Genomic DNA, 56,372 nt, shown 5'->3' with positions numbered 1-56,372 from the left:
TGCCCGCTTCATGTACGGCAACCCAGCCACCGAGGTCACTTACCATCCAGGAGACCTGCTCATCGATGAACTCTTAATCGACCAGTTCGCCAACTTCGATGAAGCCACCCAGCAAATTGCTGAAGGCTCCCGGAACGCCACCATGAGCCGCTTTGCAGGGCGTATCCTCATCCGCTTCGGAAACACCACCGAAGCCAAAGAACTCTTCAACCAAAGGGCAGCTCAGTGCAACCCGCCCCTACCGGAAACTGAACTAGCGTCCATCTGGAATTCAGCTACCCGCTTTGCTACACGAATCCAGTCAGAACCCGGCTACCTGCCCCCTGAGCAGTACGCCCAGCTCTCATCGCTGCAACCAGATGACCTAACCGATATCGGCCAAGCAGAGATACTGGCGGCCGAATACCACGGGCAGCTGCGGCACTCACCAGCCACCGACTGGATTGTCTACACTGACGGGCACTGGCAAGAAACCGGCCCTGGGGCGCACGGGCTTGCCCAAGAGCTCACCAAACGACAACTCATCGAAGCAACACTCGCATTTGAAGAAGCAACCGGCAGGCTCAAAGACACCGGAGCTGCCTCCCTGCTGGCAGCCATGACGAAAACTAAAGCCATGAGCATGTTCTCACCCCTGCAACACCAGGCCTACCAACAATTTGAGGAAGCAGAAAAGTATCTCAAGTATGTGCTCAAGCGCCGTGAATCCCGCGCCGTCGCGGCCTGCCTGCGCGAAGCTCAACCCATCTTGCAAGTAGCACCCAGCGATCTGGATGCCGACCCCTACCTGCTCAACACCCCAAGTGCCACCTACGACCTGCGCCAGGCAGGCACCAAGGCACACGCACACCGAGCAGAAGACCTGATCACCAAACAAACCGCACTGGATCCCGATACAGCAGGAGTAGATATCTGGGCTGCAGCCCTAGAAGTATTCTTCCAACGCGATACAGAGCTCATGGCATATGTGCAGCGGATTGTGGGGCTTGCCGCCTTCGGCAAGGTCATGGTTGAAGCCCTCATCATCGCCTACGGGGATGGCCGCAACGGCAAATCAACTTTCTGGAATGTCATCGCCCGAGTCCTTGGCACTTATTCAGGCAACATCTCAGCTGACGTGCTCACCGTCGGCCAAAAACGCAACGTGAAACCCGAACTTGCCGAAGCTAAAGGCAAACGCCTCCTCATCGCAGCAGAACTGGAAGAAGGCATGCGGCTGAACACCTCCAACGTCAAACAACTAGCCTCCACCGATGAGATATACGCCGAGAAAAAATACCGCGACCCTTTCGCCTACACACCCAGCCACACCCTGGTGCTCTACACCAACCACCTACCTAGGGTTGGGGCCATGGACGCCGGAATCTGGAGACGGCTCATCGTCATTCCCTTTGAAGCCAAAATCGAAGGCGACTCCGACATCAAGAACTACGCAGACTACCTCTTCGAGCACGCAGGTGGGGCGATACTGGCCTGGATCATGGAGGGAGCTCACCTCATCCACGCCGAAAACTACCAGCTCGTGCCCCCGGCTGTCGTCCAACAAGCAGTAGCTGCCTACCGGGAGACCAACGACTGGTTCAGCCGCTTCCTCGAAGAATGCTGCGAAGTCGACACTGCCCTGACCGAAGGCTCCGGAGCCCTCTATCAGGAGTACCGGGCATGGTCAGTCCGCACCGGCGAATACCCGCGTTCAACCACCGACTTCTACCAAGCCCTCGAGCAGAGCGGCTTTAGCCGACGCAAAACCAAACGCGGCTACACCGTCTACGGACTGGCTCTGACCAGCGAATTTATACCTAAAGACAGCTAAAGGGTGCAGGTCGGTGCAGGTCATACCTAAAAGTCGCTTAAGGGGCATAAATATTGGCCTATAGGGAAGTTTAGGAAACGACCTTCATAGACCTGCACCCTCAACCCCAAATCAACCCACAACTATTTGAAGCATTGAGGAGCAGGCAGGTATGAAAGAACAAACCCTCGAACGCAAACTCATCACCGCAATCCAGGCCATCGGAGGGCTCTGCTGGAAATTCACCAGCCCCGGAACCGCAGGAGTCCCAGACCGTATCTGTATCAACCACGGCCGCATCATCTTTATCGAGCTCAAAGCACCCGGCCACAAACCCCGGCCCATCCAAACCCGCCGCATTGAGCAACTCAAACACCACGGCATCGACGTTCGTATTATCGACCACCCCGACCAGATCCAGGAGCTCACCCATGCATTACGTACCGCATAGCTACCAAACCCAAGCCACCCAATTCATTGAGGACAAACCTGAAGCTGCCGTCCTGCTGGGGATGGGCCTAGGGAAAACCGTCATCACCCTCACCGCCATCTGGAACCTCCTACTGGACTCCTTCCAAGCCCGCCGCGTGCTGATCATCGCCCCACTGCGGGTCGCCCGAGACACCTGGCCAACAGAAACCCTCAAATGGGACCACCTTCACGGGCTCACCACAGCAGTAGCCGTCGGAACCAAAACCCAGCGCATCCAAGCCATAACAGCTGAGGCCATGGTGACCATCATCAACCGTGAAAACATCCCCTGGCTCATCAAACATCTAGGTAGCAGCTGGCCCTACGACATGGTGGTGATCGATGAACTCAGCTCCTTCAAATCCCACACCGCCCAACGCTTCAAAGCACTAGCTTCACGCAGGGCAGCCATCACCCGCATGATCGGGCTGACCGGAACTCCTGCCTCTAACGGGCTCATGGATCTTTGGGCCCAATTCCGTCTCCTGGATGGAGGGCAGCGTCTGGGCCGCTACATCAGCCACTACCGCAACCGCTACTTCATCCCAGACAAACGCAACGGCCAACACATCTTCACCTACAAACCCCGCGAAGCAGCTGAAGAAGAAATCTACGCCGCCATCGCCGATATCACCCTGTCCATGAAAACCACCGACTACCTCACTCTGCCGGATCTCACCGTCACCAACCACCACCTCACCATGGGCCCCAAAGAACGCAAAGCCTACGAGCAGCTACGCGATGAGATGGTCCTCGAACTAGAGGACACAACCGTCGATGCTGCGAACGCTGCAGCCCTCTCAGGCAAACTACTCCAGATGGCCTCTGGGGCGGTCTACACCGACACCGGGGACACCACCACAGTGCATACCAAGAAACTCGATGCCCTTGAAGATCTGGTGGAAGCAGCTAACGGCAACCCGCTCCTGGTGGCCTATTGGTTCAAGCACGACGCCACCCGCATCCAGGAGAGAATCCCTGCCGCCAGAGTTTTGAGGACCAGCCAGGATATCCGGGACTGGAATGCAGGTTTAATCCCGGTTGCTTTGATTCACCCAGCCTCCGCCGGGCACGGTCTCAACCTACAAGCCGGTGGTAGCATCCTGATCTGGTTTTCCCTGACCTGGTCCTTAGAGCTCTATCAGCAGACCAATGCCCGCCTCTACCGGCAAGGGCAAACACGGCCCGTCACCATCACCCACCTGGTGGCCACCGACACCTTGGATGAGAAAGTCCTAGCTGCTCTGGAGGCTAAAGACACAACCCAAGCTGCCCTCATCGACGCCGTCGCCTGGGCTCTGACCGAAAAGGAGGACCTCAAATGAAAGACCACCCTTTCTGGGACTACTTTGACTACCGCAAGGCCGCTATTGCCGTCCTGCAGGACTATGCCACCCAAGCTGTCATCCTCGAACATGCAGACGCTGCAGCGGAAGAAAAACAAGCCTCCCTGACAACTATTGCTTCCCCTCGTACTGATGGGTTGCCAGGAGCCAAAAACCCTCGGGCAACCGAGGACCGTATCTGTGCTGTCATCGATCAGGTAGATGCTCTCAAAGTTCGCAAGCAAAGAGCCCAGGACTATATGAACTGGTTCAACCCAGCTTGGGAAGCCCTGGGTGACAATGATCGGTTGGTGCTGGAAGTATTTTTTCTCGACGGTCTTTCGGCAGAGGAAGCTGCGGTGAAAGTAGCAGACCATTTCTACGTTGAACGCAAGAGTGCCTTTGCCAAGAAACAGCGGGCACTGGGCAAGTTTGCGAGGCTACTATACGGACGGGACTAGGCTTCGCGCGCACCAGTGTAGCTAAAAAGGTATGACTTTCATGGTTTGCATGTTGCATCCTGTAAGTGGTTGAAAAGTAGGTCCAACCACCTCGGACCCCACAAGCCTCTGAACAGATGCTTGTGGGGTTCACTTATATCCGCTGTCGATCGGAAATAAGAGAGAGCAGCCTAGATGCCCCGCAAACCAGCAACACCCTGTTCTCACCCTGGCTGCCCAGAGCTATCGAACGACAGGTTCTGCCCGGCACACGCCCAGCAGGATGCGCAAAGCTACCGGCGTTACCAGCGTGACCCTAAAATCAACCGACGCTACGACCATCGGTGGCGAAAAATCCGGGACCGATACATCGCAGCTCATCCTTTGTGTGAGCAGTGCCAGATGGATGGCCGCATCACCCCGGCGCAGGAAGTCCACCACGTCCTGCCGCTTGAGCACGGCGGTAGCCACGACGAGTCCAATCTTCAGGCTTTGTGCAAGCCCTGTCACTCACGGCAGACAGCCTGTGGTGGAGACCGATGGAGGAAGGGCAAGCTCTACACCTACTAACCCCTATGCCCTGTGTGGCCGTCTATGCCGGGCGCTGGGGCTGAGCTAGCAGGTAGCGCTATCTTCGAGTTGCCTAGAGTTTTCCGGACAGCGGCCAAGTTGGGCCGGGTAGGGGCGGTGAAATCTCTACAGCCTCAGGTGAGACGAGCGGGCCTGGGGGCTTGCGTGTAAAAATCCCGAATCAAACAGGGTATTGACTCTAGCAGCCGCAGGTCATCATTTTTCAGACTTCGAATACTGATTTCCAACCCTCTGCTGTATTCGACCAACCAAACTTGTCCCACCGCTTACCAGCTCAGAACCGTTCTGAAGCGACGGTGGGATTTCAACTAACAAATAAGGAGATCACCCTCATGGATTTGATGGTTCTCAACACTCAGCAATGGCTCAACTCCACCTATGGAAAACGAGCAGGCTTCGGCACCGTCAAAGAAAATGGCCAGACTGGCTGGGACACAATCTACGGGCTCATTCGAGCACTCCAGCTCGAACTGGGTATTACCAGCCCGGTCAATAATTTTGGCCCTGGAACACAGTCACGCTTCCAGAGCCGCTGGCCCAACGGTCTAGCACCGAGCAGCAACGACAGTAATGTGCACGGCATTATCCAAGGTGCCCTCTGGTGCAAGGGATACCCGGCCGAATATGGTGGCATCACCCCCAAATTCTCAAGCAACGTCGCAGCATCCATCATCCAACTCAAGAAGGATATCGGTCTGGATGCTTCCGATGCCGTCATCGATCTGGAATTAATGATGGCGTTGCTGTCGATGAAGCAGTTCCGTCTCCTTACCCTCTATGGCGGAAACGCCTCAATCCGCTCTGCTCAACAGGCCATCAACCGGCAGTATAAAAACTACACCGGTATTGTGCCTACGGACGGTCTCTACGGTCGCGAGATGAATACTGCTCTCATCCAGGTCCTGCAGTCTCTGGAAGGCTTTACTCCAGAACAGGCTACTGGCTTTTTTGGTAGCGGTACGCGTTCACGTCTCCAGACGGTTAATAGCGGTACTAGCCAGTGGGTTTGGCTCGCCACAGTAGCACTGGTCTGCAACGGCTACGATATTTCAGTCTCCAGCACCTGGAACCAAACCCTCGCAAATACTGTTCGCTCTTTCCAGAGTGCCCATGCCTTGCCTGTATCTGGATCTGTAGACCCGACTACTTGGATGAGTTTGCTGACCTCTAAGGGTGACCCCGACCGACCTGCGGTTGCATGTGATACCCGTTTTGAAATTACTGATGAGTTTGCGGGGCACCTAAAATCAGATGGATACAAAATTGTCGGTCGCTACCTGACTGAACCTGGGCAGGAAAGCCTAGACGAATCTGACTATTTCAAGGCTCTCAGGACAGGGGAACTTGAACGCATCGTCAAGCACGGGCTCAAATACTTCCCAATTTTTCAGGAATATTCAACAAAACTCTCTAATTTCACCGTAGAGAACGGGATTCGTCATGCACGAGAAGCTCAGGTAGCCGCACAGCGTCTTGGTGTACCCCCAACGGTGATTTATTTTGCAGTGGACTATGATGCAACTGATCCCGAAGTTACTAGTAATATTCTTCCCTATTTCCAGGCGGTAAGCGAGAATCTTGGAGGCGGGTATAAGGTCGGTATCTATGCTGCACGAAATGTTTGCTCACGAACCATTGGTGCTGGTTTTGCTTCCGCCGCGTTTGTATCTGATATGTCGACAGGGTTTTCAGGGAATCTGGGATTCCCGATTCCAGAACGCTGGGTTTTCGACCAGTTCCATGAAATTAGCGGCTACAAAGGTAAATGGGACTTAGACAGGGTTGCTTACTCAGGACTAATCGAGCCCTGTTCCACAGTTGAAGCTGTCATCATCGAGCCCGTCAGTGGGAGATCAGATCCGCTGTACTCCTGGGTCAGGAAGACTGAAGAAGAATGTATTGCTGCTCTAAGTGGACTCTTTAGTCCCTTCCAACCTTATAAGCGGCTTGTCGGACAGTTTATCTTGGAGTGGTTGCGTAAACCTGAGTACTGGGATGGAGCAGAAGGAACCAGCGTTTCACTTGACTCAAGCTTGCTCTGGAAGGCTTACACTCCTGAGTTGACGATTCCTGCTGAGTTACATGCAGCCCGTTTAGCTTGCGCTTCTGTTTGCGAAAAACAGCCCAAAATTAAAAGAACCATCGCTCATAGGGATATCGCCCATTGGGCAGCTACTACGTTGGGGTACCTCCACTGGGGTGTTGAAACTCAGCATGACAAATCTGGACTTGGCGATTTGGGAGGTTGGCCGCTAGATCTTCTACAGATTTGGGGGGCCTACAAGCGTGATACGGCCTCTCCTGATTCTCTTGAAGTTTGGTTGACAAAACATTTAGGGAAAATCGGTGATAGCTTCGGATTTGATTATGCTGATGTCCTTGCAGATGGCGATGCTTGGCTTGTTGCACGTTATACGAAGGTTCACCCTGGAGAGCATTCTCTTTCTGAAGCTATTCAGGAAGTTTATTCACGAAATGAGAGTGAGCGAATCCGATTCTTTTATCAGGAGCGGTTTGGTAGCTCATCTGAAAATGTGGTGAAAGCATACGCCCCCATGACAGATGGTATCGACGCTTTCGGTATTGAAAACGTGGTTTTTACTAACTGGGCTCTCAAACAAGCCGCTAATACAGACAGCTTGCCAACAGCAGATGAGGCTAAGGTGTCAGCACGCTGTTTCGCTAAATATTTGGAAAGCCCCAATCCAAATTAATATTTAGGATTAGGGTTATGACCTCTTTTTAACCTGCGCCATGTTGCCCTCAAAGAATAATAGTGTCTTTGAGGGCAACAATAACACTTTTATACGTCTTATTTTGATTATCACCTTGGTATCTGATCCCAGGCAGTAAAAATAATTATAGAAGAAATGAGCAGCCCCCACAGTAGAAAAGGTGTAAAAGCGACAGTTAGAATGACTTTGAAAGATCGATAGAAAATGAGAAGCTTTCTTGATTTTACTGGATATTCTCCCTCTGTGCTTTTCCATAAAGATAAGAAAAACATCACCAGTGCTACCGCCCAGAAGCTCAATCCATATATCTGTAGATAGAAGAAACGAGCGACTTCCAGGATTTTTTTCTCGTAAGAAAAAATGACTGGAACTGGAAGCTCAGAAAGAAGTTTGTAGAGGGCATCTTGGTAGAAAAATCCAAAAACGGCAGGTGACAACAGGAAAGTTCCTATCCACCAGATGACCTGACGAATCCAGTACCTCTTTTTCTTTCTAGACGCTGTCAAATTATCCTCTTCGAAGTGGCAGTTTCTTCCATCTTACCAAACATTCATAGGAAGGAACCATGGCTAAAGATGGCACTAACCGAGGAGGACGACGCGTCCGTGCAGGCAAAAAACCAGACCCCCTCAACGAAAAACTCGCCCAAGGTCGCCCTGCCACTAGGCTCACCCCACCACAACCAGCAGACCTAGACCTCTACGACTTCACCGGCGATGACATCGGCGACGGCGTGGAACTCACCGGCTCAGCCATGCCGCCGCCCTCGGACTACCTCTCAGCCGAACAGCGTGACGGCAAACCCCTCGGTGCTGACCTGGTCTACAAGGAAACCTGGCAGTGGCTCGATGAACGCGGCTGCACCGACTTCGTCTCCAAACGCCTCATTGAGTCTTATGCCCAAGCCTTTGCCCGCTATGTCCAATGTGAAGAAGCCATCTCCAAATTTGGTCTGCTCGGCAAGCACCCCACCACCGGCGCAGCCATCGCCTCACCGTTCGTTGCCATGAGCCAGTCTTTTTCCAAGCAAGCCAACGTCTACTGGTACGAAATCTACGAAATTGTAAGGGCAACCTGCACCACAGACTACAGCGGCTCCAGCCCCGGCGATGACGTCATGGAACGACTCCTCAAAGCCCGCAGCTAAACTCAGCACACTCAAAAACACAGTTTTTCTGGCACCTACCAAACACGGTAGGTGCCATTTTCATACCCCAACAACACAACATTCATCGAAAGGTGTGGATCTACTCATGACCCTGAAAACAGCTGAATCCGTCTGCATCGGACACCCCGACAAGCTCTGCGACCTCATCTGCGAGACCATCTTGTCCAACATCCTCCTCGAGGACCCGGCAGCCCGAGTCGCTGTTGAAGCAGCAGCCAAAGGCAGGCACATCTACATCCTGGGTGAAATCACCACCACGGCCCGGCTGCACCTCAAAGAATGGGCCCGCACTGCCCTCAGCACAGCAGGCTACAACCCGCGCAGCTTCCGCATCCACCCGAACATCACCCGCCAGTCCGCCGACATCGACTACGGCATCACCCAGTCTTACGAATCACGCACGACCCAGGATAAGACCGCACACGGCCTGCTCGGGGCAGGTGATCAAGGAACCGTCTACGGTTACGCAACTAACGAGACCAAGGACTACCTGCCAGCGCCTCTGGTGATCGCCCACAATATCTGCTGCCGCCTGGATGAAGCCCGCACCAAGGGACTAATCTCCGGCATCCGCTCAGACGGCAAAGCCCAGGTCACCCTCCGCTACGACGAGAACAACCGCCCAATCGAATCCACCGCCATTGTGGTCTCCATCCAGCACCTGCCCTCCAAGAAACGCGAAGAGCTGACCCGAGAACTCCGATCCCTGGTTATCGGCCCAGCACTAGGCGATATCCCACTAGCTGACAACGCAACTATCCTGATCAACCCGGCCGGTCCCTTCATCACCGGAGGACCCAAAGCCGACAGCGGGCTCAGCGGCCGCAAGCTAGCAGTCGATACCTACGGCGGACTCGCACCCCACGGAGGTGGTGCTTTCGCAGGTAAAGATCCTTCCAAGGTAGACCGCACCGCAGCTCTCATGGCCAGGCATATCGCCCGCTCCCTGGTCGAAACCAGCTCAGCCAAAGAAGCAACCGTCGCCATCTCCTATGCCATCGGCAAAGCAGACCCCGTAGCCTTCACCGTTGATACCCACGGCACCGGCCTGCTCGACGACAGCACCTTGACTGAAATCTGCGCCAGTATCTTCCCGTTACGCCCTTCAGCCATGATCGAATTTTTGGACCTGCGCCGCTGGAGCCGATACGACCAAGCAGGCACCTACGGCTACTTCACCACCTACAGCACCTGGGAACGCTACTCCCATCTCACCCGAGCCTTGCGAAAGGAGGTCCAAGATCGTGCTCATCCAGAATTTACCCATCTCTAAACTCACCCCAGCGACCTACAATCCCCGCAAGGAACTCAAACCAGGGGACGCTGAGTTCGAAAAACTCACCCGCTCCCTGGCCGAATTCGGCTATGTCGAACCTGTGATCTGGAACAAGAGAACAGGCAACGTGGTCGGCGGCCACCAACGCCTGACCGCTCTCAAATATCTGGGCCATACCGAGGTGGACTGCGTCGTCGTTGATCTCGATGAAGTACGCGAAAAAGCCCTCAACGTTGCCTTGAACAAGATCAGCGGCGACTGGGACGAAGCTAAACTCGCCCTCGTTATTGCAGATTTGGATGTAGCGGACTTCGACGCGGAGCTGACCGGCTTCGATGAAGCAGAAATCGCCTCCCTCATCGGCAGCCTCGATGACACTGAAATCCAGGACGATAAGTTCGATTTGACCGCTGCCCTTGAAGCTGCCGCCTTCGCCAAGCGCGGAGACATCTGGACGCTGGGACGTCACAGGCTGGTCTGCGGGGACGCTACCGACGCTACGGACGTAGAGACCCTGATGGAGGGGAAACTCGCCAACCTTGTGCTCACCGACCCGCCCTATAACGTCGCCTTCGAATCCACCTCTGGGCTCTCGATCAAGAACGACAAGATGGCAGATGATGCCTTCGCCCAGTTCCTTACCGAGGCCTTCACCCTCATGGCCGAACACTGTGAGAAGGGAGCCTCAGCCTATATCTTCCATGCCGATACCGAGGGCCTGAACTTCCGCACAGCCTTTAAAGCAGCCGGTTTCTACCTTTCGGGTACCTGTATCTGGGTCAAGGATTCGCTGGTACTGGGCCGCTCACCCTATCAGTGGCAACATGAGCCGGTGCTCTTTGGCTGGCTGAAGGGAGGCAAGCATGCCTGGTATGCAGACCGGAAGCAAACCACTATCTGGAATTTCGCCAAGCCCAAGAAGAACTCAGACCATCCAACCTCTAAACCCCTGGATCTGCTGGGCTACCCGATCAGTAACTCCACCCAGGCCAATGCCATTGTGCTCGATACCTTCGCTGGCTCAGGCTCAACCCTCATGGCCTGCGAAGCTCTGGGGCGGATTGCCTACTGCATGGAATTGGATGAGAAGTATGCCAGCGTCATTCTGCGCCGCTACGCCAAGGACACAGGGGACGCAGCCGGTATCAAATGTATTCGAGACGGCAAGGAATACAGCTATCTTCAGCTGGTCAAAGAGGTCGAACGAGCTGCCTAAACCACCACTAGTCAAGCGGTGAGGGGTGGTGCTTATGATCTCTAGCGGTAAGTGGGGCGGTGTGCTTGAGAGTGCGCCGTATCTAGGGCTGTATGTACATGACCAATTCAATCCACAAGCGAAGAATCGAGGTTCACTCATGGTCAAGTACACCCGCCCCCTTGCCACCAGTTTCAAGGGTGCAAAAACCAAGGTCAAACTGGCCGCTATGGCCCGGGCCATCGCTGATCTGGCCGATGCACCCCGGATTGATGCCAGCCCCGATAAGGCCTACACCTACAAGGTCGTCACCACCTACATTTACCCCGGCGGGCTGGTCTACTGGGGCAAGGACATCCCCACCGGCATGGTCAGCTACATCATTCGCTACCTCGAAGGTGAAGGCTATGAACCGCAGGACATCACCGACTTCCCGGTCACCATCACCACCTTGGATCAGAGCATCAGCCTGCACCGGGAGGCCTGGGCTAAGCAGCACCAGGACAATATCGCTCGCAGTATCAGCGCTAAGGCTCACCTGCTGGCAGCCGCCTTGCAGGTACCGCAAAGCCAGATCAGAGTGGAGCTGGCTGAGGATACCGTCACCTGCCCCTGGTTCACCAGCAGTAACACCACTGAGCAGATTGAGGCCTGCCAGGTGCTCCTTGAAAAAGTCGCTCAGAACGCGGCAACCTCCCGCACCCTTGCAGCCACTTCGAGTACCGAAGGGTCGGCCAAGTATGCCATGCGCTGCTGGCTTATCCGCCTGGGACTCAACGGCCCTGACTACAAGCAGGTCCGCAAAACCCTGCTGGCCAACTTGGACGGCAACGCTGCCTGGAAAACCGCACCTACCCCGGAGGCAGCATGAGCACCCACCCGGCACCAGGTACCCGCATCCGCCTCATCAGCACCAGTGACCCCTACACAGCCCTAACCCCAGGCGATGTTGGAACTGTCGAGCTGGTTGATGATGTAGGGACCGTCCACGTTGCCTGGGACAGTGGCTCTCACCTGGGTCTAATACCCGGTGAGGATACCTTCAAGATTCTCAGCCCCACCAGCAGCCAATAACAACCCCCGGCCAGCTGTGCCGGAGCAGCTCTAGAGACCCACCGACATGGGTCTCTACCTGCTAGAAATCCACCGCTTTCGACCGGAAATTCAAGGGATATACATCTCTAGAAAGTAGTGCATGACCAGCCCAAATGCCGCTGGATAGTGTTCAAATCCTATGGCTATATAGACAGTACCCAAAGACAAGAACACACCCGGAAGGAACCCCATCATGCTGGAGCACGGACACTACACCGAAATGGACACCATCACCACCGCCAAGGACCTGAAGAAAGCCTGCCGCTTTCAAGGCAACATGATGCCCGTCGGAGGCCACATCATGGTCACCCGCTGGGGCTGGAACTACGAGAGAAGCGCCATGGGCTACGAAGCCCACATCTACACCTACACCAGCGCCGACCGCAGCGAAACAGCGGCCATCACCCACACCCTCTACTCAGCAGCCGACCATCAGGACTTCACTTCAGAGGCCGAAGCAGGAGCCTGGGCCTTCGGAATGCTCGCAGCCCTCTAACACCCCACCAGCCGAAACCAAGCACCCCACACACCGCAGGGGTGCTGGCCCTTTCCCAGCACCTCGTGGAAGGAGAAGCCCAAACCTGATGCGCACCCTCACCAGCTACCAACCAACCCGCTTCATGGCCGAGACCTCCCACTACGACAAGAAACGCGCCGACTACGCTGTGGCCTTCATCCAGGCCCTCAAACACACCAAGGGCCGCTGGTCCGGTAAAAACTTTGAACTGATCGACTGGCAAGAACAAATCGTGCGCGACATCTTCGGCACCATCAAACCCGACGGCTACCGCCAGTTCACCACCGCCTACGTCGAAATCCCCAAGAAACAGGGTAAAAGCGAACTGGCCGCCGCCATCGCCCTCCTGCTCACCTGCGGGGACGGCGAAGAACGCGCCGAAGTCTACGGGTGCGCCGCCGACCGCCAACAGGCCTCCATCGTTTTCGAGGTCGCAGCGGATATGATCCGTATGTGCCCGCCACTGGCCAAGCGCGTGAAAATCCAGGCCTCCCAAAAACGCATCATCTACACCCCAACCAACAGCTTCTACCAGGTTCTCTCCGCGGAGGCCTACTCCAAGCACGGCTTCAACATCTCCGGGGTGGTCTTTGACGAGTTACACACTCAACCCAACCGGGCCCTGGTCGATGTCATGACCAAGGGCTCCGGTGATGCCCGTACCCAACCGCTCTACTTTTTCATCACCACCGCAGGTACCGACACACATTCGATTTGCTACGAATATCACCAAAAAGCCCTCGACCTTATTGAGGGCAAGAAACACGACCCGACCTTTTACCCGGTGGTCTACGGGGCAGCGCCAGAAGATGACTGGACGGCTGAATCCACCTGGTTCAAAGCCAACCCCTCTCTAGGGATCACCGTGCCAGTGGAGAAAGTCCAGCAAGCCTGCCACTCAGCCAGGCAAAACCCGGCCGAGGAGAACACCTTCCGTCAGCTACGCCTGAACCAGTGGGTCAAACAATCGGTGCGCTGGATGCCGATGCATGTCTGGGAGGCCAACGCGAACCCAGTAGACCTGACGGAGTTGGAAGGACGAACCTGCTACGGCGGGCTGGATTTGGCTAGCACCACCGACATCACTGCCTTCGTCTTGGTCTTCCCACCCCAGGATGCTGAAGATCAGTACGTGATCGCACCCTGGTTCTGGATCCCGGAAGAAAACCTGAAACTCAGGGTCGCAAGAGACCACGTCCCCTACGATGACTGGGCCACTCAGGGGCATCTGCAGACGACCGAAGGCAATGTCGTTCACTACGCCGCTATTGAAGCCTTCATCGAAGAACTCGGCGAACGGTTCGATATTCGTCAGATCGCCTATGACAGGTGGGGTGCTGTGCAGATGAGCCAGAACCTCGAAGCCATGGGCTTTACCGTGGTGCCCTTCGGCCAGGGCTTCAAAGATATGAGCCCACCGTCCAAAGAGTTCATGAAACTGGCCCTGGAGGGAAAGCTCGCCCACGGCGGGCACCCGGTGCTCTCCTGGATGGTCGATAACATCCACATCCGCACTGACCCGGCAGGCAACATCAAACCCGATAAGCAAAAGTCCACCGAGAAAATCGACGGGGTGGTTGCCACCATCATGGCCCTTGACCGAGCCATTAGATGCGGCAACCTGCCTAGTGAAGGCTCTATCTATGATGAGCGAGGGCTGCTTGTCTTCTAGGAATGCCTTTGAGAAAATTAGTGCATTGAGTTTAAGGACTGATATGGATCTACCGATTTCAACTCCGAGGTTAAAACTTCGAGCGCATGAGCCAGAAGATGCAGCTGCTTTGCATGCTTTCTATAGTCGAGAAGATGTTGCTCGCTACTTACTTGATGATCCATGGACCTTGTCTGATGCAAAAACTAAGGTCCAAGAACGTGTAGCGAAAACTGATCTGGATGGCCCTTCAGAGGCTCTAGCACTCATCATTGAGTTCGAGGGGAATGTCATTGGCGATGTCCTCCTTTGGTTCACTGATGTAAAGCATCGAGTTGCTGAAGTTGGTTGGGTACTCGATCCCACCTTCAGCGGTAAGGGCTACGCATCAGAGGCTGTTAAGGCGGTGCTTGATGCAGCTTTTAATCAATACAAATGCCACAGAGTGATTGCCCAGATGGACGCTCGGAATGACAGCTCAGCAAAGCTAGCGGAGCGGTTGGGGATGCTGAAAGAGGCTCACCATCGGCAGGATTGGTTCTCCAAGGGCGAGTGGACTGACACGCTCGTTTACGCGATGCTAGCTTCAGATAGATAGCGTTTTTTGATTCTCTCTAAAGCACTTCTCACAGTTCGTGAGGAGTGCTTTTCTTTGTGCAAGGAGATCTTTCATGAGTTTCTTTCGCTGGTTCAAACCCCGCACCATCAGCAACCATCACCTCAGCACTGGTCACTCCTTCTTCTTCGGTACCACCTCCAGCGGCCGTGCCGTCAATGAACGCACCGCCATGCAAATGACCGCCGTCTACTCCTGCGTGCGGATCCTGGCCGAAGCAATCGCCGGACTGCCCCTGCACCTCTACCGAACAAGGGAGGACGGTGGGAAAGAAAAAGCCATCGACCACCCGCTCTACCGGCTCCTACACGATGAACCGAACCCCGAGATGACCAGCTTCGTTTTCCGGGAAACCCTCATGACCCACCTGCTGCTGTGGGGTAACGCCTATGCCCAAATCATCCGCAACGGCAAAGGCGAAATCCTAGCTCTTTACCCCCTCATGCCCAACCGCATCCAGGTCGGCCGCGACAAAACCGGAGCCCTCTACTACAACTACCAAACCAGCACCACCGACCCCACCAACCCAACCGGGATCGTAACCCTGAGCGCAACCGACGTCCTGCACATCCCAGGGCTCGGCTTTGATGGGCTGGTCGGATATTCACCCATCGCCATGGCAAAAAACGCCATCGGCATGGCCATGGCCACCGAAGACTACGGGGCCTCCTTCTTCGCCAACGGGGCAGCCCCCGGCGGCGTACTAGAGCACCCCGGAACCATCAAAGACCCCTCGCGGGTTCGCGAATCCTGGCAAAAAACCTTCGGTGGAGCCCGCAACGGCAACAAAGTCGCTGTATTGGAAGAAGGGATGAAATACACCCCGATCGCGGTCTCACCAGAACAAGCCCAGTTTCTAGAAACCAGGAAGTTCCAGCTCAACGAGATCGCCCGGATCTTCCGCATCCCACCGCACATGATTGGGGATCTGGAAAAATCCAGCTTCTCCAACATCGAACAACAGTCCCTGGAGTTCGTGAAATACACACTCGACCCCTGGGTCATCCGCTGGGAACAAGCCATCACCAAAACCCTGCTGGCCCCCAAAGAAAAACCGGGCATCTTCGTCAAATTCAATCTCGAAGGCCTCCTACGCGGCGACTACGTGAGCCGCATGAACGGGTACGCAGTAGCTAGGCAAAACGGGTGGATGAGCGCCAACGACATCCGCGCCCTAGAAAACCTCGACCGAATACCCACCGAAGCTGGAGGCGACGAATACCTCATCAACGGCAACATGCTGCCCCTCAACCTCGCCGGAGCCTACGCCAGCACCCAACCTGACACCACTGCCGCTGAAGAACCCAACCAGCTAGCAGACTCCACGAAAGACCCACCCCACAGGAGAAACAATGAGTAGACGTTTTTGGAACTGGAGCGACCCTCACCCCGACACCAACGAGGTGAGGGTCTTGCATATTAACGGCCCTATCGCCGAAGAATCCTGGTTCGACGATGAAACAACACCCACCCTCTTTGAAAACGAACTCAAAGCAGGCACCGGGGACATCACCGTCTGGATCAACTCACCCGGAGGTGACTGCATCGCAGCAGCCCAGATCTACAACATGCTGCTGGACTACCCAGGGCACGTGACCGTCATCATTGATGGTCTAGCTGCCAGCGCCGCATCCGTCATCGCCATGGCAGCCTCCACCGTGAAAATGACCCCGGTGTCCATGATGATGATTCACAACCCAGCCACTCTGGCTGCAGGCGACACCCAGGAACTCGGTCGAGCCATCGACATGCTCCAGGCCGTCAAAGAATCCATCATCAACGCCTACGAGCTGAAAACCGGGATGCAACGAGCCAAACTGGCCCGTCTCATGGACGCCGAGACCTGGATGGACGCTACCGCAGCAATGCAGATGGGCTTTGCTGATGAGATCCACACCGGCACCATCCAACCACTGAAAGCAAGCGGGGTGGTCTTCAACCGTCATCAGGCAGAGCTCGCCCTGGTCAACAAAATCACCCACCAGCAGCCCGCCCTGACGCAGGCGACAGGCCGCAGCATCGCTGAAGCCTACGCGGCCCTCATGACCGCACCCCACTAACCCCACCCACATTATTGATTGGAGAACAGATTCATCATGACCACCACAGCCACGCTCTTTGACCGTCGAGCCACACTTTGGGAGCAGGCTAAGGCCTTTCTCGATGAACGCCGCAGCGCCAACAACGGCCTGCTCACCGCCGAGGACGAGCAGACCTACTCCCGTATGGAAGCAGAACTCGATACCCTCACCAAAGAAATCGGCCGCACCGAACGCGCCGAACGCATGGAGCGCGAACTGGCCCGCGCCACCGCAACCCCGCTGACCTCCATGCCCGGCACCAGCCCCGATGCCCCCGAGGAAACCAAGCGAGGCCGAGCCAGCAACGCCTACAGGTCAGCCTTCTGGGACGCGATGCGCCTGAACCACTCGCCCCTAGAAATCCGCAACGCCCTATCTGAAGGCGTCGATTCAGAAGGCGGCTACCTGGTGCCCGATGAATTCGAAGCAACCCTGGTGACCTCCCTGGCCGATGAAAACGTTATGCGTTCGATCGCGAAGGTCATCCAGACCACCAGCGGGGACCGCAAGATCCCTGTGGTCTCCACCCACGGGGCAGCGGCCTGGCTGGATGAAGGCAAACCCATGAGCGAATCCGATGAGGTCTTCGACCAGGTCAGCCTCTCAGCCTTCAAGCTGGGCACCTTCCTGAAAATCAGCGAGGAACTGCTGCAGGATGCGGCCTTCAACGTGGAGGCCTACCTAGCCGATGAGTTCGCCCGACGGATCGGTGCAGCTGAAGAAGAAGCCTTCATTACCGGCGACGGCCGAGGCAAGCCTACTGGCATCTTCGCAGCCACCGGCGGTGCACCGAGCCCTGTCACCACAGCCAAGGCCACTGATATCACCGCCGATGAGCTCATCGACCTGCACTATGCCCTTCGAGCTCCCTACCGGAAGAACGCGACCTGGCTGATGAATGATGCCACCGTCAAGACGGTACGCAAACTCAAGGACTCAACCGGCCAGTACCTCTGGCAGCCTGCCCTGACCCTAGGGGCACCAGATACGATTCTGGGCCGCCCGGTCGCAACCTCCACCTTCGTCCCAGAAATCAAGGCCTCAGCTAAGTCCGTGGCTTTCGGTGACTTCTCCTACTACTGGATCGCTGACCGGCAAGGACGGTCCTTCAAGCGCCTCAACGAGCTCTTCGCCACCAGCGGCCAGGTCGGCTTCCTCGCCACCCAGCGAGTCGACGGCAAGCTCATCCTGCCTGAAGCCGTACAGGTCCTCACCCAGAAGACCACCTAACCCTCATAACCCTTCATGAAAGGAGGTGGCAGCCATGCCTGCAGACCTACTGGGAAAAATCAAAAAGAACCTGATTCTCACCCACGACCAGGACGATGACCTTCTGGCACATCTGCAGGCAGCTGCCACCTCCTACGCCACCAGCTACCAGCATTTACCGGACGGCCACTACCACACCAACCCCATGCCTGAAGCGACCGAACAAGCCATCATTATGCTCGCTTCGCACTTTTACGAATCCCGCGACGGGTCAACCGGCGGGTTCTGGAATGACAAGCCCCAAGCAGCCAACTCAGTCTGGGAAGCTGTCAACCGGCTTCTAGTGCTGGATAGGGAATGGAAACTCTAACCCAAGGAAGGCACCCATCATGTCCTTCGGTTTGATGAAACACCAGATTCAGATTCTTTCGCCACAAACAGCCACCGATGAGGCAGGCTTCCACACCACGCATACCCGTATCAAAGCAACCGTGCAGGCCGCTGTCGAGCACCGGCATGCAACAGCCGCCTGGGTGAACCGGGCAGCCTTCACCCAAGCCACTATCCGCTTTCGCTTCCGCTCGCACCCAGACTGGAGTATCGATGAGCGTGATCTCATCCTCTACCAAGGCACCCAGTGGCGAATCGACTCTATTGAAACTATCGCCTCCCGCTATCTTGAAGTTCTCGCTCACCGCAGCACCCCGGAAGGAGAAGCCCAGCATGGCTAAAGCCCAGATCACTCTGCCAACAAAATTCCTCGATGCCCTGGACGCTGCAGCTTCCCAGGTCGATGCCTTCGCTGCCGATGCCCTCAAAGCAGGAGCTGCAATCGTTGAACCCAGAATGCGAACCAACCTCACTGGGGCAATCGGACACAGCAAACGACCCAGCCAGTCAACGGGCCAGTTGCTGGCAGCACTCGGAACATCACCAGTGGGGGCAACCTCCAAAGGCACCATCAATATCAAGATCGGATTCGCTGAGAACCGCCGCGACGGCACCTCTCACGCCAAAATCGCAACCATCCTTGAATACGGCTCATCCCGTCAACAGCCAAGACCCTTTTTGGCACCAACCCGGGCCCAAACCCGAACTGCTGCAGTGAAAGCAATGAAACAAACCATGGCCACGAAGTTTGGAGGTATCAGCCCATGACCGGCCAGCCTCTGTTGCAACGGCTAACACGCCTGTGTACAGCTCTGCAGCTTCCCACCCAAACCGGGGCTTTCACAGATTCACCAGCTCCGGCAAGCTTCGTAGTGCTCACCCCAATCGCCGATGTCTTTGACCTACACGCAGCAAACACTGCCGGTGTGCAAATTGAGCATGTGCGGCTGTCCCTGTTTACTACCGGCAACTACCTTCCACTACGCGATGCCTTGACCAGGGAATTAGGCAGGCAGCAGATCACGGTGGAGGCACGCACCTATGTGGGCTACGAAGCGGAGACCGGCTACCACCACTACGCCATCGACTGTGCTGCCTGGCAGCTAACCCAGATCTGAGTCGAAGTAATCCTCATCGACCTGGAAAAGCGTCAGCTGCTGGGCTGGTTGCACCCCGACCTTGTATTCGAGCATGAGCTTGGTCAGGCGGATACCGTCAATGAGGATGATGGTCTTATATACCTCTGCCTCCCGTTTAGCTTCTTCCGAGAAGCGGGAGGTGGTGATAAATACGCCTCGATCAGCACCACGTGAAGAGAGCGAACCGAAGAACTGCTGGATAGCAGGACGGCCCACCGAGTTCCCATCAGCATACCGCTTGGCCTGAATATAGACCTTGTTCAAGCCCAATGCGTCCTGGCGAATCACTCCGTCGATGCCTCCATCCCCGGATTTACCCAGGTGCTCTCGTTCACCGTGCGGGCCTCCATAGCCCATGGCCCAGAGCAAATCGACTACAGCCTTCTCAAAGAAGGCTGGGGTTCCTTCTTGCAGTTTGCGACGTAGCTCAGTCTCAACGGCAGCATTGTGAATACGGGTCAGGTCAATGGCCCGTTCAATCGGGTCGCCCTCATCAGCCGCACCGGCTGCACTGGTAGGTGTAGTGGTGCTTTCATCAGCCTTACGCTCAGCGATTTCTTGCTGGTACTCCTGCCACATGGGCCATTCCAGCAGATCTTTTTCGCTATAGGAGGTGAGATTTCGGGCATCAACCAGCAGCCCGTTTTCAGCGATCTGATACATGCCACGTTCAGGCCGGATCACCAACCCTGCCTTCACCACAGCAGAACACGCCCAGTTCATGCGGTTGCGATACCTGGGCTGCCCACTAGGGAGCGTTTCGTTCCGGGCTGCTTCGCTGAGCTTGAGGTAGTCAGCTGCCGCCTGGCAAAGCTCAGAGAAACTCAGAATCTTCCCGTCAGCTAAAACCCGCAAGACGGCTGGACGGAACTCATCGGTCGTTGGCACACGATCAATCATCACAAGGCACCTCATCACTCACAAGCTATCGGCACCCTGGTGTGTGCCTTACCAACTCAAGTTTATGTACCTCACCCCATACTCTCGTGAAAGGACACTACCGTGGCCACCATTGGACTCGACAAGCTCTACTACGCCACCATCACCGAAAACACCACTGGCGAAGAAACCTACGCCACCCCAACCCCGCTCGCCAAAGCCATCAGCGCCGAACTCTCAGTCGAAGTTGCTGAAGCCATCCTCTACGCCGATGACGGACCGAGCGAAGTCGTCAAAGAATTCAAATCCGGCACCCTCACCCTGGGCGTCGATGACATCGGTTCAGCCGTTGCAGCAGCCCTCACCGGCGCCCGCGTTGATGCCAACGGAGTACTCATCTCATCCTCAGAGGACGGCGGCAAGCCCGTGGCCATCGGCTTCCGCGCCGCCAAGGCTAACGGCAAGTACAAGTACTTCTGGCTTTACAAGGTCAAGTTCGCCCTTCCCACCACGACGCTCGCGACCAAGGGTGACTCCATTACCTTCCAAACACCCTCGATTGAGGGCACCATTATGCGCCGCAATAAGCCAGACTCCACCGGTAAACACCCCTGGAAGGCAGAAGTGACCGAAGGGGCAACAGGTGTAGGAGCCCAGGTGATTTCGAGCTGGTACACCAAGGTCTACGAACCCGGTGCCGCAGCGTCCTCATCCTAACCCCACCCACACCCTGCAGGAGAAAACCAATGACTACACGTACCGAAGCCCGTATCACTATCGCCGGACGAGAATTCGAGCTCATCCTCACCACCCGAGCTACCCGCCTCATCGCCGAACGCTACGGCGGGCTCGACAAAATTGGGGCTGCCCTAGAGACCAGTGAGGATATCGCCCAGTCCTTAACCGAAGTCACCTGGCTAATCGCCTTGCTAGCCAACCAGTCCGTGCTGATCCACAACCTCACCAACCCACAGGATCCAAAACCTGAAATCACCGCCGAGGACCTAGAAATCCTCACCGTCCCAGGAGATTTGGCCGGGTACAAGGAAGCCATCAGCGCAGCCTTAGTCAAAGGCACCAAGCGAGAGATCCTCTCAGACCCAAAAGCACCAGCAGCCAAGCCCTAGAAAGCGAGGCGGCAGTCTTTACCCGATTGATCTACGTGGGCATTAGCCACCTGCACTTGAGCTTAGAGCAGGTCTGGCTCATGCCCTTTGGTTTCCTCTTGGATCTGGTGGAGTGCTGGAAGCAAGAGACCGGGCGGGCCACCCCCTACCGGCTCCTGACCATCGATGACGTCATACCTGAGGGAATATAACCCTTCAACTACAGATACCGGGAAGTGAAGCGCCTCATGTCTGATTCCACATTCGGCCTGAAAATTGGTGTTGAAGGCGAGCGTGAATTCAAAAAAGCCCTGACCGAGATCAACCGCGAAATGCGGGTACTGGGCTCAGAAATGAAACTGGTCGCCTCTCAATTCGACAAGAACGAAACCAGCGCCGCAGCTTTGAGCGCCAAGAACGCGCAGTTGGCTAAGGAAGTCGAAGCCCACCGCAACAAGGTAGAAACCCTCAAAGCAGCACTGGAGAATTCTGCCCAGTCCTTTGGCGAGAATGACGCTCGAACTAAGAACTGGCAGATTCAGCTCAACAATGCCACCGCCACCCTGAACACCCTGGAAAAGGAACTTGCCGACAACACCAAGGCCCTAGATACCCTAGGGGACGAAACTGGTCAGACAGAAGGAGAATTCAAGGACGCTGCTCAAGGAGCCGACCGGCTCACCGGCGAAGTTGATCAACTCGGTAATGAGCTCGATGAAGGCACCCAGAAAACCTCTCTCTTCGGAGATGTACTCAAAGCCAACTTGGCTAGCGAAGTCATCATCGGGGGTATCAAAGCCATCGGTTCAGCGATCACTAGCATCTCCAAAGGTTTCGTCGGGGTGCTCAAAGACGGAGTGGCCTACAACGCCCAGATGGAGGAATACACCACCAGCTTCACCACCATGCTTGGAGATCAGGCTAAGGCACAAGAGCTGGTCAATAACCTCAAGAAGGAAGCTGCGGCCACTCCCTTCGGCATGGAGCACCTGGCCAAAAACACCCAGACCCTCATGGCTTTTGGGATCAGTGCCGAAGAAGCCCAGCTGCGCCTGCACCAACTCGGTGATATCTCCCAAGGTGATGCTGGCAAGCTCGAATCCCTGACACTGGCCTTTGCTCAAATGTCCTCCACAGGTAAGCTCACCGGCCAGGATTTGAACCAGATGATTAACGCGGGGTTTAACCCTCTGGAGGAAATCAGCCGCCAAACGGGTAAATCCATCGGCGAGCTCAAGGACGAGATGGCCAAGGGCGCGATCAGCGCAGACATGGTGGCTGAAGCCTTTGCCTCAGCTACCGCTGAAGGCGGCCGCTTCCACGGTGCGATGGAAGCTCAATCCAAGACCTTCTCCGGTCAAATGGCCACACTTGAGGATGGGGTCAACAACCTCAAAGGCCTACTGGCTGGAGGGGTGACTGCTGCACTGGCTGAAACGGTGCTGCCCATGGTCAATGGCTGGGTCGATACCCTCACCATTGCCTTTGAAGAAAACGGCATCCCCGGGGTTATCGCGGCTTTCGACACCATCATTGCTGAGGCACTTGCTTTCATCACTGAGCAGCTGCCAGTGGTGCTGGAGACCGGGGTGCAGATTATTTCAGCTCTATTAGAAGGACTGATCTCGGTGCTTCCCTCTGTGGCTGAATCAGCTCTGCTTCTGGTCACCACCTTGCTGACCGCGCTGCTGGAGTCCCTGCCTCTCTTCTTAGAGGCTGCTGCTCAGGTAATCGCAACCTTGGTAACCGGTATCGGTGAGGCACTGCCTCAGCTGCTGCCTGCCATGGTGGCAACCATCATGGCTCTGGTACAGGGGCTCATTGAGAACCTGCCTATGATTCTTGAAGCAGCTCTCACTCTCATCCTGGGTCTAGCCCAAGGCCTGCTAGAAGCAATCCCGGTGCTGATCGAGGCTCTACCTGCCATCATCACCGCGATCGTCGAGTTCTTGGCAACCGGGATCCCCGCACTAATCCAAGCAGGTATCAGCCTCTTAACGGCGCTGATCTCGGCCCTGCCGGTGATCATCGAGACCATTGTTGCGGTTCTACCGCAAATCATTGACTCAATCATCACCAACCTGCTGGCCATGATTCCACAGATTATCCAAGCGGGCATCGACCTACTGGTGGCTCTCATCGGGGCGCTGCCACAGATTATCCAAACCATCGTGGCCGCGCTGCCCCAGATCATCTCAGCGATCATCACCGCTATCGCCTCAGCCATCCCGCAAATCATTCAGGCAGGTATTCAGCTGCTTACCTCGCTGGTCTCTGCTCTGCCAGAAATTATTTCTGCCGTAGTTGCAGCTATTCCGCAGATCATCACCGCCATCGTGCGGGCAGTGATCGATGGGGTGCCCCAGCTGATATCAGCCGGTGCTGATCTGGTCCGAGGACTCTGGCAGGGAATCCAACAGCTCTCAGGCTGGCTATGGAACCAAGTAGCCTCCTGGTGCCAAGGAATCTGGGACTCGATCACCGGCTTCTTCGGCATTAACTCACCCTCCAAAGAAATGGCCTGGGTCGGTGACATGCTCACCCGAGGCCTAGCCGGAGGTATCGAAGATACCGGGCAACGAGCAATCGATGCTGCAACAGACCTTGCCACAGATGCCCTTGGTGCCTTCAGCGATCTAGAAGCAGGGGTTGATATCCCGCTCACCCCAGCTGTCCTGGACCCGAACTTGACCTACCCGGTGCTCAAGGCTTCTGGGTCAGGTCTGGATGTTCAAGATCTCGTTGAGGCAACCAGCCGCAACCTCCTGGCCGGGTTGAACATCCAGGTCGTCCTCGATGATGGGACCCTAGTAGGCAAGCTTGCCCCACGACTGGATGCCCACCTAGGGCGGGTCAGTCATCACGCATCACTGATTACCGGAGGAAGCTTCTAAATGCACTCATTTACCTTGGGCACCACCCCCAGCAGTACCTTCGGTATCCGCATTTCCGGCCCTGTCCCGCGGCCCGTTGCTACTCAACGAGTAGAAGACATCGAGGTTGCAGGGCGGGCCGGAACTCTCACCCGCCTAAAAGGTTGGGGCGATGTCACCTTCACCATCCCCATGCTCTTTATGGGCACACACCGACTCGCCAACTATCGAAAATTCGCTGCAGCCCTCTCTAATGCCAAAACGATCACCCTCAGTCACGATGGGGGAAGGGTCCGTCGCATCAAACACACCCAGCTCACTGCCTTGACTGGTGAAACAAGCGGGTGGGCAGCCGCTGAACTGACGGTGACCTGCCAACCCTACGCCTACTACCCAGCACCCCACCGGCAAACCCTGAACCCTACCGGCTCTACCGTCGTCACTAACCCAGGTCTTACCGATGCAGCCCCCAAACTAACGCTCACCGGAACCGGAACCCTGCGGTTTGGGCTCAACGGAACCTACTACGTCATCAACTCACCAGCAAGCACTATCACTGTGGACTCGGAACTGATGACCGCCTATACCGGTGCAACCGCCCAGCTCAATGCCATCAGCAGCGACTATCCCATGATGCGGCCTGGAAACAATACCTTCACCGTACCTTCGGCCAACTCCGGTATTACCGCCTGGTCCCTTGAAGTCACCTGGCGCGACCCCTAACCCAACCAACTGCCTACTTGGAGGCACTGAATCATGATCACAGTCCACCCGCCCGAATCCACTACCTTCACGGCATCCGGCTACGGACTTTTAGATAACAACATCATGGATGCGGTGATCACCGAAGCGATTAACGCTACCTACCAGCTGACTTTCACCTACCCAGCAGACGCACCACATGCTGAGCACCTCATCACTGGCAACCTGGTCGCCGCAACAGGGCCCACCACATCCACCCGGCAGGCCTTTCGCATCACGACAGTCGAAACCAGCCTCGCAGGACTGTTACGCATCACCGCTCTACACATCTCCTTCGACCTGGCCAAGGTCCTGATTGCCGACACCAACATCACCAACCGCACCCCATACCAAGCCCTAGCCCAAATTCGCAGCAACGCCACCCCAACCAATAGCTTTACCTTCGTAACCAACCTCAGCCATATCCGCTCAGTTCGGATCGTGCGACAAAGCGTGCTTGAGTGTCTGCTGGATACCTCGAAGGACAATACCTTCGCCTCCCGCTACGGAGGTGAGTTTTTCCGCAACAACCTATATCTGAACCACCAGCAACAACTCGGTGCAGATAGAGGTCTAACGATCAGAGACCAGAAGAACCTGACCGGATACCGGGCTACTGTCGATACCTCCACCATGCTCACCCGAGTCCTGCCCGTTGGATTCGATGGCCTACTTCTACCCGAAAAGTACGTGGACTCGCCCCGCCTAGCTAACTACCCAGCACCGCTAGTAGGGGTCATGCGATTTGAACACATCAAGGCAGCCAAAGAAGGCGAAACACCGAAAGAAGATGAGCTTCCGCTAGCCCAAGCCCAGGAAGCGTTACGGCAAGCAGTACGGGATGCTTACACTGCTGGGCTTGATCTTCCTCTTGCCTCCTACGAAATCAATTTCATCGATTTGGCTACCACCGAAGAATACGCCGGTGTAGCCAAACTAGAGAGAGTAATCCTAGGCGATACAGTCAGCGTCATCCACACCGACTTCAAGGCCAACCTCAAGGCCAGGGTCACTGGTTACAGCTACGACCCGGTGGCAAAAACCTACATCAGCCTGAGCCTTGGCTCCGTATCCCCAACGTTATCTGCCTCAACCAGGACAGTCAGCCGGGCCCTAGAAAACCTGAGTGAGGAAACGGCCGCAGCTCATGAAACAGCCCTCGCTGCCCAAGCATCAGCCGATGGAAAAAACACCATCCATTACGGAAGTACTCAACCGTCTGCAGCCCAGCTTGGAGATACCTGGTTCAAACAAAACGGCGACAAAACTGAAATCTGGATCTACACCCTGGGTACCAACAATCAGCCCACCTGGAAGTCTCTAGCCTCAGATATCAACAGCTCCCAGATCCATGCTGATCTCGATGAGCTCGAAGCCGCCCTGGCTACAGTCCGTTCGAACATCGCCACCGTCGACGCACTAGCTAAAGCCACCGACGCTGCCCTGAAAACAACCAACACGCAAGTGGCAGCAGCTAGAGCCAAGGCCGATGAAACAGCTACCGCCCACGACGCCCTACGATTGGAGTTCACCAACAACCAACACACCAACGAACAAGCCCTCATCGCCATCCGCAACGACGTGCTCTTGAGAGCCACCAAAGGTGAGCTAATTGCCCAAATCAATGTCTCGCCAGAAACCATCCTGATCGACGGCAAACGGATCCACATTACCGGCACCACCAGTATCGATAATGCTGTCATCAAGACCGCCATGATCGCCGATGCAGCTGTCACCAACGCTAAAATCCAGTCCCTGGACGCAGCGAAAATAACCACAGGATATCTAGCAGCAGCCCGAATCTTGGCAGGCAGCATCCCAGCGACAAACTCACCATCGCCAATGGCTACATCAAGACCGCAATGATCGCCGATGCCGCGATCATCAATGCCAAGATCGCTAACCTGGATGCCGCAAAGATCACCACAGGTACCCTAAATGCCGGGCGCATCGCTGCCCGCAGTATCACTGCAGACAAGTTGGCGGCTAACGCTATCCAGGTGGGCTTGGCCGGATGGGATCAATCTATCCGCATCAGCCCTACCCAGCTGGCCTGGCACAACGGAACTACCTTAGAGGGAACCATCGGCTCAACCGGGATGAGTTTCTACTTCGGCACGCGACACATCGGCGATATGGGCCGCCGAGCCAAAAAAGATGCCCCGACGGTTCAGGGCATCATTAACCACCTGGCCCCAGGTGGGGACTACACCGCCTGGACATTCCAAGAAACCACCACGAGTGAGAACTACACCTTTTTCACTTTCGATCCCAAGGGAAAGTTCTACGGGCAGCGCGGCATCCATATGGGCGCTGACCTGCGCACCCATGGCTACAAGTTCTACACCACCGGCCATCGCTTCGTGACCTTAGAGGACATTACCTTAGGAACGCGGGGTACCTTCCCGGGCTGGTCAGGTTCTGGTGGCCGGGCCCAGGTGGCTTTCACCAGTAACGACCTGATGATCGTCACCAACAACACCTTCTATTCCATGACAGCGCTGACAGCCCGCATCAGTGAATTGATCGTGCGGGTCAACTCCTTGATTACTACCTTCAACCGAGGCTGGGTGCAGTCCATCCGCGATAACGGCGGCGGCACCGTCGCCTGGCAGTCCTACTCCAACACTGGGCTGAGCACCATGCCAACGGCCGTGTCCTAACCATCAACAACAAGTGAGAACCTGTGATGATCCGTATTGAAAACCGCTACCTCCCAACACTGATCCCATTCCTACAATCCATGAAACTGGCAGGGGCTGCCTCACGAGCACGTTCCAAACTCCTGGCCATGGCCTTCACCGCTTTCCAGGACTTAGCCACCAGCGAGAAAGAGCTTGTCACCGAGTACGCGGTCCTGGATGAGCAGGGGCAGCCGGTAATTGCTGAGGACGGCAGCTTTGACCTCAAAGATCCTGCCCAAGCCCCACTGTACCTGGCAGAGCGAGAAGCCCTTTTGAATGAAGAAGCACACTTAATCGGACCGACCTACAGTGAACACCTCACCCAGTTGCAGAATCTACTGGCTACCTACCCGGTTGAACTCACCGGGGATGAAGCCGAAGTCTATGACCGACTCTGCGACGCCGTCGAGGCTGCTCTAGATGGAAAAGGTGAAAAATGAGTCAGAACAAGGAAAACCTTCCTCTAGCGGCACCTGAGCTAGAGCCTGAACTATCAGTAGCACTTGAGATTCGCCCCATCATCGACGCTACACCCACCTCACAAACAGACGCCCAACCTCCAGCGTCCTTACCGCAGCCACAACTGCCAGAACCAACTGAGGTAGTACTGGATGTGGCTTACCAAATCCTCGACGTACTCACCACACCAACCCCACCCTAAGAACCACACAAAGGCTCCAGCTCAAAGCCACCAGTGACCGTGTTGTCGCTGGTGGCTTTACTGATGCCCAAAACCCAAAAAGGAGGCTGCAGCCCCATGTTCACTAAGCCCTTCTGGATCAGTATCCAAAGCATTTTCACCGCTGCCGGTGGAATCTGCGGCTGGCTCCTAGGCGGTATCGACGGACTAATCATCGTCCTAGCCGCCTTCGTCATCGCCGACTATCTCACCGGAGTCATGGCCGCCATCACCGAGAAAACCCTCTCATCAGCCATCGGCTTCAGAGGGATCTTCCGCAAGGTCATCATCTTTGCCCTGGTGGCCCTAGCCAACCTGCTGGATATACACGTATTCAACGAGATCGGGGTGCTGCGCACCGCCACCATCTTCTTCTACATCTCCAACGAAGGCATCAGCCTTTTGGAAAACGCCGCCCGCCTAGGCCTGCCGGTACCAACCAAAATCCGTGAGGCCTTAGACATCATCGGCCACAAACACCAAGCCCCAGAACCGAAAGGACCCAGCCAATGAGCTACACCCTAACCCACCGTCAAGCTGCCAATTTCACCCCCGGGCGCGGAGGAAACCGCATCACCACCATCGTCATCCACCACTGGGACGACCCAGCCAAGAACCCCACCTTCGACGGAACCGTGCACTGGTTCGCATCCGGCCAGGCCCGCTCCTCGGCCCACTATGTGGCGGAAGCTGGACGAGTCACCCGTATGGTCGCCGAGTCCGATACGGCCTGGCACGCCGGAAACTGGCCGGTCAATCAGACCAGTATTGGAATCGAATGCAACCCCAGGGCAACCGAGGCTGATAAGCGCACCATCGCTGAACTGATTCGCGACATCCAGTCTCGTCACGGCAAGCTTCGCATCATCGGGCATAAGGATGCCTCGGCTACCGCCTGCCCTGGCCGCTACTACCCACCAGCCACCGTACTGGGCCCCTACCTGGGTGCACACGGTGGAGTTCCCGCTGCACCTAAGCCGCCTGCCGCCACTGCTCCTGGCGGCAGCGTGGATGAGCTAGCCCGAGCAGTACTGGCGGGCCGATACGGCAATGGGGAGGAGCGCAAGCGCCGCCTCGGAGCCCGCTATGGTGAGGTGCAGCGTCGGGTTAATGAGCTGATTGCTGGCCGTGCCCCGGCACCGGCTGCCCCGAACCTGGATGCTCTGGCTAATGCCGTGTTGCGGGGTGAATACGGTAACGGTGAGGAGCGTCGCCGCAGGCTCGGTGCCCTCTATCAGCCGGTCCAGGACCTGGTGAACAAGAAGCTCGGTATCCGCTAACTGAACCCTTCACGTATTCGAATGGATTTGTCATGGCCCCGTGCCAGCCCACAGCAGTTGGGTTGGTGCGGGGCCTTTTTCGTATCTGCACATCAAACACCATGTCCGGTTCTGGGACTCCCCAAGGGCGTATGGGCAAGAAACCTCATCCACCCACCATCGGGGAGGACAACCCATGGCACTGACAGACCTACAACGAAATCGCATCACGATGATGCGAGCACACGGCATCGCCTATGCCCGTATTGCAAGGCATCTAGAACTCAATCCCAACTCGGTCAAAACCTACTGTCTTCGAGCAGGTATCACCATTGACCCGAATGCTGAGCCCTACGAAGACCCGGAAGGAATCTGGTGCCTGAACTGCTGCAAGCTCATAGAACTACGCCGGGGTTCAAAGTTCTGCTGCACTGAGTGTCGCCGAACCTGGTGGAAGTATCACCGACGAACTATCACCCAAGAACTCACCTGCCGTAACTGTGGCCAAACGGTAACCGTCAAAGTAACTGGGTCTATTGAACGCAAATACTGCTCCCACCCTTGTTTCATCCAGCATCGCTTCAAAACTAGGGGCGGTAGACGATGAATCTCCAGGCCGAATTCACCTCCCACCAAAGACTCTCGCGCATCAGGAAGCTCCTAGAAGCAGGCATCATCACCACTTCAGAAGCCGAACAGCTCTGCCAATCGGATACAGGGGAAGATGCCCCTTTGGGCGAGCTGCAAATGGCCTCTTTCGTTGACTATCTCAGGGGTTTGAGTGATGTATGGATACACGGAATAACCCCTGACCAGAAGGACTAATTGATGAAACGAATGGAGCGAATCACCCCAGCCCCGCAAGCAACAAAAGGGCTAGTGCAGGTTGCTGCATATGCCCGGATTAGCTTCGAAACTGAGCGCACACCGCTGAGCCTCTCAGCTCAGATTTCCCACTACCAGACCCTGATCGACTCGACCCCAGGATGGTCTTTCGCAGGGGTCTACGCTGACTCAGGTCTGACCGGTACAAATACCAACCGGCCCCAATTCCAGCAGATGCTCGATGAGGCACGGGCAGGAAACATCGACATCATTCTGACAAAGTCCATATCCAGGTTTTCCCGCAACACCGTAGACCTTCTGCAGATAGTCCGAGAGCTCAAAGACCTCGGCGTTGACGTACGCTTCGAAAAAGAGGGAATCAGCTCCTTGAATTCAGATGGCGAATTCATGCTGACCTTGCTGGCCTCCTTTGCCCAGGCAGAATCTGAACAACTCTCAGCCAACGTGAAATGGCGGGTCGAGAAACAATTCGAGCAAGGACTCGCCAATGGCTTCCGCCACTACGGCTACACCAGCTCACCGGACGGCACCGATGTCGAAATTATCGAGGAGGAGGCTGCTCTAGTACGCCGCATCTACAAGCTCTACCTCGACGAAGTCTCCTGCGAAACCATGTCAGAAATCTTCGAAGCAGAAGGAATCATCGGCCGCAGCGGTGAACCCATCGCCCCTGAAGTCATCCGGTCCTGGCTACGAGCAGAAATTTTTACCGGAACCATGACCCTGGGCCGCCACCATAGCCCAGAACTAGGCAAACACTCGGTCATCAATCAAGGTGAGAAGCCCCTGTATCGAGTGGACAATGCAGTGCCTGCCATCATTGACCGAAGCCTCTTTGACCAGGTCCAGGAAGAACGACAGCGCCGCCGGGAGCTAGGGGCAAGAGCCAACTGGGCCATACCCACCACCTGCTTCACATCCAGAGTCAAATGCGGAATATGCGGCCGGTCATATTCACGCTCAGGCAAGAAAAATACCCAGGGTGAGGTCAAATACGTGTGGATTTGCCGCACCAACCGGGATAAGAGAACGCCGGGACAGAGCAAGGACTGTCAGTCCAAAATCATTCCTGAAATTATCTTGCAAGAGCAGCTGGCCCTAGCACTGGGCATCAAAGAGTTTGATGAGAATGTCTTCGAACAACGTGTCGAGCAAATCATCATGTGCACTGACCAGAAGATGCAGATTATCTTCCGAGATGGCCAGCAAAAAGAACAGACCTGGGTCTCCGATCTCAAGAAGAGACAGTGGACCGAAGATCGTAAGAAGGCCTGGAGCCAGCGTCATAAGGAGTTATGGCAGGACCCTGAGTACAGGGAAAGGATTCTTGCCCGCCGTGCAGAAGCCCGAGCCCGGAACAAGAAACCCAGGCGAAAGGTCAATGCACAAGGGCGAGCAAACATGCGTGCTGCCTGGACAGACGAACGCCGCAAAGCACTGTCTGAACGAAATAAGGCTATGTGGGCCAAACGCAGTGCCGAAGAACGCTCCGCAATGGCCCGGCGTGTGCATCAGAACATGAGCGAGGAAACTAAGGCCCAGCGAAGTAAAAAGCTCAAAGCGGCCTGGAACGATGAACGCCGCGCCAAGGCATCACAGACATTCCGAGAAGTACGAGTGCGAGAAGCTGAAGCAAAACGGCAAGCTCAGAAGAAAGCAGGTGAAGCTTAAATGGCTCGCGTTGTCACCCAAATCCCAGCCACGAGGGCCCTGCATACTGGGACGTCGCTATCTGAAGCATCGGTTCGGAGAGTGGCTGGTTATGCCCGCGTATCTACAGACCACGATGATCAAATAACTTCTTACCACGCCCAGGTTGACTACTACACCAATTACATCACCAACCACACCGGCTGGCAGCTGGTAAAGGTCTACACAGACGAGGGCATCACCGGTACTTCAACTAAACATAGAGCAGGGTTTCAAGCCATGGTTGCCGATGCCTTGGCCGGGAAAATAGACCTCATCATCACCAAGAGCGTCTCTCGTTTTGCCCGCAATACAGTGGACTCGCTGACCACCGTCCGCTCACTGAAGGAGAAGGGCGTTGAGGTCTACTTTGAGAAAGAGAACATCTGGACCTTTGATGCGAAGGGCGAATTGCTGATTACCATCATGTCGTCCTTGGCTCAGGAGGAAGCCCGTTCAATTAGCGAGAACGTGACCTGGGGCCATCGAAAGCGATTCGCAGATGGCAAAGTGACGGTGCCGTATTCAAGGTTTTTGGGGTATGACAAAGGCGAGGACGGAAACTTGGTGGTCAATCCGCAGCAAGCGGCATTAGTCCGGCGCATCTTTGCCATGTTTCTAGAAGGCATGTCTGTAGGAGCCATCGCTAGGACTTTGACTGATGAGCCGGGTACCTTCACAGCGGCAGGTACTAAGAACTGGTCCTCGACGACAATCCGCTCGATTTTGCGTAATGAGAAGTACAAGGGTGATGCGCTACTCCAAAAGTTTTACACCCGAGACTTCTTGTCCAAGAAGCAGATCAAGAATCAGGGGGAGGTGCCTCAGTACTACGTGACTGCAAACCACGAGGCCATCATCAATCCCGCCGTATGGGAATTTGTCAACGGCGAGCTGGCCAAGCACTCGAAGTTTCAGCGGTCCAGTAATCGAACCCGGCCGTTTTCATCGACCCTGGTTTGTGGGGACTGCGGCAGCTACTTTGGCGCTAAGACCTGGCATGCTGGGTCCAAGTACGAGAAGGTCATCTGGCGCTGCGGACACAAGTACTCGGGCGAGAAGAAATGCACTACTGGACACATTGATAATAAGCGTCTCGAGGCAATGTTCATGGAAGCCCTGAAGCAACGGTTCAATCTCGGTGTGGATGCCGGGCTTGAGCTGGATTTGTTGAAGATTTTAGATACTAGCGACCTGGAGATTGAGGCAGCTGGACTTGTTGGCCAGATTGAGAAGGCCTCTAAGCAGCTTGAGGATTTGATTGCCCGGAATGCTCGGGTTGCTCAGGATCAGGATGAGTACCAGAGTGCCTTTGATGCTGCGCATCAGAAGCATCAGGATCTGTTGGCGGCTCATGGTGTTTTGCTTGAGCAGATTCAGGATAAGCAGCATCGGCTTGCTGCTTACCGTTTTTTCAAGCAGGAGCTCGAAGGCCTTGAGGGAGACCAGCTTGAGTTCAGCCCCTACCTACGGGTTACCATGCTCGAGTCGGGAACGGTCGCTGCCGGAGGTGAGGTCACATTCGTGTTCAGAGACGGAAGCAAGCAGCCACTCAATGTCAAATCCTAGGAAGAAACTTTGATCGGCCTGCTGGTATCCACCAGTAGGCCTTTTTATCATTATTTTATGGATCAAGCTGAACTAAAAATTCTAGAGCAGACCCAGGACTACGTTTCGCCTTTTGAGTACGGCACTAGCGGGTTCAACAACGACTGGTGGCACGGCCGCGCAGGGAAAATCGGTGACACCAGCCTGGGCGGGTTCACTTATCTGCAACTCTGTTTAAATGGCACCGAGATTGGTCGAGCTGAGATCACGCTTTGGGATCTATCTGATAGCTACATAGGTATCGATGAAGTAGTGAAAGTTAGGGAGATTTGGTTCTTTGAGATTCGCGAGGAGTATCGAAATCAGGGATTTGGTGCCGAATTTGCTCGACTGTTGATTGAAGCCTTTCCCGATCGGCCTTTGATCGCTTTTTCAGAAGGCGCAGATGACTTCTGGAGATCTGCTGGTTGGCATTATTACCCCAGGAAGGACGGGGAAACGATGGGTATCAGAAAATTGTTTATTTCCAGAAAGATCTAGATTCTGAATTGGAATTCTGAGTGAACCAATCAAGCGGCTAAATCGTAGTTCACGCGCGTTTGTATCAATCGTGGCGTGAAAGTTTCCACAATGACGTCCTCAACATCAGGGGCCATCATCGCCACCATCAACTCAATAATGTGACGCGGAGTGCGGAACTGGCCATTAGTACCCGACGTTGCCAACTTTGACAGCATGTACTCATACAAGTCACCACTCGTATCAAGATCATCAAGAGCTATCGCATCTAACTGATCAACAACCTTAGCCAACAAGGCAGGGGAAGGAATACGGAAAGTAGCGTCCTTCATATGCTGCGAATAAGTGGACGCCTCACCACCCACCTGACTCCCCAAATTCCGCAAAAAGGGGAAAATACCAGTATTCATCAGGTCGAACATGACCTGCGGGTCCTGATTCTTAAAATTCTGCCACCGCAACAGCTCCTGGCCCTCACCAAAGACCGGGTTCTCCACCGGGCGGCCAGTCAACCGAGCCTTCTTCTCAGCCCGAGTCTGCGCATCATCCAAACGACGAATAAACAGCAAATAGGTCATCTGCTCAATAATCTCTAGCGGATTAGAAATACCACCCGACCAAAAATCATTCCAAATACGATCAATACGCGATTTAGTCTCGCCCGAGATTGCAATAGCCATAGCTCTAAGTCTATGGGGTTATGCCTCAAGGCACCCCCTACCCAGGGAAGAAAACCTTGCGTAGACTAGGGAACATGACAGCCAGCGCAGATTCACTGAGACTACAGAAACTCATTGCTGATAACAGCGATGCTATCGGCGCAATCTTCCGCAAGTATGGAGCCACCAATCCCAGGCTTTTCGGTTCAGTCGCACGCGGGGACGCTCATGCACAGAGCGACATCGACATCACGGTTGACATTGACGACACCAAAGGCGCAACCATCATGAAACTCGCTGGAATAGCCGAATCCCTCAGGAGGCTCTTAGGCGTCAGGGTTGATGTTGTTACGCCCACGGTTTTGCGAGAGAAAATCTCAGTAGAATCTAAGAAAGACCTAGTAACACTATGAGTCGTTCACCTATTTTTCGCCTTGAAGAGATCGCCACCGCGATCTCCGCATGTCTTGATTACTCAGCCCATTTAAAAGACCCAAAATTTTCAGACATGGCGTTAGACGCTATCGAACGGAACCTCGGAATTATTGGGGAAGCTGTGAACCATCTGCCAAAAGACTTAACAGCTCATTACCCAGATATAGACTGGGTTGCAATCGTGGGGCTTAGAAATTTTCTGATTCATAAGTATTTTGCTGTAGATGCTGAAGTAATTTACGAAATCTTAGAAAAATACCTTGTCCCGCTTCAAACAACTGTTCGTATGGCTATGATTCGGCTAGATAACTCTTAAGCTACCTCGGCCGTAGCCCTGATTCGGTTGAGAATCGAAACAATCTCAAAGGCGTCATCGTCTCCGAGCATCTCAAGCGGGTCACCCAAACTCACATAGGGGTCCTCATAGAGACGAGACGGGTCAACCGTGCCATTCTCACTCAGCTCATCCACAATGCGCTGCACAAACCGAATCTGCGTCGCCGAATACCGCGACTCATCCAAAAAGACCGCAAAAGCCGCCCGGGCCTCGTCCCTGCTCAAACCCACCAGCGAGCGCACAAACACACCCAGACCCCCGGACTCACGCGCCACCTGCACATTCGCCGGCCCACCAATACCCGAAGCATCAATCAGATCAGCCAGAGCCGCAAAATCCTCGTCCGTTAGTTGCTTGCCGCGAAGAACCTTCTGCACAGCAACCGCATCCAGGTGTTCGCGCAGGTACTCCTGCATTTTCTGCTCAAACCGTTCCTGGTTCATACCCACCTGGGTGCGCACTACCTCGACCTCTACCGGCTCGATAAGCTCGTCCTGAAAATTGGTGTAGACAATCTTCTTCTGGCCCTTATCGAGCAGGTGGGTGACACCGCGCAGCTTCTTGCGCATAAACTCCAGCAGGGCAGGGGAGACATCCACCCACCAGTCATCTGCGGCCAGTTGCTCCAGGTAGGGCAGGACGGCCGCGATGGCAGGTACCGCTGCCTTGGTCAGCAGGTTCTCGGCGAGGGTCTGAGCCACCTCTTTGGTGCGGGCCAGTGCGGCAGAATCACCGGTCTTGGCCCGTACCAGCTTGAAAAAGACCAGGTTCAGAATCTCGGGCACATCAATGCCGGTATCGAGCATATCCACGCTAATGGCAATGCGGGGCAGAGACTCCGGCTGCGAGAACTTCTCAATCGCCGACTCCGCCACATACGTGCGGTTGGTAATTACCTGGGCATAGGAGCCGCCGTAGCCGGGGAAGAGCGCGTTAAACCGTTCGTAGATAAAATCAGCGTGGGCCTGGTTCTTAGCAAAAATAATAGTCTTACCTAGTAACTCACCGTCAGCTACCCGGTAGCCGTGCTCCATGAGTGTGGTCAGCACCTTATCGACCGTATCGGCGTTAAAGAGAAAACGATTCAGGGCTTCGCTGGTAATTTCTTCGGGCACAGCATCACCCCAGTCGGCAGATTCCCACTGCTCCTGCTCCGCCTCACTCAGCTGATCATAACGGATACCCTCACGCAAGAAACGGGTTCCCACGCTAAAGCCCCGCGTCGGCACTAGATAACCATCGCTGACCGCCTGGTCGAGGGTATAGGCATCGGTCGGGACCCCGGCCTCCATGTCAAAGAGAGCATAGGTATTGAAATCAACCTCGTCCTTAGGGGTAGCGGTGAGCCCCACCAGCAGGGCGTCAAAGTAGTCAAAAATCGCCTTGTACTTGGCATAGACCGACCGGTGAGCCTCATCGACCACAATCAGATCAAAATAGCCGGGACCGAATTCGCGCAGGGTAGCTTCGCCCTCGGCCCGGGTGCGGTTAATGATGTTTAGCATGGTGGGGTAGGTGCTGGCAAAAACCCGGCCATTGGCCTGCCTATCTTCTACCAGATTCACTGTAGCCAGGTTAGGAAGGTGAGCCTTGGAGGCCTTGACCGCCTGATTGACCAGGGCGGTGCGGTCAGCAAGGAACAACACGCGCTTGACCCACCCAGCCCGCGACAGCAAATCCACCAGGGCGATGGTTGTGCGGGTCTTACCCGAACCGGTCGCCATCACCAGCAGGGCCTTACGGCGGCGGGCGTCAAATGACTCAGCCACCGACGCAACAGCCCGCAACTGATAGCCGCGCCCCGCAATCTCAGTATTGACCTGCTGCCCGCTCAACTGCTGGCGGCTGGTTCTGCGCTCTATCATGAGGGCCAGCTCATCCTCGGTGAGGAACCCCTGCACCTCACGCGGCGGGTAACCGGCAGCGTCATCCCACAGGTAGTGGGTATAGCCGTTGGTATAGAAAATAACTGGACGGACGCCGGTTGCCGCCTGGAGCGCGTCCGCATATGCTTTGGCCTGGTCGCGGCCAATATCTACTGACTCCCGGGTCCGCTTGGCTTCGACCACGCCGAGGGGGCGGCCGTCCCTGCCCCACAGCACATAATCAACCCGACCCGACCCGCTGGGAGTGGGCAGCCCCGTTACCGGGTACTCGCGGTCACGCTTATGAGCAAGGGGCCAGCCAGCTTCTCCCAGGAGCAAGTCGATGAAGTAGTCGCGGGTCTCCGCCTCCTTGTAGTCGTGGGTATCTGGCAGGGTCTTGGCCGCCTGGGCTTCAGCCAACTGGGCGCGAAGACGCTCCAGCTCGGCGTCCATAGCATCCACCCGCGCCTGGTGTTCAGCTGCTATCCTCTCCATCTCAGCTGTGCGTTCTGCCTCAGCCTCAGCCATGCGCTGCTGGGTCAGGGCCCGCTGCTCCGCCTGACGGCGCAGCGTGGGAATCAGCTGGCGGTCAAAAGCCCTACCCATAGGAGCTAGGGCTGGGTTTGCCGAATGGTTATACACGCCCCAGACCATCAGGTGATATAGGTCGGTCACCGCCCGCTCGGCGTCCCGCTCAGAAAGAATCTTCCTGGAGTTATGGGCTGCATCGTTTCCCAGATGGCGGATGGTCTTGAACTTCAGGCGCTTGTCATTGTCGAGATATACCGAGAAAGCCTCATTGCTGGTCAGGGTTGCCAGCGTGGCTTGCTCAGGGCGGTAGATGCCCCGCACGCGGTAGATGTGCTCAACCAAGCCCTCGATAGCCCTCGGCCTTGGCGCAATCCTGGTAGAGCTCTGGCAGGGCCTGGTAAACAAAAGCAAAGTTAGACATAGCGCCTCGTGACTGTGCGAGAAGGTGTAGGTGCAATCACACATATTTTAGCCTGGTCAGCAGGTTCAGGCGCCAATATTCAGTAACCAATAGAGAAGGAGCGGGCTCCTATCGGCTCGGTGTGGGAGCCGGAGCCGACCAGGCGGCCCTTATCAAGTACCAGAATCTTATCGGCCTCCCGTGCCGTACCGATACGCTGGGCCACCACCACGATGGTCGCCCCCTGGGTGACATCTTGCTCCTTTGAGGGCTTTATGGTGTATCAAGGCCCCGTGCGGCCAGGGCGTCGCCGGTTTCCTGGGCGTAGGCGACTGTTGCAATGACTAGGGGGATGAAGAGCCGGAATTGTGAGACTTTTATGCCGCGGGCTGTCACTGCTGCCTGAATGAGCCGCCAGCTATCCATAATCACCGGGATAGAGCGCACCATCAGGGCTAGGGCCAGTCCGACGCGTTCAGGTGAGCCGCCTACCCATGTGAGGGGGGTGCATAGCCAGACGAAGCCGTCAATGATAGTCGGCATGGGGGTGGACCAGAGGAGTACCTTTGAGGCAGCAATCATGGTCAGTAGGGTCAAAATGACGTCGGCCCCGGCGGCTGTTTTGCCGCTGACCAGGTAGTAGACCGACAAGATCACCAGTAGCCAGGCAAGGGAAGCTAGGGCTTGAACCCAGGTGCGCCCCGGAATTTTTGCTAGAGCCCCCAGTGTGAGTACCAGGGTGAGGGCTGCCAGGCCGAAGGCCCAGTGGCTGGTGGCTGCCAGGTAGATAGTGAGGGCCAGTATGAAGGTTCCTTTGGCCCAGAGGGGTGCCCGGTGTATGGGGGTGTTCAGGGGCTGGTAGGTGCCAAAGAGCTGGTTGGCGATGTTCATGCCTGAGCCCCGTCAGGACGCTGGTGCTCATCTAGTGTGGGTAGGGTGGGGAAGTCTGTGGCGCACCAGTGTTGGTAGTCTGCCAGGATATCTGCTGCTGGCCCCTGGGCCAGGAGCCGGCCGCGGTGGATGACGATTGCTTCGTCGCAGGTGGCAGCAAGGTCTAGGTCGTGGGTTGAGATGACTTGCTGCTGGGGGAGGGCGTCAAGTAGATCAATGAACCTTAACCTGTTCCTTAGGTCTAAGAGAGTGGTGGGTTCATCTAGCAGTAGAACTTTAGGGTTTACGGCTAGAACGGCAGCTAGGGCAGTGAGTTGTTTTTCACCGCCGGAGAGGTTGTAGACAGAGTCAAAGGCGCGGTGCTCAACCCCGCGCTGTGCTAGAGCATCCAGGGCGGCTGCGCGGCGGGCGTCCTTACCTTTGATGTGCTGGAGGGAGAGTTCAACATCTTCAACCCCGGTGGGCATTACCAGTTGGGCGCCGGGGTCGGAGAAGAGCATGCCTACCCGTGAGCGCACCGCAGGTAGGTTCTGGCTAAGGCTGACTCCGTGCACGTTTACTTCACCTGAGGTGAGGGGGGAGAGGCCGTTGAAGAGGCGCAGAAAAGTGGATTTACCCGACCCGTTGAGGCCTAGTACGGCGGTGCGTGGGGAGGTGAGTTTTACGGTGATGCCCTGTAGGAGGGTGCGTTGGTCGGTGCCGGTATCAACGGTGACGGTGGCTTGGCAGGTAGCAAGCAGCCCGTCGTCCGTGAACTGGGGCGACGGGCTTGCTGTGGCTGTGCGTGAAGAGCGAGAAAAGAACACAGGCTCTATCGTACCTAGCGGCGGGCCAGGGTGGGGAAGGCACGGTGTACGGCCAGGGCTACTAGTACCGCAACCAGGCTCTTGATGAGGTCACCGGGGATGTAGATGAGGGCGGCGCCTACAGCGGTGCCTAGGTCAAGGTGGGCGTTGATTATCATGCCGATGATGCCGAAGATTTGGATGAGAACAAATCCGGCTAGTACTGCTAGGACGAAGGCCCCAAAAAGGCTGGCCCCGTTCAGGCGGCGGCGTAGGGCGGTGTAGGCGATGGTACCGGCGGCAAGGGCACCGGGGATGAAGCCTACTAGGTAGCCAAAGGAGGGGGCCGCGATGGTGCCTAGTCCGCTGCGTCCACCGGAGAAGACGGGCAGGCCAAGTAGGCCGGCGAGGACGTAAAGGGCTACAGCTAAGGCGGCGCGGGGGCCGCCGAGGGTGAGGGCTGCGATGTAGATGCCTAGGGTTTGGAGGGTAATCGGTACTGCTGCCGGGCCTACGGGGAAGGCTGGTAGGAGGGCGCAGACGGTGATGAAGGCTGCGAATACTGCGATGAGGGCTAGGTCGCGGCCGGGGTTTGCTGTGGCGCGTGCGTGCTGGGGGGAGGTTTGTGTAGATGTCATGTCTCTTACTATAAACCTGTTTTGAACACCGTTCAAAATCGGTATCTTTCATCCGGCATTAAAACCAGCCCACGCACTCATACACCCACAGCCCCTCACCATATCGACCATCCCTCACCTGCCAGGTAAGATAGAGAGCTGGCCAACCGACCCCTACCCAAGGAGCAGACCCGTGCTGTCAGTCAACAACCTCGAACTGCGAGCTGGCGCCCGCCTGCTCATGGAGGACGTCACCTTCCGCATCGACAAGGGCGATAAAGTTGGCCTGGTAGGCCGTAACGGCGCCGGTAAAACCACCATGACCAAGGTGCTAGCCGGGCTCACCCTACCTGCTGACGGCACCGTCACCCGCGGGGGAACCATCGGCTACCTGCCCCAGGACCCTAAAGTCGACGATATGACCCAGCTTGCTAAAGACCGTATCTTCTCAGCCCGCGGCCTCGATGGGGTAGCCCGCAAAATGCGCCAGGCCCAAGAGATGATGGCCAGCGAGGACCCCGCAGAGCACGCCAAGGGCATGCGCCGCTATGACCGGCTAGAGACTGAATTCATTGCCGGTGGCGGCTACGCTGCCGAATCGGAGGCTGCAACCATTACCGCTAACCTTGACCTGCCAGAGCGTGTGCTCAACCAGCCCCTCTCAACTCTTTCCGGTGGTCAGCGCCGCCGCGTGGAACTGGCCCGCATCCTCTTTGCTAATGCAGATACCATGCTGCTTGATGAGCCCACCAACCACCTGGACGCTGACTCTGTGATCTGGTTGCGCGAATTTTTGAAGAACTACCAGGGTGGCATCCTAGTCATTTCCCACGATGTTGAACTGATGGAACTGGTGGTCAATAAGGTTTTCTATCTAGATGCCAACCGCTGCGTCATTGATATCTACAACATGGGCTGGAAGAACTACCTCTTACAGCGCGAGCAGGATGAGGCTCGCCGCAAGCGCGAGCGCGCCAACGCCCAGAAGAAGGCCTCAGCTCTGATGGATCAGGCTAATAAGATGCGCGCTAAGGCTACTAAGGCGGTAGCTGCCCAGCAGATGATTAAGCGTGCTGAAAAGCTCATGCGTGGCCTAGAAGATGAGCGTCAGGTTGATAAGGTCGCCGCCATTCGCTTCCCTGACCCTGCCCCTTGCGGTAAGACACCTCTTTCTGCAACCGGTCTTTCCAAGAGCTATGGTTCGCTAGAAATCTTTACCGATGTTGATTTGGCGATTGACCGCGGTTCGCGTGTGGTGGTGCTGGGCTTTAACGGTGCTGGTAAGACCACCTTGCTGCGCATGCTGGCTAAGAGCACTCAACCTGATACTGGTGAGGTTATTTATGGTCATGGGGCGAAGGTGGGTTACTTTGCCCAGGAGCATGAAATCCTTGATCATGATCGCACGATCTTTGAGAATATGAAGTCAGCTGCCCCTGACCTTGATGATACTCGGGTTCGTACTATCCTTGGTTCTTTCCTCTTTTCGGGTGATGATGTGGATAAGCCTGCAGGGGTGCTCTCTGGTGGTGAGAAGACTCGCTTGTCGTTGGCAACCTTGGTGGCTTCGTCCGCTAATGTTTTGCTGCTAGATGAGCCGACGAACAACCTTGACCCGGCTTCGCGTGAAGAGATTTTGAATGCTTTGAAGAACTATCAGGGCGCTATTGTTATGGTTTCTCACGATGAGGGCGCTGTTGAGGCTCTTGACCCTGAGCGTGTGCTCTTGCTACCTGATGCGGTGGAAGATTTGTGGAGTAAGGAATACCAGGATCTTATTTCCCTAGCCTAGGTGCAGCAGGTAAAGATGTGCGGACGATTGCCCCGCCCGGTGCTGACCGGGCGGGGCATCTTTGCATCAGGGTATTATGAAAGGTTCGTACAAATAGGCTTGTGTGTCTGTTTTTTACGAAATCCCACTTGTGGTTTCACTACCTTGTTTGGTGAGAGACTATGTGATTCGTGGGTTTTTCGACAAAAGCACATATAACGAAATGATAAAGTTCTGCGTGTGCTGGAATCTACCTATCCTCACGGCGTAGAGTATTGGTTAGTTGCGGAAGTCAACTTCCCATAGGTTCGATGAAGACCGCTTCAGTGACGAAGCGGCGCAGAGAATTAATACCAGAGAACCAACACCGTTGTTGGGTAAAAGTTTGAAAGGACGATTCAATGCTGGAATCACACGACGTACGCTACCCCCTTATCTCAGAAGATGGCGTAGAGGTCGACGTATTTTGGACTGAAGACTAACACCTGCTCGTCCAGGTTGTGCGCATCTTCTTTTCCTCTTCACCTACCACTGTAAGTGACTTTTTAGACGTGTAATCTGTGTGAACTATGAGGGCCCGGTACCTATAGGTGCCGGGCCCTCAGCGTATTTTGAGGTCTTAGATGCCGGCGAAGACGCTACCTATGAGCTGGCCAGGGTAGGTGGTCATGAAACCGAAGAAGGCCAGGAGGTAAAGCCCGATATAGACGGTGAGGGTGGCGGTGAGAAAATTTTCCCGGGCCGAACCTGCATCCCCCAAGATGGGCAGTGCCATGTAACCGCTCTTGCGCCAGAGCTTACTGGGCACTAGAGGTTTGATGGTCATGGGCCATAGGGGGTTGACCCCGCGGGTAGTGAGGGCATCACCCACAATATGGGCGGTTGCCCCGGTGAGAACCGCCCAAGGCATCAGGGCAAGAGAATCAGTGTATATAGTCCCAGCGATCACTGCTAGGGCACCCAGCCACCCACCTGGGGCCTTGAAAATGCGCAAGGCTAAGCCGCCAGCAAAACCCGCCAGCGCTAGGGCCAGAATAGGGATACCTGCATAGGTGAGCCGGTCGGCAAAGAAAGCTAAGGCCCAAAAAGCTGCCAAACCTACCAGGGAGTGGGTTCCCTTACGGTGCCCCCCGGAAAGCCGGGCCACCAGTAGCGCTATCCAACGGCTTACCGGCGGAATCGAGTGGGCAATAGTCCCGTTGTGGTGGTCGATATCTGGGAGCATTCCTGCCCCTGCTGCCGCCAAGGTGGTAACAGCCAGGGTTGTGGGGTCATCGATGCCCAGCACCCCTACCTCATTGAGAGCCAGCCAGGCTGCTGCTGCGCTAATAGAGTGGGAATAACCCATCATAATGGTGCGATCCTTCAAGCAAAATAGTGCTAGCCAGAGTGAAAATACCACTTTAACACAGAATCGAACACCTGTTCTAATGCTCTGTGTTTACCGGTCAAGCCCCTCATCGAGCAGGGCATCTTCAATCTCTTCATCGGTCACCTTCTGGCTACGCCGAGCAACCTTAGGGCGCACAATGGACTTCATATGCGCGGGCATATCATCCACAAACTCCATGCGGCGGCGTATCACCTCTTCATCCTCATCACCAATATAGGTGCCATCAGCCTCATAGAACTGACCAAAATAGGCCTCAAGTTCTGCGGCAACCTGAGCATCTAACTCATCATTACGCACCTTCTGCCGGGCAGACCAAAAATAGGCCACATAGAACATGAGCGCAAAACAATACCACTGCACCGAATACGACAGATTAGGCCCATAATCTTCCTCCGGCTTATCCTTAGCAATCGGGGCACTGGCAGCCGCTGGGCTCTCAGAAGCCAGCACACCATAATTAGCCGTATCAACACTCAAACCAGTCAGCTGGGCAACCTCTGGCAGATCAATACTGCTAATTTGCCCATCAAGAGACGAAACCCCCATATCAGCCTCCCCTTCTACCAGGCGCACCGTCACCGTCACCTCACCACTAGGAGCCTGCGGCACCGGTAGGGCAGTAGAGCCAGCATCCCCAAATGCGGCCTCCATCCACCCCCGGTTAACCACCACAATAGGGCCCTGATCTGTCTGGAAAGGCACCAGCACCTCAAAACCGTTGAGCCCCTTATAAGGGCGATTACGCACCAATAACTGGTGCTCACCCAGATAGCGGCCACTGATTCTCACCGGCTGCCAGCGCAACTCAGGGTGGGCGGACGCAAACAAGCCAGGATCATCAGCAAAATCCAGCGGGGCAGCATCATAGTTCTGCACAATACGCTCATTAGAAAAATCTAGCGCCTCCTTCCGGCCCATCTGCCAGCTCGCCAAATACAGGCATATCAAGGAGGCCACCACCGTCAGCACAAACAGACCAACCCACTGCCCAGAGAGCAAAAAACCGTACTTCTTCACAATCAACCAACCTACCCCAGGGGAAGAGTCTGCTTCCAAAAACCACGGGCCACCAAAAAATCCTGCAAAAACTGCACATGCTCCTCACAGGCCACCCAGCTCTTGAGCCGGTCTGCCGTGTGCACCTTAGGGTTATTCCAGAGCAACTCAAAACAAGCCTGGGCCTGGCACCCCTTGCGGCTACACTTAACAAAATCCGGGCCCTGGGTGCTCTTACCTGCCTGGCTCTGATTCAAAGAACCTAAAATATCCACTTACTGCTCCTTACCATCCTCAGTGCCCCACAGCACATCACCCTCAATCATTACAGGCTCACCTGCTGGGCCGCCCTTAGCATCTGTGGGCCAAGCGCTCGCTGTCTTATCGTCTTTACTCTGGTTGGTTGCCTCCGCACTGTTATAGGAGGCGGTGCGGGCCGCACGGTCAGCCTGGGCTGCCTCAATAGCAGCTTGCTGTTCAGGGGGCAGCATGGAAGAAAACCCCTTGCTACCCTGCGGGGTGTCACCGTTAGCTACCGTTACTGCCATCCAGGGGATAATGGCTGCTACCCCCAGGCAGATCCACTGCCAGAACCCATCAACCATGACTGCGGCAATAATAAAAACAAGGCGCAAAAACATTTTGAAGGCATAAGCCTTAGCCCTAGAACTCACACCCGCAGACTGGCGTTCACTAGCGGCGGTGATTTCAAAAATTTCAGGCTCATCTGATGAGTATCCGGCCTTCTTTAGATCCTCAGCCGTCCAAAACTTCTGCGCCACAGGCACCCCTCACATCAGGCTCAAACTCACCCCACCAGTCTACCCCCGCCCCTTACACCCACCCCAACCCTTAACCGAACTATCCGTACCAAATAACACGCATCTGTTCTAAAGAGGCCACCACACAAAACACAACAGCGTAAGATAGGTGCAGAAACAAACCCCCACACCAAGGTGAAACAATGACCAACCCCACCGTACTTATTACCGGCGGCAACCGCGGCATCGGCTACGCTATCGCCACCGAATTCAAAAAAGCAGGCTACCAGGTAGCCATCACCTACCGCAGCGGCGAACCGCCTGCTGAATTCTTCGCCGTCAAGGCAGACGTCACCGACGCCGCCTCCATCAACGCAGCCTTCACCACCGTCGAAGCAGAATTTGGCCCCATCGGCACCATCATCGCTAACGCAGGCATCACCAAAGACACCCTGCTCATGCGCATGAAAGAAGAGGACTTCACCTCCGTCATCGACACCAACCTCACCGGCGCCTTCCGCGTAGCCCAGCGCGCCACCAAGGGCCTGCTCAAAAATAAGGGCGGCCGCATCATCTTCATCTCCTCCGTCGTAGGCCTCTACGGCAACCCCGGCCAGGTCAACTACTCTGCCTCAAAGGCAGGGCTTGTGGGCATGGCCCGTTCCATCACCCGCGAACTTGGCGCCCGCAACATCACCGCCAACGTCATCGCCCCCGGCTTCATCACCACCGACATGACCGAAACCCTCCCTGAGGACCTCAAAAAGCAGTACACTGACTCCATTCCCGCCCGCCGTTTTGCCCAGCCCAAAGAAATTGCTGATGTAGCCCTCTTCCTGGCCTCCGATGCCGCAGCTTACATCTCTGGTGCCGTTATCCCTGTTGACGGCGGCCTGGGCATGGGGCACTAAACGGGTCAACAAGAGTAGCCTAGTTGGTGTATACGCCAGAGCAAGGGCGGTAGCTCCCCTCTATCCCCTCCGCAGTCATCATTTGTACAACGCTTATAAGGACTAAGAATGCCACTTCAGAACAAGACCATCATCATCACCGGCTCCTCCCGCGGCGTGGGCGCAGACACCGCCCAGATTCTTGCCGCCCAGGGCGCTAACATCGTCGTCAACTACCGCTCTAAGGCACCGCGTGCCACCAAGGTTGTTGCCGCCATTGAAGAAGCTGGCGGTAAGGCCATTGCCGTGCAGGGCGATGTTACCAAGGCTGAGGACGCCGCTACCCTAGTTGATGCTGCCATCGAGAACTTTGGTTCCCTGGACTACCTGATTCTTAACGCCTCTGGTGGCATGGAAGCCGGTATGCCCGATGACTACGCCATGGTACTGAACCGCGACTCCCAGCTGCGCCTAGCCCGCCTGGCTGCCGAGAAAATGAGCGAGGGTGGCCGCATCGTTTTTGTGACCAGCCACCAGGCTCACTTCATTCGCCAAGTAGAGACCATGCCCGAGTACAAGCCTGTTGCTGAGTCCAAGCGCGCCGGTGAGGACGCCCTCCTGGCAGAAATCCCTGCCCTGACCGAAAAGGGTATCTCCCTGGTCGTTGTCTCTGCTGATATGATTGAGGGTACTGTCACAGCAGCCCTGCTTAACCGCCTGCACCCTGGCGCCATTGAGGCCCGCCGCGAAGAGGCCGGCAAGCTCTACACTGTCAACGAGTTCGCCCAGGAAGTTGCCAAGATGGTCACCGCCGATGTTGAAACCGGCCACATCGAGCTAGTTGGCGGGGCAGGCGGCTTCATCAAGTAGCCTCCCTACCGAACAAACACATAAGAAAAGGACGCTGGTAGCCACCTACCAGCGTCCTTTTACTTTTCAGGGTTCTGCTTTAGAGCCCGGCGAAGTGGCGCACCGCATCCAGGCGCAGAGTATTAATCTGGGCATCAGCAACATCAAGCAGAGCAGTCTTAGCGTTAAAAGCAACACCCAGCTGCGCCTCCAGAATCATGAGCACATCATTAGCACCATCACCCACAGCAATAGTCTGGGAAGACTTAATATCGAACTCCTTAGCCCACTCCTTCAAAGACTCCTTCTTCACCTCCCCGGTAATGACCTCACCAGTAACCTTGCCCGTGAGCTTACCCTCGATAATCTCAAGGACGTTAGCCCGCGCCTTGGAAAGGTTCAGGTAGCCAGCTAGCGGTGAAAGCACCTGCACAAAACCACCTGAGACCACACAGACCTCATGGCCTGCCGCCAAGAAAACCTCAACCAGCTTGGTGGCACCGGGGGAGTAGAGCACCTGAGAAGCAACCTCACCCACCACCGACTCATCCAGGCCAGCTAAAGCAGAAACACGCTCACGCAAAGAAGCCTCAAAATCAAGCTCCCCCCGCATAGCACGCTCAGTTACCTCAGCAACCTCAGCGCCGCGCCCTGCCGCAGCAGCCAGCTCATCAATGACCTCCTGACGAATCAGGGTCGAATCAACATCCATAATGAGCAGCTTCTTCTCATCATTCGCCAACTCAGCAGGCACCACATTCAAATCAAAACCCAGCGAGCGCGCCCCATCCAATAGGCCCACGGCACCGCGGGCATCCTCAACACCACCACGGTTCCAGACAGCAGAGACAAGATAGACCGAATAGGCCGGGCCCTCAGCCTCACGGGCCACATGCGAGGCAGGAACCTCCATCAGCAAACCCGACTCAAGTTCCAGCCCCTCAACAGCCTGCAAGGCAGTTACTAGCTGTTCCTCGCTAGCCAAAAGAGGGGCGTCCGCACGAGAAATAGCAACAATATTCACAGAAGTACTCATAGACACCATTATCTACTAAAATTGTGAACCATGGCATCAGTTCTCAAACTTAATAAGGTTACTGTCTCACGAAGCGGTAAAAACCTCATCAACAACATCACCTGGTCCGTCGAAGACGGCGAACGCTGGGTCGTCCTTGGCCCCAACGGCGCAGGCAAAACAACCCTCCTATCCATCGCCGCAGCCCGACTGCACCCCACCCGCGGCGAAGTTGACATCCTCGACGAAATCCTCGGCGCAGTCGACGTCTTCGAACTACGCCCCCGCATCGGCCTCTCATCAGCACCCATGGCCACCCAAATCCCCGCAGACGAAACCGTACTCAACGTCGTCATCACCGCAGCCTACGGCGTCGCAGGCCGCTGGAAAGAAGAATACGACTCCTTCGACGATAACCAAGGCAAAAACCTCCTCGAAGACTGGGGCGTAGACCACCTAGCAAACCGCGCCTTCGGCACCCTCTCAGAAGGCGAAAAGAAGCGCGTACTCATCGCCCGCGCCCTCATGACCGACCCCGAAATGCTCATCCTCGACGAACCCGGCGCCGGCATGGACATCGCAGGTAGAGAAGACCTCGTCAAACGCCTCACCAACCTCGCCCTAGACCCCCAGGCCCCAGCAACCATCCTGGTCACCCACCACCTCGAAGAAATCCCCGCCGGCTTCACCCACGCCCTGCTCCTGCGCGAAGGCGAAATCGTAGCGGCAGGCCCCATCGAAGAAACCATCACCCAAGAAAACATCTCAGCAACCTACGGGGTAGACCTCGACCTGACCATCCACGACTCAGGCCGCTACTCAGCCTTCGCCCGCTAAAACCCGGCATGAAACCCAAACAGCTCACCCCCGAGCAGCTGGCAGAACGCTCAGCCCGCATCACAGCCCTACCCAACACCCAGCCACTCAGCCAGGCACCGGCCCAGGCCACCCGCCATTACACCTCACTGACCGACGTAAAACTCCGCTCCGTCAAAGAACCCGAATGGGGAATTTACATCGCAGAGTCCTCTAAAGTGATACGGCGGGCGCTCGCGGCTGGGCACCGTCCGCTCTCTTTTTTGATGAGCGAAAAGTGGGCTGATGACCTCTATGATGTGCTGCAAGAACACCCGGAGGTTCCAGCCTTTGTGGGAAGTGAGGACGAGCTGGAGCAGGTCACCGGCTTTGCTCTGCACCGTGGTGCCCTTGCTGCTATGGCCCGGCCCCAGCCTGCCCCCTTAGGTGCCCTGCTTGAGGGGGTGCGGCGTATTGCCATCTTGGAAGATATTGTGGACCACACAAACGTGGGGGCTATTTTCCGTTCGGCTGCTGCCCTTGATATTGATCTGGTGCTGGTGACCCCGCGCTGTGCTGACCCGCTCTATCGGCGTTCTATCCGGGTTTCTATGGGCACTGTTTTTCAGGTTCCTTGGGCTCGTTTAGAATCCTGGCCTGGTGCTTTAGAGATTCTGCACGCAGCAGGTTTCACCACCGCAGCTCTAGCTCTGGAAGACGATTCCTTGAGCCTGGCGGAACTGGCAGAGCGTCAGTGCGAGAAACTAGCCTTGATTCTGGGCACTGAGGGGCACGGTTTAGCGCCGGCCACCCTGGCCGCTACCCAGCACACTGTGATGATTCCAATGAGTCACGGGGTGGATTCTTTGAATGTAGCGGCCGCCTCAGCCGTTGCCTTCTGGGAAACCCGCCCAAAGGTGGTAGAGTAGTTCCTCGGTTGTAAACCGCAACCACCGGCAGGCACCCGCCCCGGTAGTAACAAGATATGCACTGGCAAAATCCAGGGCACGAAGAAGGTAAAACATCATGCAGGCTGGCATCCACCCTGAATACAACTACGTTCTCTTCCGCGACCTCGCATCAGGCGAGACCTTCCTGACCAAGTCAACCATGACTTCTCAGAAGACCGAGAAGTGGGAAGACGGCAACGAGTACCCCCTCGTTGAAGTTGAAATCTCCTCAGCTTCACACCCCTTCTACACCGGTAAGCAGCGCATCATGGACGCCGCTGGTCGTGTTGAGCGCTTCAACGCTCGTTTCGCAAACTTCGGCAAGAAGGCCTAAGTTTACAGCCAGCTTTTTCAGGCTTAACATCACACCCCGTAACATGTGGTTTATCACGTGTTATGGGGTGTTTTTGTAGGTTCACTGCGTAAAATTGGGTTCGATTTACTCCGCACACCGCCTGTAGAGGTGAAGTGTGCACCTTTTGAGAGAAGTTAGGGAGGTACCGTGTCCGTCGCGGCCCACGAAGAACCTACAAAGAAAAAAAGCAAAAAAGCCCTCTGGATTACCCTGCTGCTTCTGTTGCTCATCCCGGTCATCGCTCTTGGTAGCTACCTCTTTATGATCAACAAGGCCTGGAACAAGTCAGAGACTTTTGACCACGCCATGCCGAACGAAGATGGCTCTGTTAGCTCCCTCCACAGCGAAGAACTGCAGGCCATGGTCGATGAAGCTGCTCATTCAAACACTCCCATCGTCAACGAAGAAACCGGTGCCACCTTAGAAAGTAACATCACCGAAGGTGATGCTAACGGTAACGGAATTCTAGATATCTACGAAGGTGGTGCTGTAACCGGACGCCCGGTCAACACTGCAGCTACCGACATCCTGCTACTAGGTTCTGACCAGCGATCCGGTGCTGAAGCCCAGTATGTTACCGGTGCCCGTGCCGATACCATCATGGTGCTGCACATCCCCGAGGACGGCTCTGCCGCCTACCTCATCTCCATCATGCGTGATACCTGGGTTAACATCCCTGGCTACGGCTCCCATAAGGTCAATGCGGGTCTGAACTACGGTGGTGTTGACCTGCAGGTCGCTACCGTTGAACAGCTACTGGGAATCCAAATGGACCACGTGGCTGAAATCGACTTCCAGGGCTTCAAAGCCCTGGTCGATACCCTCGGCGGGGTCACCGTTAATGTACCGCTGGCTTTCAACGCTTCAGCTCCTGGTTATTCTTATGCGGCAGGGCCCCAAACCATGACCGGTGGCCAGGCTCTCGTCTTTGTGCGCGAACGCTATAACTTTGTGGACGGTGACTACCAGCGCGTACGTAACCAGCGCGCCTTCCTACGCGGTATCTACAACGAGCTGAAAGCAGACGGTGCTCTGGCCTCAGCCAACAAGCTACTGCAGGTTATTGAATCTGTTTCACCCTACATGCGGGTCGATGCTGGCCTCTCACCCTCAGCCATTGTGGGTATCGCTCAGCCGGTTCTCTCTAACGGTAACACCCAGCTTGTTTCTATGACCCTCCCCAACGCTGGCACCGGCTGGTCCTGGGATGGCCAGTCCATCGTGGTACTTGACGCTGCAGCAACCAGCTCACTATCACATGCCCTCCAAACCGATACCATGCCTAACTACATTGCTACCTATGGTTCAGACTAAAGGCAGATAGATTCTCTCGATAAAGAGAGCACAGAATAAGGGGAGCCCCACCACATGGCGGGGCTCCCCTTACACTTTTAATCAAAAACCTAGATACTAAATGCTCACTGCCTTAGCTCCAAGCACCTAATGCTCAAGCGGATCAGCTGAAACTTCATCCTCGGTATAACTGTTATCACGACCAACAAAGAGGGCTAAAAAGGCAGTAGAAGCGCCCAACACGATACCAAGAACACCTAAAAGCGGCTTGAAAAAGACAAGCACCAAACTCGTAGCAAGAATAAGCCCACCCACAAGACCAAGGAGCACAGAAATACGCTGAAGACCCAGAGAATGAGAGCTACTAACGGCCCCAACCACCCTACTTCCACCAGACTCAGAAGAACCCTGCTCTACTGCAACTGGACGGCTCGGCATGAGCGAACGCTTCTTCTTAGAAGCACTACCACGGGCCGATTCACCCTCTGTAGGCCTATAGGCCGCAGGAACCTCATACGACGGGGCTACCGGAAGAAGCTCAGGCAAATAATTCGGCAAATCCTGGTACCACTGGGCAGGAATATCAGAAGCCCGCACAGCCTGCACCGTCAGCGAAAGCTCAAAAGAATTACCGCGAATAGTACCCCAAGCACTGGTGAGCTTATCGTGCTCATAAGCATGACGAATAACAGGAGCTAACTGCTCAGAAATCTGAGTGGAAAGACGCCCCACCATCTTACGATTATGAAAAACCTCAACGGAATCAACCACACGCCCATCCGGGTGCCTCATCTGATTATTCTCCAAGGAGAGAATAACGCGACCCTCACCAGAAGCAGGCAAAATAGAATGCAAATATTCTGAATGGTCTTTCTCATCCAAGACCTTCATCGAAGGCCCCTGAGGAAGCAAAGTCGCCTGAGTAGGAGCATCATTGAGAGGAAAGAGAGAACCAGGGGCACTCAAAGAAAGCAGACCACTACTTTCAATATGGGTTTCACCAGTAACCCCCCGCAAAACAGCAGAAAGCTGCAACCGAGCGATAGCATCATAACCAGAAGCAACCACCCGAGTAATCGGCCCCCAATAAGCAGCCGAATCCTCAGCAGACAAACGACCCAGTTTCACATCATCCGCATAGACCGCAATAGCCTGCGGCTGATAAGGGTTATCCGGCTCTGGCACAAGACGAACCTCACCATTCCAGACCCGTTCACGATCAATCAAGAGTTCTTCAAAGATTTGAAGAATTTCTGCATCGTAAAAGTCATCGGTAATGACCTGCACAGTGCCACGATCGCCCAGTACGTAGTCGGTCACAGTAGGCTCCTTATCCCAAAAAGTTACTCCCTATAGCTTCTCACGAAAAAGCCGGTTTTGGTTTGCAATGCTACCCACCAAAACCGGCTTTCTGCGTAGATTCTCAGCTAAAGACCTAGTTACCCGCCCCCTCTTCAACAGCAGATGCATTATAGGCCTGAGCAGTCAGGGTGCGGACGGCATCATCAAGCAACTCCCGCACCAGTCGCACCAAGGCAGTAGGGGCATCCGCATGCTCAGTTAGCCAGCGCTCGGTAGCACGGACGACCGGGTGGTCCACCACAGTGCCCTCTGCCAGCTCTACCACCGGGTAGAGACCACGAATAAGACGAGTAGCCATACCCCCAGTACGAGAAGCCCACGTGGGAGCCAGAAGCTCAAAGAAAGCATCCCGGTAACCAACCCGCAGCTCCTCAGGCCCCTGCTGGAAACCAGCGGCACTAGCCGACAACAACTCATTAGAGAGACCCATATCTTCAGTCACCAAACTCCACGCAGCCTGCTTAGCAGCCGCCACCGGCAGGGCAGCAACCGCAAAAGCATAACCACGCTCAGCCGTAGCAGAAGGACGGAACAACCGAGCCTCACCCAACTCCTGCCCCGTCACCGCACCCTGAACCGCAAGCGCCCCCAAAGCCTTCCACCCCAAAGTCTGGTTATAACCCATCCCAGGAACATCAGCAATAAAACCCTCAACCTGCCCGCTGGCACCCCGGGCCACATCCTGAGCAAACTCAAGACCCAACTGAGAATGCGCCGCAAGAGCCAAAAGCGCACGCACCAAAATCAACTGCTCATCACTACCCTCCTCCACACCAGAAAGAGCCTCAGACAAAGCAACATACAAGGCATCCCACAACTCACCACGAGCCCCAGCCGGGGTATACAAAGAAATCGCAGCCTGCGCCTGATCCACAATATTCGACAACAAAGTAGCAGACGGCTCCACAGCAGCAGCCTGCCCCACAGCCAACACAAACCGGCCGCTAGCAAGCCTGCCATCACGCACCATATTCCACAAACTACCCCACAACAAACCCCGCGACAGAGCATCCTCCACCGACGACACCTGAGACAAAACAAACTCAAGCCCATCAGCCTCAGACAAAGCAACCTTCGCATACGTCAAATCCTCAGCATTGAGCAAAACCACATCAGCAGCCCCCACAAGAGCCCGCTCCCGCTCACTCAACCCAACCAACACCTCACCCTGACCCACAGGAATATCAACCGACACCACACCCATCGGCACAAGACACCCACCCTCAGACTCAAACAGGGCAACCTTCAACAAATGCGGACGCCCCAACCCAGCAGGCACACCCACCGGCAACTTCTGACGCACTACCAACCCGGCAGAACCACCACCCCCTACAACACGCTCACACCACAACTCAGACAAACCACTCGTCATCAACCACGCCTCAGCCCACGTACGCACATCACGATCAGAAACCTCATCAAGCACACCCAAAAAATCATCAAGAGTCGTATTACCCCACTCAAACCGCTTAAAATACACCCGCGCAGCCTCAATAAACTGATCAAACCCCACATAAGCAACCAACTGCTTCAGAGCGCTCGCACCCTTTGCGTAGGTAATACCGTCGAAGTTCTGGCGGGCGGCTTCAAGGTGGGGGATGTCAGCCACAATGGGGTGGGTGGTCGGTAGCTGGTCCTGCCGGTAGGCCCATGCTTTACGGGAGTTGGCGAAGGTGACCCAGGCGTCCTTATACCCATTGGCTTCAGCGGCTCCTAGGTGCCCCATGAAGTCAGCGAAGGACTCCTTGACCCATAGGTCGTTCCACCATTTCATGGTGACTAGGTCACCGAACCACATGTGGCTCATCTCGTGGCAGATGACATTGGCCCGGCCCTCAAGCTGGGACTCGTCAGCCCCGGAGACAAAAATGTAGCCCTCGGTGAAGGTCACCAGCCCGGGATTCTCCATGGCCCCCAGGTTGTACTCGGGCACAAAGGCCTGTTCGTACTTGGGGTAGGGGTAGGCGTAGTCAAAGAGATCCTGGAAGAAATCTAGGCCCTGTTTGGTCACGGTAAAAATGTTCTGGTAGTCAAAATGCTCTTTGAGGGACTGACGGCAGTAGGCAACTAGCGGGATCTTCCCGGAGTTAACGGCGGAGGCGGGAGTGTAGGTGTCAAAAGCAGTAAAGTACTCGCCGGCCACAATAGCGGTGATGTAGGTGGAGATACGGGCAGTGGGCTTGAAGACCCGCTTAGAGATAGAAGAATCAGACGGATCATCAATCTCCCGATCCAACTCACCATTAGAGCTCACCACCCAGCTCTTGGGAGCCGTAATACGGAAGTTAAAAACAGCTTTGAGGTCGGGTTGTTCGAAGTTGGGGAAGACTCGGCGGCAGTCTGCTGGTTCGTACTGGGTGTAGATGTAAATCTTGCCATCGGCGGGGTCGATGTAGCGGTGTAGGCCTTCACCTGAACGACTAAAGTAGGAGCGGCCTTTAATGGTCAGGGTATTTTCTTCTGCTAGCTCCGGCAGAATAATACGGGACCCTTCAACTACTTCATTAAGAGGCAGTGGGGTTCCGTTGAGTTTGACTGAGTCAACTGATTGATGGATGTAGTCGATAAAAGTGCTAGCGCCTTCGGTAGCAGTAAATCGTATGGTGGTGGCTACCGGGTAGGTATCAAAGTCAGAGGTTGCATGGGTGAGGTCAACATGCACATCGTAGGTTTCAACATTGATGGTTTGGGCGCGGAGGGCAGCTTCTTCTTGAGTCAAATTTTCGTTATTCATATCACTATGGTAAAGCTCGGTCTCTATTAAGGTCGAGCAGGGGAGTGCCTGTGGTGGGAGGGGGCTGGACCTAGTTTGCGAACCTGCTCTATCTTGTGTATAGTTATTACTCGTTGCCAGCACGGCTTTGGAAAAAGACGTGTAAGACACCTTGCGCGGGTGGCGGAATAGGCA

62 protein-coding genes (1 of these 62 running past the window's edge) are annotated in these 56,372 nt (G+C 55.6%); 46 read left to right on the top strand and 16 right to left on the bottom strand.

Annotation, left to right across the window (positions count from 1 at the left end):
- From ACED87_RS07765 to ACED87_RS07750, 4 genes are all read left to right on the top strand, one after another.
- Positions 1-1,813, top strand: the 3' portion of a protein-coding gene (locus ACED87_RS07765; RefSeq protein ID WP_449089838.1) for a phage/plasmid primase, P4 family. It extends 446 nt beyond the left edge of the window; only the last 1,813 of its 2,259 coding nucleotides appear in the window; its start codon lies beyond the left edge, outside the window; it ends in the stop codon at positions 1,811-1,813.
- Between the two features lie 151 nt (positions 1,814-1,964).
- Complete coding sequence (locus tag ACED87_RS07760; protein ID WP_449089837.1) at positions 1,965-2,243, top strand: VRR-NUC domain-containing protein; 279 nt, start codon at positions 1,965-1,967, stop codon at positions 2,241-2,243.
- Complete coding sequence (locus ACED87_RS07755; protein ID WP_449089836.1) at positions 2,224-3,588, top strand: SNF2-related protein; 1,365 nt, start codon at positions 2,224-2,226, stop codon at positions 3,586-3,588. The genes ACED87_RS07760 and ACED87_RS07755 overlap by 20 nt, the downstream gene beginning before the upstream one ends.
- On the top strand, positions 3,585-4,049 hold the full coding sequence (locus tag ACED87_RS07750; protein ID WP_449089835.1) for a hypothetical protein: 465 nt from the start codon (positions 3,585-3,587) through the stop codon (positions 4,047-4,049). The genes ACED87_RS07755 and ACED87_RS07750 overlap by 4 nt, the downstream gene beginning before the upstream one ends.
- Positions 4,050-4,271: 222 nt before the next feature.
- Here the strand turns inward: ACED87_RS07750 and ACED87_RS07745 are convergent, their stop codons facing one another.
- Positions 4,272-4,499, bottom strand: a complete 228-nt coding sequence (locus ACED87_RS07745) for a hypothetical protein (protein ID WP_449089856.1) — start codon at positions 4,497-4,499, stop codon at positions 4,272-4,274.
- On the opposite strand from ACED87_RS07745, the gene ACED87_RS07740 reads away from it, so the two are divergent.
- Together ACED87_RS07740 and ACED87_RS07735 are read left to right on the top strand one after the other, a co-directional pair.
- A complete protein-coding gene (locus tag ACED87_RS07740) occupies positions 4,431-4,598 on the top strand; it encodes an HNH endonuclease (RefSeq protein WP_449089834.1) in 168 nt (55 codons plus the stop codon). The genes ACED87_RS07745 and ACED87_RS07740 overlap by 69 nt on opposite strands.
- Positions 4,599-4,951: 353 nt before the next feature.
- Positions 4,952-7,333: a glycoside hydrolase domain-containing protein gene (locus tag ACED87_RS07735; protein WP_449089833.1), complete on the top strand. Its 2,382-nt coding sequence runs from the start codon at positions 4,952-4,954 to the stop codon at positions 7,331-7,333.
- A gap of 110 nt (positions 7,334-7,443) precedes the next feature.
- Here ACED87_RS07735 and ACED87_RS07730 read toward each other — a convergent pair whose 3' ends face one another.
- Entirely contained in the window at positions 7,444-7,860 is a 417-nt protein-coding gene (locus tag ACED87_RS07730) for a hypothetical protein (protein WP_449089832.1), read from the bottom strand.
- A 59-nt stretch (positions 7,861-7,919) separates the two neighbouring features.
- Between ACED87_RS07730 and ACED87_RS07725 the strand changes: the two genes are divergently transcribed.
- From ACED87_RS07725 to ACED87_RS07655, 15 genes are all read left to right on the top strand, one after another.
- Positions 7,920-8,501 (top strand): P27 family phage terminase small subunit, encoded by a 582-nt coding sequence (locus ACED87_RS07725; RefSeq protein WP_449089831.1) that lies wholly within the window; start codon positions 7,920-7,922, stop codon positions 8,499-8,501.
- A gap of 106 nt (positions 8,502-8,607) precedes the next feature.
- The gene (gene metK / locus ACED87_RS07720; RefSeq protein ID WP_449089830.1) at positions 8,608-9,795 is read left to right on the top strand and encodes a methionine adenosyltransferase; all 1,188 of its coding nucleotides are present in this window, start codon (positions 8,608-8,610) and stop codon (positions 9,793-9,795) included.
- Positions 9,767-11,014, top strand: coding sequence for a site-specific DNA-methyltransferase (locus tag ACED87_RS07715; protein WP_449089828.1), 1,248 nt, complete (start codon positions 9,767-9,769; stop codon positions 11,012-11,014). The genes metK and ACED87_RS07715 overlap by 29 nt, the downstream gene beginning before the upstream one ends.
- A 139-nt stretch (positions 11,015-11,153) precedes the next feature.
- Positions 11,154-11,864, top strand: a complete 711-nt coding sequence (locus ACED87_RS07710) for a hypothetical protein (protein ID WP_449089827.1) — start codon at positions 11,154-11,156, stop codon at positions 11,862-11,864.
- Positions 11,861-12,067 (top strand): DUF4314 domain-containing protein, encoded by a 207-nt coding sequence (locus ACED87_RS07705; protein WP_449089826.1) that lies wholly within the window; start codon positions 11,861-11,863, stop codon positions 12,065-12,067. The genes ACED87_RS07710 and ACED87_RS07705 overlap by 4 nt, the downstream gene beginning before the upstream one ends.
- Positions 12,068-12,281: 214 nt before the next feature.
- Positions 12,282-12,584 carry an Nmad4 family putative nucleotide modification protein gene (locus tag ACED87_RS07700; RefSeq protein ID WP_449089825.1) on the top strand — a complete coding sequence of 101 codons (303 nt, stop codon included), beginning with the start codon at positions 12,282-12,284 and terminating at the stop codon, positions 12,582-12,584.
- A gap of 88 nt (positions 12,585-12,672) precedes the next feature.
- Positions 12,673-14,277, top strand: coding sequence for a terminase large subunit (locus tag ACED87_RS07695; protein ID WP_449089823.1), 1,605 nt, complete (start codon positions 12,673-12,675; stop codon positions 14,275-14,277).
- Positions 14,249-14,854 carry a GNAT family N-acetyltransferase gene (locus ACED87_RS07690; RefSeq protein ID WP_406712862.1) on the top strand — a complete coding sequence of 202 codons (606 nt, stop codon included), beginning with the start codon at positions 14,249-14,251 and terminating at the stop codon, positions 14,852-14,854. Before ACED87_RS07695 ends, ACED87_RS07690 begins: the two co-directional genes overlap by 29 nt.
- Positions 14,855-14,927: 73 nt before the next feature.
- Entirely contained in the window at positions 14,928-16,232 is a 1,305-nt protein-coding gene (locus ACED87_RS07685) for a phage portal protein (RefSeq protein WP_449089822.1), read from the top strand.
- Positions 16,225-16,932, top strand: coding sequence for a head maturation protease, ClpP-related (locus tag ACED87_RS07680; RefSeq protein ID WP_449089821.1), 708 nt, complete (start codon positions 16,225-16,227; stop codon positions 16,930-16,932). The genes ACED87_RS07685 and ACED87_RS07680 overlap by 8 nt, the downstream gene beginning before the upstream one ends.
- A 36-nt stretch (positions 16,933-16,968) precedes the next feature.
- Positions 16,969-18,183 carry a phage major capsid protein gene (locus ACED87_RS07675; RefSeq protein ID WP_449089820.1) on the top strand — a complete coding sequence of 405 codons (1,215 nt, stop codon included), beginning with the start codon at positions 16,969-16,971 and terminating at the stop codon, positions 18,181-18,183.
- Between the two features lie 34 nt (positions 18,184-18,217).
- Entirely contained in the window at positions 18,218-18,532 is a 315-nt protein-coding gene (locus tag ACED87_RS07670) for a head-tail connector protein (protein WP_449089819.1), read from the top strand.
- A gap of 19 nt (positions 18,533-18,551) precedes the next feature.
- Positions 18,552-18,893, top strand: a complete 342-nt coding sequence (locus tag ACED87_RS07665) for a head-tail adaptor protein (protein WP_449089818.1) — start codon at positions 18,552-18,554, stop codon at positions 18,891-18,893.
- Positions 18,886-19,320, top strand: coding sequence for an HK97-gp10 family putative phage morphogenesis protein (locus ACED87_RS07660; RefSeq protein WP_449089817.1), 435 nt, complete (start codon positions 18,886-18,888; stop codon positions 19,318-19,320). Before ACED87_RS07665 ends, ACED87_RS07660 begins: the two co-directional genes overlap by 8 nt.
- Positions 19,317-19,670 carry a hypothetical protein gene (locus ACED87_RS07655; protein ID WP_449089816.1) on the top strand — a complete coding sequence of 118 codons (354 nt, stop codon included), beginning with the start codon at positions 19,317-19,319 and terminating at the stop codon, positions 19,668-19,670. The genes ACED87_RS07660 and ACED87_RS07655 overlap by 4 nt, the downstream gene beginning before the upstream one ends.
- Here the strand turns inward: ACED87_RS07655 and ACED87_RS07650 are convergent.
- On the bottom strand, positions 19,656-20,591 hold the full coding sequence (locus tag ACED87_RS07650) for a restriction endonuclease (protein ID WP_449089815.1): 936 nt from the start codon (positions 20,589-20,591) through the stop codon (positions 19,656-19,658). The two genes, ACED87_RS07655 and ACED87_RS07650, sit on opposite strands and share 15 nt — an antisense overlap.
- A 102-nt stretch (positions 20,592-20,693) precedes the next feature.
- On the opposite strand from ACED87_RS07650, the gene ACED87_RS07645 reads away from it, so the two are divergent.
- The 16 genes from ACED87_RS07645 (at position 20,694) to ACED87_RS07570 (ending at position 34,535) form a co-directional block, all read left to right on the top strand.
- A complete protein-coding gene (locus ACED87_RS07645; RefSeq protein WP_449089814.1) occupies positions 20,694-21,287 on the top strand; it encodes a major tail protein in 594 nt (197 codons plus the stop codon).
- A 29-nt stretch (positions 21,288-21,316) separates the two neighbouring features.
- The gene (locus ACED87_RS07640) at positions 21,317-21,697 is read left to right on the top strand and encodes a hypothetical protein (protein ID WP_449089813.1); all 381 of its coding nucleotides are present in this window, start codon (positions 21,317-21,319) and stop codon (positions 21,695-21,697) included.
- 35 nt (positions 21,698-21,732) lie between these two features.
- Positions 21,733-21,888: a hypothetical protein gene (locus ACED87_RS07635; protein WP_449089812.1), complete on the top strand. Its 156-nt coding sequence runs from the start codon at positions 21,733-21,735 to the stop codon at positions 21,886-21,888.
- 36 nt (positions 21,889-21,924) lie between these two features.
- Complete coding sequence (locus ACED87_RS07630) at positions 21,925-24,570, top strand: phage tail protein (protein ID WP_449089811.1); 2,646 nt, start codon at positions 21,925-21,927, stop codon at positions 24,568-24,570.
- The gene (locus ACED87_RS07625; protein ID WP_449089810.1) at positions 24,571-25,272 is read left to right on the top strand and encodes a hypothetical protein; all 702 of its coding nucleotides are present in this window, start codon (positions 24,571-24,573) and stop codon (positions 25,270-25,272) included.
- 33 nt (positions 25,273-25,305) lie between these two features.
- Positions 25,306-27,156 carry a phage tail spike protein gene (locus tag ACED87_RS07620; protein WP_449089809.1) on the top strand — a complete coding sequence of 617 codons (1,851 nt, stop codon included), beginning with the start codon at positions 25,306-25,308 and terminating at the stop codon, positions 27,154-27,156.
- Positions 27,153-27,953, top strand: a complete 801-nt coding sequence (locus ACED87_RS07615; protein WP_449089808.1) for a hypothetical protein — start codon at positions 27,153-27,155, stop codon at positions 27,951-27,953. The genes ACED87_RS07620 and ACED87_RS07615 overlap by 4 nt, the downstream gene beginning before the upstream one ends.
- Before the next feature lie 26 nt (positions 27,954-27,979).
- Complete coding sequence (locus ACED87_RS07610; RefSeq protein WP_449089807.1) at positions 27,980-28,414, top strand: DUF1617 family protein; 435 nt, start codon at positions 27,980-27,982, stop codon at positions 28,412-28,414.
- On the top strand, positions 28,411-28,635 hold the full coding sequence (locus ACED87_RS07605; protein ID WP_449089806.1) for a hypothetical protein: 225 nt from the start codon (positions 28,411-28,413) through the stop codon (positions 28,633-28,635). The genes ACED87_RS07610 and ACED87_RS07605 overlap by 4 nt, the downstream gene beginning before the upstream one ends.
- A 96-nt stretch (positions 28,636-28,731) precedes the next feature.
- Entirely contained in the window at positions 28,732-29,166 is a 435-nt protein-coding gene (locus ACED87_RS07600; RefSeq protein WP_449089805.1) for a phage holin family protein, read from the top strand.
- Positions 29,163-29,933, top strand: a complete 771-nt coding sequence (locus tag ACED87_RS07595) for an N-acetylmuramoyl-L-alanine amidase (RefSeq protein ID WP_449089804.1) — start codon at positions 29,163-29,165, stop codon at positions 29,931-29,933. Before ACED87_RS07600 ends, ACED87_RS07595 begins: the two co-directional genes overlap by 4 nt.
- Before the next feature lie 175 nt (positions 29,934-30,108).
- Entirely contained in the window at positions 30,109-30,519 is a 411-nt protein-coding gene (locus ACED87_RS07590) for a hypothetical protein (protein WP_449089803.1), read from the top strand.
- On the top strand, positions 30,516-30,737 hold the full coding sequence (locus ACED87_RS07585; protein WP_449089802.1) for a hypothetical protein: 222 nt from the start codon (positions 30,516-30,518) through the stop codon (positions 30,735-30,737). The genes ACED87_RS07590 and ACED87_RS07585 overlap by 4 nt, the downstream gene beginning before the upstream one ends.
- Positions 30,738-30,740: 3 nt before the next feature.
- Positions 30,741-32,429, top strand: a complete 1,689-nt coding sequence (locus ACED87_RS07580) for a recombinase family protein (RefSeq protein ID WP_449089801.1) — start codon at positions 30,741-30,743, stop codon at positions 32,427-32,429.
- Positions 32,430-34,016 (top strand): recombinase family protein, encoded by a 1,587-nt coding sequence (locus ACED87_RS07575; RefSeq protein WP_449089800.1) that lies wholly within the window; start codon positions 32,430-32,432, stop codon positions 34,014-34,016.
- Between the two features lie 9 nt (positions 34,017-34,025).
- Positions 34,026-34,535, top strand: a complete 510-nt coding sequence (locus ACED87_RS07570) for a GCN5 family acetyltransferase (protein ID WP_449089799.1) — start codon at positions 34,026-34,028, stop codon at positions 34,533-34,535.
- Between the two features lie 29 nt (positions 34,536-34,564).
- Here ACED87_RS07570 and ACED87_RS07565 read toward each other — a convergent pair whose 3' ends face one another.
- Entirely contained in the window at positions 34,565-35,194 is a 630-nt protein-coding gene (locus ACED87_RS07565) for a type I restriction-modification system subunit M N-terminal domain-containing protein (protein WP_449089798.1), read from the bottom strand.
- A 74-nt stretch (positions 35,195-35,268) separates the two neighbouring features.
- On the opposite strand from ACED87_RS07565, the gene ACED87_RS07560 reads away from it, so the two are divergent.
- Positions 35,269-35,586: a nucleotidyltransferase family protein gene (locus ACED87_RS07560; protein ID WP_449084015.1), complete on the top strand. Its 318-nt coding sequence runs from the start codon at positions 35,269-35,271 to the stop codon at positions 35,584-35,586.
- The gene (locus ACED87_RS07555; protein WP_449084014.1) at positions 35,583-35,924 is read left to right on the top strand and encodes a HepT-like ribonuclease domain-containing protein; all 342 of its coding nucleotides are present in this window, start codon (positions 35,583-35,585) and stop codon (positions 35,922-35,924) included. Before ACED87_RS07560 ends, ACED87_RS07555 begins: the two co-directional genes overlap by 4 nt.
- On the opposite strand, the gene ACED87_RS07550 is transcribed toward ACED87_RS07555, so the two are convergent.
- The 5 genes from ACED87_RS07550 to ACED87_RS07530 all read right to left on the bottom strand — a co-directional run bounded on the left by ACED87_RS07550 (position 35,921) and on the right by ACED87_RS07530 (position 41,055).
- Positions 35,921-38,683: a type I restriction endonuclease subunit R gene (locus tag ACED87_RS07550; RefSeq protein ID WP_449089797.1), complete on the bottom strand. Its 2,763-nt coding sequence runs from the start codon at positions 38,681-38,683 to the stop codon at positions 35,921-35,923. The two genes, ACED87_RS07555 and ACED87_RS07550, sit on opposite strands and share 4 nt — an antisense overlap.
- Positions 38,684-38,841: 158 nt before the next feature.
- Complete coding sequence (locus tag ACED87_RS07545) at positions 38,842-38,973, bottom strand: hypothetical protein (RefSeq protein ID WP_449084011.1); 132 nt, start codon at positions 38,971-38,973, stop codon at positions 38,842-38,844.
- Between the two features lie 41 nt (positions 38,974-39,014).
- A complete protein-coding gene (locus tag ACED87_RS07540) occupies positions 39,015-39,632 on the bottom strand; it encodes an energy-coupling factor transporter transmembrane component T family protein (RefSeq protein WP_449084009.1) in 618 nt (205 codons plus the stop codon).
- Entirely contained in the window at positions 39,629-40,438 is an 810-nt protein-coding gene (locus ACED87_RS07535; RefSeq protein WP_449084007.1) for an energy-coupling factor ABC transporter ATP-binding protein, read from the bottom strand. The genes ACED87_RS07540 and ACED87_RS07535 overlap by 4 nt, the downstream gene beginning before the upstream one ends.
- A gap of 14 nt (positions 40,439-40,452) precedes the next feature.
- Complete coding sequence (locus tag ACED87_RS07530) at positions 40,453-41,055, bottom strand: biotin transporter BioY (RefSeq protein ID WP_449084006.1); 603 nt, start codon at positions 41,053-41,055, stop codon at positions 40,453-40,455.
- Positions 41,056-41,227: 172 nt separating this feature from the next.
- On the opposite strand from ACED87_RS07530, the gene abc-f reads away from it, so the two are divergent.
- Entirely contained in the window at positions 41,228-42,826 is a 1,599-nt protein-coding gene (gene abc-f / locus ACED87_RS07525; protein ID WP_449084004.1) for a ribosomal protection-like ABC-F family protein, read from the top strand.
- A gap of 598 nt (positions 42,827-43,424) precedes the next feature.
- On the opposite strand, the gene ACED87_RS07520 is transcribed toward abc-f, so the two are convergent.
- The 4 genes from ACED87_RS07520 to ACED87_RS07505 all read right to left on the bottom strand — a co-directional run bounded on the left by ACED87_RS07520 (position 43,425) and on the right by ACED87_RS07505 (position 45,976).
- Complete coding sequence (locus ACED87_RS07520) at positions 43,425-44,156, bottom strand: metal-dependent hydrolase (RefSeq protein WP_449084003.1); 732 nt, start codon at positions 44,154-44,156, stop codon at positions 43,425-43,427.
- A gap of 90 nt (positions 44,157-44,246) precedes the next feature.
- Entirely contained in the window at positions 44,247-45,215 is a 969-nt protein-coding gene (locus ACED87_RS07515) for an SURF1 family cytochrome oxidase biogenesis protein (RefSeq protein ID WP_449084001.1), read from the bottom strand.
- A gap of 11 nt (positions 45,216-45,226) precedes the next feature.
- Positions 45,227-45,469, bottom strand: coding sequence for an acetone carboxylase (locus ACED87_RS07510; RefSeq protein WP_449083999.1), 243 nt, complete (start codon positions 45,467-45,469; stop codon positions 45,227-45,229).
- Positions 45,470-45,976 (bottom strand): DUF3099 domain-containing protein, encoded by a 507-nt coding sequence (locus ACED87_RS07505; RefSeq protein WP_449089796.1) that lies wholly within the window; start codon positions 45,974-45,976, stop codon positions 45,470-45,472.
- A 182-nt stretch (positions 45,977-46,158) separates the two neighbouring features.
- Here ACED87_RS07505 and ACED87_RS07500 point away from each other — a divergent pair, with 182 nt between their 5' ends.
- On the top strand, positions 46,159-46,866 hold the full coding sequence (locus ACED87_RS07500) for a beta-ketoacyl-ACP reductase (RefSeq protein ID WP_449083997.1): 708 nt from the start codon (positions 46,159-46,161) through the stop codon (positions 46,864-46,866).
- Between the two features lie 108 nt (positions 46,867-46,974).
- The gene (locus ACED87_RS07495) at positions 46,975-47,715 is read left to right on the top strand and encodes an SDR family oxidoreductase (RefSeq protein WP_449089795.1); all 741 of its coding nucleotides are present in this window, start codon (positions 46,975-46,977) and stop codon (positions 47,713-47,715) included.
- A 79-nt stretch (positions 47,716-47,794) separates the two neighbouring features.
- Here ACED87_RS07495 and serB read toward each other — a convergent pair whose 3' ends face one another.
- Positions 47,795-48,730: a phosphoserine phosphatase SerB gene (gene serB / locus ACED87_RS07490; RefSeq protein ID WP_449083993.1), complete on the bottom strand. Its 936-nt coding sequence runs from the start codon at positions 48,728-48,730 to the stop codon at positions 47,795-47,797.
- A 30-nt stretch (positions 48,731-48,760) separates the two neighbouring features.
- Here serB and ACED87_RS07485 point away from each other — a divergent pair, with 30 nt between their 5' ends.
- The 4 genes from ACED87_RS07485 (at position 48,761) to ACED87_RS07470 (ending at position 52,123) form a co-directional block, all read left to right on the top strand.
- On the top strand, positions 48,761-49,546 hold the full coding sequence (locus ACED87_RS07485; RefSeq protein WP_449083991.1) for an ABC transporter ATP-binding protein: 786 nt from the start codon (positions 48,761-48,763) through the stop codon (positions 49,544-49,546).
- 8 nt (positions 49,547-49,554) lie between these two features.
- A complete protein-coding gene (locus tag ACED87_RS07480; RefSeq protein ID WP_449083989.1) occupies positions 49,555-50,433 on the top strand; it encodes a TrmH family RNA methyltransferase in 879 nt (292 codons plus the stop codon).
- 97 nt (positions 50,434-50,530) lie between these two features.
- Entirely contained in the window at positions 50,531-50,788 is a 258-nt protein-coding gene (locus tag ACED87_RS07475) for a type B 50S ribosomal protein L31 (RefSeq protein ID WP_083091002.1), read from the top strand.
- Positions 50,789-50,956: 168 nt separating this feature from the next.
- The gene (locus ACED87_RS07470; protein ID WP_449083987.1) at positions 50,957-52,123 is read left to right on the top strand and encodes an LCP family glycopolymer transferase; all 1,167 of its coding nucleotides are present in this window, start codon (positions 50,957-50,959) and stop codon (positions 52,121-52,123) included.
- Between the two features lie 126 nt (positions 52,124-52,249).
- Here the strand turns inward: ACED87_RS07470 and ACED87_RS07465 are convergent, their stop codons facing one another.
- Positions 52,250-53,422: an HIRAN domain-containing protein gene (locus ACED87_RS07465; protein ID WP_449083985.1), complete on the bottom strand. Its 1,173-nt coding sequence runs from the start codon at positions 53,420-53,422 to the stop codon at positions 52,250-52,252.
- 115 nt (positions 53,423-53,537) lie between these two features.
- Positions 53,538-56,198: an aminopeptidase N gene (gene pepN / locus ACED87_RS07460; RefSeq protein WP_449083983.1), complete on the bottom strand. Its 2,661-nt coding sequence runs from the start codon at positions 56,196-56,198 to the stop codon at positions 53,538-53,540.
- Positions 56,199-56,372: the final 174 nt, after the last annotated feature.

It is taken from the genome of Rothia sp. 32237D007AR, assembly GCF_053544675.1.
The sequence above is the reverse complement of the archived record's forward strand: the minus strand, read 5'-3'. Positions and strand labels throughout refer to the sequence as shown.

What these genes read in the sequence shown, in the direction of transcription:
- ACED87_RS07530 (WP_449084006.1), bottom strand. Translation starts at nt 41,055, where the DNA reads ATGACATCTACACAAACCTCCCCCCAGCACGCACGCGCCACAGCAAAC.
- ACED87_RS07685 (WP_449089822.1), top strand. Translation starts at nt 14,928, where the DNA reads ATGAGTTTCTTTCGCTGGTTCAAACCCCGCACCATCAGCAACCATCAC.
- ACED87_RS07485 (WP_449083991.1), top strand. Translation starts at nt 48,761, where the DNA reads ATGGCATCAGTTCTCAAACTTAATAAGGTTACTGTCTCACGAAGCGGT.
- ACED87_RS07640 (WP_449089813.1), top strand. Translation starts at nt 21,317, where the DNA reads ATGACTACACGTACCGAAGCCCGTATCACTATCGCCGGACGAGAATTC.
- ACED87_RS07575 (WP_449089800.1), top strand. Translation starts at nt 32,430, where the DNA reads ATGGCTCGCGTTGTCACCCAAATCCCAGCCACGAGGGCCCTGCATACT.
- ACED87_RS07565 (WP_449089798.1), bottom strand. Translation starts at nt 35,194, where the DNA reads ATGGCTATTGCAATCTCGGGCGAGACTAAATCGCGTATTGATCGTATT.
- ACED87_RS07615 (WP_449089808.1), top strand. Translation starts at nt 27,153, where the DNA reads ATGATCGCCGATGCCGCGATCATCAATGCCAAGATCGCTAACCTGGAT.
- ACED87_RS07705 (WP_449089826.1), top strand. Translation starts at nt 11,861, where the DNA reads ATGAGCACCCACCCGGCACCAGGTACCCGCATCCGCCTCATCAGCACC.
- ACED87_RS07480 (WP_449083989.1), top strand. Translation starts at nt 49,555, where the DNA reads ATGAAACCCAAACAGCTCACCCCCGAGCAGCTGGCAGAACGCTCAGCC.
- ACED87_RS07495 (WP_449089795.1), top strand. Translation starts at nt 46,975, where the DNA reads ATGCCACTTCAGAACAAGACCATCATCATCACCGGCTCCTCCCGCGGC.
- ACED87_RS07710 (WP_449089827.1), top strand. Translation starts at nt 11,154, where the DNA reads ATGGTCAAGTACACCCGCCCCCTTGCCACCAGTTTCAAGGGTGCAAAA.
- ACED87_RS07520 (WP_449084003.1), bottom strand. Translation starts at nt 44,156, where the DNA reads ATGATGGGTTATTCCCACTCTATTAGCGCAGCAGCAGCCTGGCTGGCT.
- ACED87_RS07475 (WP_083091002.1), top strand. Translation starts at nt 50,531, where the DNA reads ATGCAGGCTGGCATCCACCCTGAATACAACTACGTTCTCTTCCGCGAC.
- ACED87_RS07665 (WP_449089818.1), top strand. Translation starts at nt 18,552, where the DNA reads ATGTCCTTCGGTTTGATGAAACACCAGATTCAGATTCTTTCGCCACAA.
- ACED87_RS07630 (WP_449089811.1), top strand. Translation starts at nt 21,925, where the DNA reads ATGTCTGATTCCACATTCGGCCTGAAAATTGGTGTTGAAGGCGAGCGT.
- ACED87_RS07650 (WP_449089815.1), bottom strand. Translation starts at nt 20,591, where the DNA reads ATGATTGATCGTGTGCCAACGACCGATGAGTTCCGTCCAGCCGTCTTG.
- ACED87_RS07600 (WP_449089805.1), top strand. Translation starts at nt 28,732, where the DNA reads ATGTTCACTAAGCCCTTCTGGATCAGTATCCAAAGCATTTTCACCGCT.
- ACED87_RS07605 (WP_449089806.1), top strand. Translation starts at nt 28,411, where the DNA reads ATGAGTCAGAACAAGGAAAACCTTCCTCTAGCGGCACCTGAGCTAGAG.
- ACED87_RS07675 (WP_449089820.1), top strand. Translation starts at nt 16,969, where the DNA reads ATGACCACCACAGCCACGCTCTTTGACCGTCGAGCCACACTTTGGGAG.
- ACED87_RS07670 (WP_449089819.1), top strand. Translation starts at nt 18,218, where the DNA reads ATGCCTGCAGACCTACTGGGAAAAATCAAAAAGAACCTGATTCTCACC.
- ACED87_RS07595 (WP_449089804.1), top strand. Translation starts at nt 29,163, where the DNA reads ATGAGCTACACCCTAACCCACCGTCAAGCTGCCAATTTCACCCCCGGG.
- ACED87_RS07610 (WP_449089807.1), top strand. Translation starts at nt 27,980, where the DNA reads ATGATCCGTATTGAAAACCGCTACCTCCCAACACTGATCCCATTCCTA.
- ACED87_RS07555 (WP_449084014.1), top strand. Translation starts at nt 35,583, where the DNA reads ATGAGTCGTTCACCTATTTTTCGCCTTGAAGAGATCGCCACCGCGATC.
- ACED87_RS07760 (WP_449089837.1), top strand. Translation starts at nt 1,965, where the DNA reads ATGAAAGAACAAACCCTCGAACGCAAACTCATCACCGCAATCCAGGCC.
- ACED87_RS07740 (WP_449089834.1), top strand. Translation starts at nt 4,431, where the DNA reads ATGGATGGCCGCATCACCCCGGCGCAGGAAGTCCACCACGTCCTGCCG.
- ACED87_RS07700 (WP_449089825.1), top strand. Translation starts at nt 12,282, where the DNA reads ATGCTGGAGCACGGACACTACACCGAAATGGACACCATCACCACCGCC.
- ACED87_RS07750 (WP_449089835.1), top strand. Translation starts at nt 3,585, where the DNA reads ATGAAAGACCACCCTTTCTGGGACTACTTTGACTACCGCAAGGCCGCT.
- serB (WP_449083993.1), bottom strand. Translation starts at nt 48,730, where the DNA reads ATGAGTACTTCTGTGAATATTGTTGCTATTTCTCGTGCGGACGCCCCT.
- ACED87_RS07620 (WP_449089809.1), top strand. Translation starts at nt 25,306, where the DNA reads ATGATCACAGTCCACCCGCCCGAATCCACTACCTTCACGGCATCCGGC.
- ACED87_RS07690 (WP_406712862.1), top strand. Translation starts at nt 14,249, where the DNA reads ATGATGAGCGAGGGCTGCTTGTCTTCTAGGAATGCCTTTGAGAAAATT.
- ACED87_RS07580 (WP_449089801.1), top strand. Translation starts at nt 30,741, where the DNA reads ATGAAACGAATGGAGCGAATCACCCCAGCCCCGCAAGCAACAAAAGGG.
- ACED87_RS07560 (WP_449084015.1), top strand. Translation starts at nt 35,269, where the DNA reads ATGACAGCCAGCGCAGATTCACTGAGACTACAGAAACTCATTGCTGAT.
- ACED87_RS07625 (WP_449089810.1), top strand. Translation starts at nt 24,571, where the DNA reads ATGCACTCATTTACCTTGGGCACCACCCCCAGCAGTACCTTCGGTATC.
- ACED87_RS07655 (WP_449089816.1), top strand. Translation starts at nt 19,317, where the DNA reads ATGACCGGCCAGCCTCTGTTGCAACGGCTAACACGCCTGTGTACAGCT.
- ACED87_RS07590 (WP_449089803.1), top strand. Translation starts at nt 30,109, where the DNA reads ATGGCACTGACAGACCTACAACGAAATCGCATCACGATGATGCGAGCA.
- ACED87_RS07660 (WP_449089817.1), top strand. Translation starts at nt 18,886, where the DNA reads ATGGCTAAAGCCCAGATCACTCTGCCAACAAAATTCCTCGATGCCCTG.
- pepN (WP_449083983.1), bottom strand. Translation starts at nt 56,198, where the DNA reads ATGAATAACGAAAATTTGACTCAAGAAGAAGCTGCCCTCCGCGCCCAA.
- metK (WP_449089830.1), top strand. Translation starts at nt 8,608, where the DNA reads ATGACCCTGAAAACAGCTGAATCCGTCTGCATCGGACACCCCGACAAG.
- ACED87_RS07725 (WP_449089831.1), top strand. Translation starts at nt 7,920, where the DNA reads ATGGCTAAAGATGGCACTAACCGAGGAGGACGACGCGTCCGTGCAGGC.
- ACED87_RS07500 (WP_449083997.1), top strand. Translation starts at nt 46,159, where the DNA reads ATGACCAACCCCACCGTACTTATTACCGGCGGCAACCGCGGCATCGGC.
- ACED87_RS07735 (WP_449089833.1), top strand. Translation starts at nt 4,952, where the DNA reads ATGGATTTGATGGTTCTCAACACTCAGCAATGGCTCAACTCCACCTAT.
- ACED87_RS07755 (WP_449089836.1), top strand. Translation starts at nt 2,224, where the DNA reads ATGCATTACGTACCGCATAGCTACCAAACCCAAGCCACCCAATTCATT.
- ACED87_RS07585 (WP_449089802.1), top strand. Translation starts at nt 30,516, where the DNA reads ATGAATCTCCAGGCCGAATTCACCTCCCACCAAAGACTCTCGCGCATC.
- ACED87_RS07680 (WP_449089821.1), top strand. Translation starts at nt 16,225, where the DNA reads ATGAGTAGACGTTTTTGGAACTGGAGCGACCCTCACCCCGACACCAAC.
- ACED87_RS07695 (WP_449089823.1), top strand. Translation starts at nt 12,673, where the DNA reads ATGCGCACCCTCACCAGCTACCAACCAACCCGCTTCATGGCCGAGACC.
- ACED87_RS07540 (WP_449084009.1), bottom strand. Translation starts at nt 39,632, where the DNA reads ATGAACATCGCCAACCAGCTCTTTGGCACCTACCAGCCCCTGAACACC.